This window comes from Enterobacter cloacae complex sp. ECNIH7 (assembly GCF_002208095.1).
GTDB classification, from domain to species: domain Bacteria; phylum Pseudomonadota; class Gammaproteobacteria; order Enterobacterales; family Enterobacteriaceae; genus Enterobacter; species Enterobacter cloacae_M.
In genome coordinates this window covers 4472009-4526519 of sequence record NZ_CP017990.1, presented here as the reverse complement: position 1 = coordinate 4526519, position 54511 = coordinate 4472009, and the positions used below count along the sequence as shown (strand labels likewise).

At 55.4% G+C, this 54511-nt stretch carries 66 protein-coding genes (2 of these 66 cut by a window edge); 47 read left to right on the top strand and 19 right to left on the bottom strand.

Features of this window, described 5'->3' with window-relative positions:
• The 4 genes from sstT to WM95_RS22525 all read right to left on the bottom strand — a co-directional run.
• Positions 1-562: the 5' portion of a serine/threonine transporter SstT gene (sstT, locus tag WM95_RS22540; RefSeq protein WP_029739668.1), read on the bottom strand. Its footprint begins 680 nt before the window's first position; 562 of the gene's 1242 nt are visible here — the first part of the coding sequence; its start codon is at positions 560-562; the stop codon falls past the left edge of the window.
• Positions 563-824: 262 nt separating this feature from the next.
• Complete coding sequence (locus WM95_RS22535; RefSeq protein ID WP_023309283.1) at positions 825-1793, bottom strand: TerC family protein; 969 nt, start codon at positions 1791-1793, stop codon at positions 825-827.
• 250 nt (positions 1794-2043) lie between these two features.
• Entirely contained in the window at positions 2044-3042 is a 999-nt protein-coding gene (locus tag WM95_RS22530; RefSeq protein WP_045354014.1) for a Gfo/Idh/MocA family protein, read from the bottom strand.
• 70 nt (positions 3043-3112) lie between these two features.
• Positions 3113-3616, bottom strand: coding sequence for a YgjP-like metallopeptidase domain-containing protein (locus tag WM95_RS22525; protein WP_023309281.1), 504 nt, complete (start codon positions 3614-3616; stop codon positions 3113-3115).
• Positions 3617-3699: 83 nt separating this feature from the next.
• On the opposite strand from WM95_RS22525, the gene rlmG reads away from it, so the two are divergent.
• Complete coding sequence (gene rlmG, locus WM95_RS22520) at positions 3700-4836, top strand: 23S rRNA (guanine(1835)-N(2))-methyltransferase RlmG (protein WP_063409581.1); 1137 nt, start codon at positions 3700-3702, stop codon at positions 4834-4836.
• 119 nt (positions 4837-4955) lie between these two features.
• Here the strand turns inward: rlmG and WM95_RS22515 are convergent, their stop codons facing one another.
• The 3 genes from WM95_RS22515 to lsrR all read right to left on the bottom strand — a co-directional run bounded on the left by WM95_RS22515 (position 4956) and on the right by lsrR (position 9754).
• The gene (locus tag WM95_RS22515) at positions 4956-6977 is read right to left on the bottom strand and encodes an NADPH-dependent 2,4-dienoyl-CoA reductase (RefSeq protein WP_088544982.1); all 2022 of its coding nucleotides are present in this window, start codon (positions 6975-6977) and stop codon (positions 4956-4958) included.
• A gap of 178 nt (positions 6978-7155) precedes the next feature.
• The gene (lsrK, locus tag WM95_RS22510) at positions 7156-8751 is read right to left on the bottom strand and encodes an autoinducer-2 kinase (protein ID WP_045354008.1); all 1596 of its coding nucleotides are present in this window, start codon (positions 8749-8751) and stop codon (positions 7156-7158) included.
• A gap of 34 nt (positions 8752-8785) precedes the next feature.
• Positions 8786-9754 carry a transcriptional regulator LsrR gene (gene lsrR / locus WM95_RS22505; protein ID WP_063409583.1) on the bottom strand — a complete coding sequence of 323 codons (969 nt, stop codon included), beginning with the start codon at positions 9752-9754 and terminating at the stop codon, positions 8786-8788.
• A 215-nt stretch (positions 9755-9969) separates the two neighbouring features.
• Between lsrR and lsrA the strand changes: the two genes are divergently transcribed.
• Genes lsrA through lsrG form a run of 6 tightly spaced genes read left to right on the top strand, consistent with a single transcriptional unit; the run spans position 9970 to position 15655 of the window.
• Positions 9970-11457, top strand: coding sequence for an autoinducer 2 ABC transporter ATP-binding protein LsrA (lsrA, locus tag WM95_RS22500; RefSeq protein WP_063409590.1), 1488 nt, complete (start codon positions 9970-9972; stop codon positions 11455-11457).
• Positions 11454-12485: an autoinducer 2 ABC transporter permease LsrC gene (gene lsrC / locus WM95_RS22495; RefSeq protein WP_063409584.1), complete on the top strand. Its 1032-nt coding sequence runs from the start codon at positions 11454-11456 to the stop codon at positions 12483-12485. Before lsrA ends, lsrC begins: the two co-directional genes overlap by 4 nt.
• On the top strand, positions 12486-13463 hold the full coding sequence (gene lsrD, locus WM95_RS22490; RefSeq protein ID WP_045353999.1) for an autoinducer 2 ABC transporter permease LsrD: 978 nt from the start codon (positions 12486-12488) through the stop codon (positions 13461-13463).
• 1 nt (position 13464) lies between these two features.
• Entirely contained in the window at positions 13465-14466 is a 1002-nt protein-coding gene (gene lsrB / locus WM95_RS22485) for an autoinducer 2 ABC transporter substrate-binding protein LsrB (RefSeq protein ID WP_063409585.1), read from the top strand.
• Between the two features lie 11 nt (positions 14467-14477).
• On the top strand, positions 14478-15365 hold the full coding sequence (gene lsrF, locus WM95_RS22480) for a 3-hydroxy-5-phosphonooxypentane-2,4-dione thiolase (protein WP_045353994.1): 888 nt from the start codon (positions 14478-14480) through the stop codon (positions 15363-15365).
• Positions 15362-15655: a (4S)-4-hydroxy-5-phosphonooxypentane-2,3-dione isomerase gene (gene lsrG / locus WM95_RS22475; protein ID WP_008503162.1), complete on the top strand. Its 294-nt coding sequence runs from the start codon at positions 15362-15364 to the stop codon at positions 15653-15655. The genes lsrF and lsrG overlap by 4 nt, the downstream gene beginning before the upstream one ends.
• A 55-nt stretch (positions 15656-15710) precedes the next feature.
• Here lsrG and WM95_RS22470 read toward each other — a convergent pair whose 3' ends face one another.
• Both WM95_RS22470 and WM95_RS22465 read right to left on the bottom strand, forming a co-directional pair.
• Positions 15711-16559: a dihydrodipicolinate synthase family protein gene (locus WM95_RS22470; RefSeq protein WP_059446171.1), complete on the bottom strand. Its 849-nt coding sequence runs from the start codon at positions 16557-16559 to the stop codon at positions 15711-15713.
• A gap of 12 nt (positions 16560-16571) precedes the next feature.
• Positions 16572-17258 carry a B3/B4 domain-containing protein gene (locus WM95_RS22465; RefSeq protein ID WP_063409586.1) on the bottom strand — a complete coding sequence of 229 codons (687 nt, stop codon included), beginning with the start codon at positions 17256-17258 and terminating at the stop codon, positions 16572-16574.
• Positions 17259-17300: 42 nt separating this feature from the next.
• On the opposite strand from WM95_RS22465, the gene WM95_RS22460 reads away from it, so the two are divergent.
• The gene (locus tag WM95_RS22460) at positions 17301-17903 is read left to right on the top strand and encodes a helix-turn-helix domain-containing protein (RefSeq protein ID WP_063409587.1); all 603 of its coding nucleotides are present in this window, start codon (positions 17301-17303) and stop codon (positions 17901-17903) included.
• Between the two features lie 40 nt (positions 17904-17943).
• On the opposite strand, the gene ygjG is transcribed toward WM95_RS22460, so the two are convergent.
• A complete protein-coding gene (gene ygjG, locus WM95_RS22455) occupies positions 17944-19323 on the bottom strand; it encodes a putrescine aminotransferase (RefSeq protein WP_023309267.1) in 1380 nt (459 codons plus the stop codon).
• A 435-nt stretch (positions 19324-19758) separates the two neighbouring features.
• Here ygjG and WM95_RS22450 point away from each other — a divergent pair, with 435 nt between their 5' ends.
• A complete protein-coding gene (locus WM95_RS22450; protein WP_063409588.1) occupies positions 19759-21279 on the top strand; it encodes a methyl-accepting chemotaxis protein in 1521 nt (506 codons plus the stop codon).
• Positions 21280-21615: 336 nt separating this feature from the next.
• Entirely contained in the window at positions 21616-23175 is a 1560-nt protein-coding gene (locus tag WM95_RS22445) for a methyl-accepting chemotaxis protein (RefSeq protein WP_063409589.1), read from the top strand.
• Here the strand turns inward: WM95_RS22445 and WM95_RS22440 are convergent.
• Positions 23172-23666 (bottom strand): PadR family transcriptional regulator, encoded by a 495-nt coding sequence (locus WM95_RS22440; RefSeq protein ID WP_029741394.1) that lies wholly within the window; start codon positions 23664-23666, stop codon positions 23172-23174. The two genes, WM95_RS22445 and WM95_RS22440, sit on opposite strands and share 4 nt — an antisense overlap.
• A 147-nt stretch (positions 23667-23813) precedes the next feature.
• On the opposite strand from WM95_RS22440, the gene WM95_RS22435 reads away from it, so the two are divergent.
• Complete coding sequence (locus WM95_RS22435) at positions 23814-24578, top strand: siderophore-interacting protein (RefSeq protein ID WP_063408902.1); 765 nt, start codon at positions 23814-23816, stop codon at positions 24576-24578.
• Here the strand turns inward: WM95_RS22435 and WM95_RS22430 are convergent, their stop codons facing one another.
• Entirely contained in the window at positions 24579-25748 is a 1170-nt protein-coding gene (locus tag WM95_RS22430) for a molecular chaperone DnaJ (protein ID WP_023309262.1), read from the bottom strand.
• 282 nt (positions 25749-26030) lie between these two features.
• Complete coding sequence (locus tag WM95_RS22425; RefSeq protein ID WP_088544981.1) at positions 26031-26606, bottom strand: phage repressor protein CI; 576 nt, start codon at positions 26604-26606, stop codon at positions 26031-26033.
• A 227-nt stretch (positions 26607-26833) separates the two neighbouring features.
• Here WM95_RS22425 and WM95_RS22420 point away from each other — a divergent pair, with 227 nt between their 5' ends.
• The 17 genes from WM95_RS22420 to WM95_RS22340 all read left to right on the top strand — a co-directional run bounded on the left by WM95_RS22420 (position 26834) and on the right by WM95_RS22340 (position 36783).
• A complete protein-coding gene (locus WM95_RS22420; RefSeq protein WP_063408903.1) occupies positions 26834-27172 on the top strand; it encodes a DUF5347 domain-containing protein in 339 nt (112 codons plus the stop codon).
• A gap of 68 nt (positions 27173-27240) precedes the next feature.
• Positions 27241-27468 (top strand): DUF2732 family protein, encoded by a 228-nt coding sequence (locus WM95_RS22415; protein WP_047174526.1) that lies wholly within the window; start codon positions 27241-27243, stop codon positions 27466-27468.
• Positions 27468-27689: a TraR/DksA family transcriptional regulator gene (locus WM95_RS22410; RefSeq protein ID WP_045404086.1), complete on the top strand. Its 222-nt coding sequence runs from the start codon at positions 27468-27470 to the stop codon at positions 27687-27689. Before WM95_RS22415 ends, WM95_RS22410 begins: the two co-directional genes overlap by 1 nt.
• 1 nt (position 27690) lies before the next feature.
• Complete coding sequence (locus tag WM95_RS22405) at positions 27691-29880, top strand: replication endonuclease (RefSeq protein ID WP_063408904.1); 2190 nt, start codon at positions 27691-27693, stop codon at positions 29878-29880.
• Between the two features lie 110 nt (positions 29881-29990).
• Complete coding sequence (locus WM95_RS22400) at positions 29991-30431, top strand: DinI-like family protein (RefSeq protein ID WP_063408905.1); 441 nt, start codon at positions 29991-29993, stop codon at positions 30429-30431.
• Positions 30432-30610: 179 nt separating this feature from the next.
• The gene (locus WM95_RS22395) at positions 30611-30814 is read left to right on the top strand and encodes a tail protein X (protein ID WP_023309248.1); all 204 of its coding nucleotides are present in this window, start codon (positions 30611-30613) and stop codon (positions 30812-30814) included.
• Positions 30805-31026, top strand: a complete 222-nt coding sequence (locus WM95_RS22390; protein ID WP_023309247.1) for an HP1 family phage holin — start codon at positions 30805-30807, stop codon at positions 31024-31026. The genes WM95_RS22395 and WM95_RS22390 overlap by 10 nt, the downstream gene beginning before the upstream one ends.
• A complete protein-coding gene (locus tag WM95_RS22385; RefSeq protein WP_023309246.1) occupies positions 31010-31519 on the top strand; it encodes a lysozyme in 510 nt (169 codons plus the stop codon). Before WM95_RS22390 ends, WM95_RS22385 begins: the two co-directional genes overlap by 17 nt.
• Entirely contained in the window at positions 31516-31941 is a 426-nt protein-coding gene (gene lysB, locus WM95_RS27670) for an Rz-like lysis system protein LysB (protein WP_063408906.1), read from the top strand. The genes WM95_RS22385 and lysB overlap by 4 nt, the downstream gene beginning before the upstream one ends.
• A complete protein-coding gene (gene lysC, locus WM95_RS27545) occupies positions 31829-32074 on the top strand; it encodes an Rz1-like lysis system protein LysC (RefSeq protein WP_229226321.1) in 246 nt (81 codons plus the stop codon). The genes lysB and lysC overlap by 113 nt, the downstream gene beginning before the upstream one ends.
• Complete coding sequence (locus WM95_RS22370; RefSeq protein WP_063408907.1) at positions 32037-32504, top strand: phage tail protein; 468 nt, start codon at positions 32037-32039, stop codon at positions 32502-32504. Before lysC ends, WM95_RS22370 begins: the two co-directional genes overlap by 38 nt.
• Positions 32505-32616: 112 nt before the next feature.
• The gene (locus WM95_RS22365) at positions 32617-33258 is read left to right on the top strand and encodes a phage baseplate assembly protein V (RefSeq protein ID WP_032645069.1); all 642 of its coding nucleotides are present in this window, start codon (positions 32617-32619) and stop codon (positions 33256-33258) included.
• Complete coding sequence (locus tag WM95_RS22360; RefSeq protein WP_023309241.1) at positions 33255-33605, top strand: GPW/gp25 family protein; 351 nt, start codon at positions 33255-33257, stop codon at positions 33603-33605. The genes WM95_RS22365 and WM95_RS22360 overlap by 4 nt, the downstream gene beginning before the upstream one ends.
• 5 nt (positions 33606-33610) lie before the next feature.
• Complete coding sequence (locus WM95_RS22355; protein WP_063408908.1) at positions 33611-34519, top strand: baseplate assembly protein; 909 nt, start codon at positions 33611-33613, stop codon at positions 34517-34519.
• Positions 34512-35120: a phage tail protein I gene (locus WM95_RS22350; protein WP_063408909.1), complete on the top strand. Its 609-nt coding sequence runs from the start codon at positions 34512-34514 to the stop codon at positions 35118-35120. The genes WM95_RS22355 and WM95_RS22350 overlap by 8 nt, the downstream gene beginning before the upstream one ends.
• Positions 35117-36184, top strand: coding sequence for a phage tail protein (locus WM95_RS22345; RefSeq protein ID WP_063408910.1), 1068 nt, complete (start codon positions 35117-35119; stop codon positions 36182-36184). The genes WM95_RS22350 and WM95_RS22345 overlap by 4 nt, the downstream gene beginning before the upstream one ends.
• Entirely contained in the window at positions 36184-36783 is a 600-nt protein-coding gene (locus tag WM95_RS22340; protein ID WP_063408911.1) for a tail fiber assembly protein, read from the top strand. Before WM95_RS22345 ends, WM95_RS22340 begins: the two co-directional genes overlap by 1 nt.
• Before the next feature lie 86 nt (positions 36784-36869).
• Here WM95_RS22340 and WM95_RS22335 read toward each other — a convergent pair whose 3' ends face one another.
• The gene (locus tag WM95_RS22335; protein ID WP_063408912.1) at positions 36870-37064 is read right to left on the bottom strand and encodes a hypothetical protein; all 195 of its coding nucleotides are present in this window, start codon (positions 37062-37064) and stop codon (positions 36870-36872) included.
• A complete protein-coding gene (locus WM95_RS22330; protein ID WP_074166124.1) occupies positions 37051-37434 on the bottom strand; it encodes a hypothetical protein in 384 nt (127 codons plus the stop codon). Before WM95_RS22330 ends, WM95_RS22335 begins: the two co-directional genes overlap by 14 nt.
• A 29-nt stretch (positions 37435-37463) precedes the next feature.
• Here WM95_RS22330 and WM95_RS22325 point away from each other — a divergent pair, with 29 nt between their 5' ends.
• From WM95_RS22325 to WM95_RS22285, 9 genes are all read left to right on the top strand, one after another.
• A complete protein-coding gene (locus WM95_RS22325) occupies positions 37464-38057 on the top strand; it encodes a recombinase family protein (RefSeq protein ID WP_063408913.1) in 594 nt (197 codons plus the stop codon).
• Positions 38058-38115: 58 nt separating this feature from the next.
• The gene (locus WM95_RS22320; RefSeq protein WP_063408914.1) at positions 38116-39303 is read left to right on the top strand and encodes a phage tail sheath protein; all 1188 of its coding nucleotides are present in this window, start codon (positions 38116-38118) and stop codon (positions 39301-39303) included.
• Positions 39304-39314: 11 nt separating this feature from the next.
• Positions 39315-39833 (top strand): phage major tail tube protein, encoded by a 519-nt coding sequence (locus WM95_RS22315; protein WP_023309235.1) that lies wholly within the window; start codon positions 39315-39317, stop codon positions 39831-39833.
• Between the two features lie 56 nt (positions 39834-39889).
• Positions 39890-40198 carry a phage tail assembly protein gene (locus WM95_RS22310; protein ID WP_023309234.1) on the top strand — a complete coding sequence of 103 codons (309 nt, stop codon included), beginning with the start codon at positions 39890-39892 and terminating at the stop codon, positions 40196-40198.
• Positions 40199-40230: 32 nt separating this feature from the next.
• Positions 40231-40350, top strand: a complete 120-nt coding sequence (locus WM95_RS22305; protein WP_023616176.1) for a GpE family phage tail protein — start codon at positions 40231-40233, stop codon at positions 40348-40350.
• Positions 40343-42622 carry a phage tail tape measure protein gene (locus WM95_RS22300; protein WP_063408915.1) on the top strand — a complete coding sequence of 760 codons (2280 nt, stop codon included), beginning with the start codon at positions 40343-40345 and terminating at the stop codon, positions 42620-42622. The genes WM95_RS22305 and WM95_RS22300 overlap by 8 nt, the downstream gene beginning before the upstream one ends.
• Positions 42623-42633: 11 nt before the next feature.
• Entirely contained in the window at positions 42634-43098 is a 465-nt protein-coding gene (locus tag WM95_RS22295; RefSeq protein ID WP_023309232.1) for a phage tail protein, read from the top strand.
• On the top strand, positions 43095-44249 hold the full coding sequence (locus tag WM95_RS22290) for a phage late control D family protein (protein WP_063408916.1): 1155 nt from the start codon (positions 43095-43097) through the stop codon (positions 44247-44249). Before WM95_RS22295 ends, WM95_RS22290 begins: the two co-directional genes overlap by 4 nt.
• 67 nt (positions 44250-44316) lie before the next feature.
• A complete protein-coding gene (locus tag WM95_RS22285) occupies positions 44317-44517 on the top strand; it encodes an ogr/Delta-like zinc finger family protein (protein WP_029741756.1) in 201 nt (66 codons plus the stop codon).
• A 126-nt stretch (positions 44518-44643) separates the two neighbouring features.
• On the opposite strand, the gene WM95_RS27295 is transcribed toward WM95_RS22285, so the two are convergent.
• Positions 44644-44862 carry a hypothetical protein gene (locus WM95_RS27295; protein WP_063408917.1) on the bottom strand — a complete coding sequence of 73 codons (219 nt, stop codon included), beginning with the start codon at positions 44860-44862 and terminating at the stop codon, positions 44644-44646.
• Positions 44863-45264: 402 nt separating this feature from the next.
• On the opposite strand from WM95_RS27295, the gene tssD reads away from it, so the two are divergent.
• The 6 genes from tssD to WM95_RS22250 all read left to right on the top strand — a co-directional run bounded on the left by tssD (position 45265) and on the right by WM95_RS22250 (position 49940).
• Positions 45265-45663, top strand: coding sequence for a type VI secretion system tube protein TssD (gene tssD, locus WM95_RS22280; RefSeq protein ID WP_063408918.1), 399 nt, complete (start codon positions 45265-45267; stop codon positions 45661-45663).
• Positions 45663-46211, top strand: coding sequence for a DUF2778 domain-containing protein (locus tag WM95_RS22275; protein WP_063408919.1), 549 nt, complete (start codon positions 45663-45665; stop codon positions 46209-46211). Before tssD ends, WM95_RS22275 begins: the two co-directional genes overlap by 1 nt.
• The gene (locus WM95_RS22270; RefSeq protein ID WP_045404077.1) at positions 46195-46467 is read left to right on the top strand and encodes a hypothetical protein; all 273 of its coding nucleotides are present in this window, start codon (positions 46195-46197) and stop codon (positions 46465-46467) included. The genes WM95_RS22275 and WM95_RS22270 overlap by 17 nt, the downstream gene beginning before the upstream one ends.
• Before the next feature lie 350 nt (positions 46468-46817).
• Positions 46818-47141 (top strand): hypothetical protein, encoded by a 324-nt coding sequence (locus WM95_RS22265; protein WP_231106828.1) that lies wholly within the window; start codon positions 46818-46820, stop codon positions 47139-47141.
• Between the two features lie 863 nt (positions 47142-48004).
• On the top strand, positions 48005-49321 hold the full coding sequence (locus WM95_RS22255; RefSeq protein ID WP_045269869.1) for a tyrosine-type recombinase/integrase: 1317 nt from the start codon (positions 48005-48007) through the stop codon (positions 49319-49321).
• A 4-nt stretch (positions 49322-49325) separates the two neighbouring features.
• The gene (locus WM95_RS22250) at positions 49326-49940 is read left to right on the top strand and encodes a Fic/DOC family protein (RefSeq protein WP_000049639.1); all 615 of its coding nucleotides are present in this window, start codon (positions 49326-49328) and stop codon (positions 49938-49940) included.
• Here WM95_RS22250 and WM95_RS22245 read toward each other — a convergent pair.
• Positions 49937-50092, bottom strand: coding sequence for a hypothetical protein (locus WM95_RS22245; protein WP_001225594.1), 156 nt, complete (start codon positions 50090-50092; stop codon positions 49937-49939). The two genes, WM95_RS22250 and WM95_RS22245, sit on opposite strands and share 4 nt — an antisense overlap.
• 128 nt (positions 50093-50220) lie before the next feature.
• On the opposite strand from WM95_RS22245, the gene WM95_RS22240 reads away from it, so the two are divergent.
• The 4 genes from WM95_RS22240 to WM95_RS22225 all read left to right on the top strand — a co-directional run bounded on the left by WM95_RS22240 (position 50221) and on the right by WM95_RS22225 (position 53525).
• Positions 50221-50661, top strand: a complete 441-nt coding sequence (locus WM95_RS22240) for a hypothetical protein (RefSeq protein WP_000459847.1) — start codon at positions 50221-50223, stop codon at positions 50659-50661.
• 341 nt (positions 50662-51002) lie between these two features.
• Complete coding sequence (locus tag WM95_RS22235) at positions 51003-51233, top strand: helix-turn-helix transcriptional regulator (protein WP_000982619.1); 231 nt, start codon at positions 51003-51005, stop codon at positions 51231-51233.
• A 115-nt stretch (positions 51234-51348) separates the two neighbouring features.
• The gene (locus WM95_RS22230) at positions 51349-52773 is read left to right on the top strand and encodes a YfjI family protein (RefSeq protein WP_000481743.1); all 1425 of its coding nucleotides are present in this window, start codon (positions 51349-51351) and stop codon (positions 52771-52773) included.
• A 125-nt stretch (positions 52774-52898) separates the two neighbouring features.
• Complete coding sequence (locus WM95_RS22225; RefSeq protein ID WP_023294607.1) at positions 52899-53525, top strand: inovirus Gp2 family protein; 627 nt, start codon at positions 52899-52901, stop codon at positions 53523-53525.
• A gap of 72 nt (positions 53526-53597) precedes the next feature.
• Here the strand turns inward: WM95_RS22225 and WM95_RS22220 are convergent, their stop codons facing one another.
• Both WM95_RS22220 and WM95_RS22215 read right to left on the bottom strand, forming a co-directional pair.
• Positions 53598-54092, bottom strand: a complete 495-nt coding sequence (locus WM95_RS22220) for a helix-turn-helix transcriptional regulator (protein WP_006809979.1) — start codon at positions 54090-54092, stop codon at positions 53598-53600.
• Between the two features lie 34 nt (positions 54093-54126).
• Positions 54127-54511, bottom strand: partial view of a type I restriction endonuclease subunit R gene (locus WM95_RS22215; protein ID WP_045269868.1) — the end only. 2747 nt of this gene lie beyond the right edge of the window; the window shows 385 of its 3132 coding nt (coding positions 2748-3132); its start codon lies beyond the right edge, outside the window; its stop codon occupies positions 54127-54129.

Here is a 54511-nt window from a genome sequence, read left to right as displayed (position 1 = left end):
TCACCAGCTTCACCATAAAGGTCACGGCGTTGGACAGATCGTTGACCAGGTTTTTCGTGGTGTCGTTACCATGACGCAGCGCGAAGCCCAGACCAATCGCCCAGACCAGGATGCCAATGTAGTTTCCGCTCATCAGCGCGGTGATGGGGTTAGAAACCATGCTCATCAGCAGTCCGCGCAGCACTTCGACAATGCCGGATGGCGGAGTGATGTCACCGGCCGCGCTGGTCAGGTGCAGCGTGGACGGGAACAGGAAGCTGAACACCACGGCCGTTAAGGCCGCCGAGAAGGTTCCCAGCAGATACAGGAACAAAATAGGGCGAATGTTGGTTTTTTGTCCGTGCTGGTGGTTGGCAATCGACGCCATGACCAGCATCAGAACCAGTACCGGTGCTACGGCCTTCAGCGCGCCAACGAAAAGGGTCCCGAGCAGCCCCGTGGCCTCCGCCGCAGGTTTTGACACCATCGCCAGCAGAATACCCAGCACCAGCCCGACCAGAATTTGTTTAACGAGGCTGCCCTGCGCCAGGCGCGCGAACAGTCCGCTTGATTGTGTGCTCATACGTATTTCCTGAGTGAAATTGCGTTCCATCCCGGATGTGCTCTTAGTCACATTTATGTCCGGATGTAAGTAAATGTTTGCCTGGTCGAGTATAGGGAATGCGCGAAAGGAAGGAAGCGTAAAATGCTGGATTTTACGTGTTGCGTCATGTTTTTTAACTATTGATTAACGAAAGTGCCGGGTGGCGCTACGCTTACCCGGCCTACATTGCATTTCCCCCTCTCCCAGTGGGAGAGGGGTCGGGGTGGGGGCATCAGCCCTTTTATTCCACCTGCTGCTTCTTATCGTGCTGGCGGTTAACCCAGGTATTGATAATCAGCGTCACGATCAGAATGCCAAACACCACGCCGAGCGAAATGGCGATCGGGATATGGTAGAAATCGACGATCAGCATCTTGATACCGATAAACACCAGGATCACCGACAGACCGTACTTCAGCATTGAGAAGCGCTCCGCCGCGCCCGCCAGCAGGAAGTACATCGCACGCAGGCCGAGAATGGCGAAGAGGTTAGACGTCAGGACGATGAACGGGTCGGTGGTCACCGCGAAGATCGCCGGAATGCTGTCCACCGCGAAAATCACGTCGCTCAGCTCAACCAGAATCAGCACCAGCAGCAGCGGGGTGGCAAACAGCAGGCCGTTCTTGCGCACGAAGAAGTGCTCGCTCTCGATCTTGTCGGTCATGCGCAGATGACCGCGGATCCACTTCACCAGCGGGCGATCGCCAATCGCGGAGCCGTCCTCTTTCGCCAACGCCATTTTGACCCCGGTGAACAGCAGAAACGCGCCGAAGACGTACAGCAGCCATTCGAACTGGGTAATCAGCCAGCTGCCGGCGAAGATCATGATGGTACGCAGAATGATCGCCCCCAGCACGCCGTATACCAGCACGCGGCGCTGCAGGGCCGCAGGTACGGCAAAGTAGCTGAACAGCATCAGCCAGACGAAGACGTTATCGACCGCCAGTGCTTTTTCAATCAGATAGCCGGTGAGGAAGGCGAGTGCCTGAGGATCGGCCACCGCGCGGCCTTCGGTCGAGGCCAGATACCACCAGAAGGCAGCGCAGAAAAGCAGGGAGAGGGTGACCCACACCAGCGACCAGGCCGCAGCCTGTTTCATGGTCATGCCGTGCGCGCCGCGACGCCCCTGCAAAAAGAGGTCGATCGCCAGCATGATGAGCACGACAACCGCGAATCCGCCCCACAACATTGGAGTGCCGACAGAATGCATACTATTTTCCTTACACATAAAAAACAAAAACGGCCATGGTCAGAAGACGATAGCCGTTAGCTTTTTATGCATAGACCTCGCCTTCCGGCAAGGTCTCACTTACAACCACGAAGGTTGCCCGGCGACCGGATGCGTGTTTAACGCATCGTAATGACGATCCACCGACGAAGAAGTTACTCCCCTTTGCAGGTAACAAAATATGTCAGACCATTGGTTTCGTCAATGGTCTGCGCCGTTTCATTACACAGCTTTACGCGATAGCTTCCGCGCTCACGCCGTCAGCCGGGAACACCACGCCTGTCTGACGGCGGATCTCCGTTTGCAGCTTCGCCGTGGTGCGGCTCACCGCAAGGCCTGGGTGATTCACTTCGTTGTCTTCCACCAGACGGGCGAAGACCTCTGCCTCATAGAGCATAGTGTTAATATGCTGAGGCTGCGTCAGCTCCTGCGCTTTGCCGCCGCGCGGCACAAAACTCACCTTCTGGCACTCGGAGATCTTCTCGATAACCAGCGAGCCCGCTTCGCCCTGAATTTCGCTCGGCAGCGCGGAATCGCTCACCTTGGAGTGCTGCAGCGTGACGCTGAAATCACCGTAATCCAGCACCGCTACACCGTGCGCATCCACGCCGCTCTCCAGCAGGCTGGCGGTGGCCGTCACGCCATGCGGCTCGCCCCACAGGGCCACGGCAGAGGCCAGGCAGTAGAAACCTATGTCCATAATCGAGCCGTTAGAGAAGGCCGGATTAAAGGTGTTCGGGTTCTCGCCGTCGAGATAGCGCTGGTAGCGCGACGAGTACTGGCAGTAGTTGATAAAGGCTTTACGCACCTTGCCAATTTTCGGCAGGGACTGCTGCAGCAGCAGGAAATTCGGCAGGCTGGCGGTTTTGAAGGCTTCGAACAGCACCACCTGGTTTTCGCGGGCAAGCGCAATGGCCGCTTCCACTTCCTGGATATTTGACGCCAGCGGCTTCTCGCAAATCACATGCTTTTTATGGCTGAGGAACAGCTTCGTTTGCGGGAAGTGCAGGGAGTTCGGGCTGGCGATATACACCGCGTCAATGGCGTCGCTTTGCGCCATGTCATCAAGCGAGGTGAAGAGATGTTCAACGAGGTAATCGTTGGCAAAACTCTGCGCCTGCTCAAGGCTGCGGGAATAGACTGCGGTAAGTTTAAGTTTGCCGGTTTCGTGGGCGGCGTCGACGAACTGGCGCGTGATCCAGTTCGTACCAATGACTGCGAAACGTATCATAAACGTTTACGTACTCCGTAGCGGGGAACCTTTAGCCACTGTAGCACGTCATCATGACAATTCGCGTGCGCTATTCCGCATTACCATTTAACGATAAATGCGTAAGCCATAGTCGGGTATCAAACTCCAGCTGGTGGTACTGCGGCTCCATGTGGCAGCACAGGGAATAGAAGGCTTTGTCGTGCTCTTTCTCCTTCAGGTGCGCCAGCTCGTGGACGACGATCATCCGCAGAAAGGCTTCCGGCGCGTTACGGAAAACCGTCGCGACGCGGATTTCGGCCTTCGCCTTCAGCTTGCCGCCCTGCACGCGGGAGACGGCGGTGTGCAGGCCGAGCGCGTTTTTCAGCACGTGGATCTTGTTGTCATACATCACCTTGTTGATCGGCGGCGCGCTCTTCAGATACCTGCTTTTCAGATCCTGCGTATACTGCCAGAGGGCCTTATCGGTCGCGAAATCGTGGGTGCCGGGATAGCGTTTTTCCAGCACCGCGCCGAGCTTCTGCTCGGCAATCAGGCTGCGAACCTGAGTCAGTAAATGCTCCGGATAGCCCTGGAGATAAGTAAGTTGGTTCATCAACGCCCCAAATCGACAATAAAACGGGTATACTCACGCACCCTTTTCAGGGATACGCCAAATTTTACCATTCAGGAGGGCCGATGAGCCACTTAGACAACGGTTTCCGTTCACTCAACCTTAAACGTTTCCCGGAAACGGATGACGTTAACCCGCTTCAGGCGTGGGAAGCGGCGGATGAATATCTGCTGCAGCAGTTGGATGAGACTGAAATCCGCGGCCCGGTTTTGATCCTGAATGACGCCTTTGGCGCGCTGGGCTGCGCCCTGGCGGAGCACACGCCTTACAGCATCGGCGATTCCTACCTGAGCGAGCTGGCGACGCGTGAAAACCTGCGCCATAACGACATCGAAGAATCCAGCGTGAAGTTCCTCGACAGCACCGCGGACTACCCGCAGGCGCCGGGCGTGGTGCTGATCAAAGTGCCAAAAACCATGGCGCTGCTGGAGCAACAGCTGCGCGCGCTGCGTAAGGTCGTGACGCCGGAAACGCGCATTATCGCGGGAGCCAAAGCGCGCGATATTCACACTTCGACGCTCGAGCTGTTCGAGAAGGTCCTCGGCCCGACCACCACCACGCTGGCCTGGAAAAAAGCGCGCCTGATCAACTGTACCTTCAGCGCACCGGAGCTGGCCGACGCGCCGGAGACCCTGAGCTGGAAGCTGGAAGGGACCGACTGGACCATCCACAACCACGCGAACGTCTTCTCCCGCACCGGGCTGGATATCGGCGCGCGTTTCTTTATGGAACATCTGCCGGAAAATCTGGAAGGTGAGATTGTCGATCTGGGCTGCGGTAACGGCGTGATTGGGCTGACGCTGTTGGCGAAGAACCCGGACGCCAGCTTGGTGTTCAGCGACGAATCGCCGATGGCGGTGGCCTCCAGCCGTCTGAACGTGGAAACCAACATGCCGGAAGCGCTGGACCGCTGCGAGTTTATGATCAACAACGCGCTGTCCGGCGTAGAGCCGTTCCGCTTCAACGCCGTGTTCTGCAACCCGCCGTTCCACCAGAAGCACGCCCTGACGGATAACGTCGCGTGGGAGATGTTCCACCACGCGCGCCGCTGCCTGAAAATCAACGGCGAGCTGTACATCGTTGCGAACCGCCACCTCGACTACTTCCACAAGCTGAAGAAGATTTTCGGTAACTGCGTCACCATTGCGACGAACAACAAGTTCGTGGTGCTGAAGGCGGTGAAGCTGGGACGTCGTCGGTAAGATTGTTATGTGCGGCCTGATGCCCTCACTCCAACCCTCTGCCACAGGCAGAGGGCGCAAACGCTAAAAACGGCAACTGGGTTGCCGTTTTGTTTTTAACCTGGCCGCCCGGCAATGCCCTAGATCGCCAGAGCCAACTTCGTCCCCTGCGCAATCGCCCGCCGCGCGTCCAGCTCCATCGCCACGTCGCACCCGCCAATCAAATGCACCGTTTTACCGGCTTCGCGCAGCGGATCGGCCAGATCGCGCTTCGGCTCCTGCCCGGCGCATAAAATCACATGATCCACACGTAACAACTGCGGCTCGCCGCCGATCGTGACGTGCAGACCCTCGTCGTCGATCTTCTGATAGCTTACCGCCGGGATCATCTTCACCCCGCGAGAGAGCAGGGTGGCGCGGTGGATCCATCCCGTGGTTTTGCCCAGCCCTTCGCCCGGTTTGCTGGCCTTGCGCTGCAGCATCACGATCTGGCGCGGGCTTTTCGGCAGCTGCGGCCCTTCCGGGCGCAGCCCGCCGGACTGGTTCAGGCTGGTGTCGATGCCCCATTCCACGCAAAACTCGGCAATGTTCTGGCTGGTAGCCTCGCCCGGCTGGCTTAAGTACATGGCGGTATCAAAGCCGATCCCGCCGCAGCCGATAATCGCCACCTTCTCGCCGACCGGCGTTTTGTCACGCAATACATCCAGATAGCTCAACACCTTCGGATGATCGATACCCTCGATCGCCGGCGTGCGCGGCACGATCCCGCTCGCCAGGATCACCTCGTCGAAACCGATCAGATCCGCGGCGCTGACAAACTGGTTAAGCCGCAGATCGACGCCCGTCAGCTCGATCATCCGGCGGTAGTAGCGCAGCGTTTCATAGAACTCCTCTTTGCCGGGGATCTGTTTGGCGATATTAAACTGCCCGCCAATCTCCGCCAGCGCATCAAACAGCGTCACGCTGTGCCCGCGCGAGGCGGCATTCACCGCAAACGCCAGCCCCGCCGGGCCTGCGCCCACCACGGCCAGGCGTTTTTTACTGACCGCCGCAACGATCGGCATTTTGGTTTCATGGCAGGCGCGCGGGTTAACCAGGCAAGAGGTGACCTTGCCGACGAAGATCTGATCCAGACAGGCCTGGTTACAGCCGATGCAGGTGTTGATCTCATCCGCACGGCCGCTTTGCGCTTTGGAGAGCAGTTCGGCATCCGCCAGGAACGGGCGCGCCATCGACACCATATCGGCGTCGCCTCGCGAAATCACATCGTCCGCCACCTGCGGATCGTTAATGCGGTTGGTGGTGACCAGCGGAACAGAGACTTTGCCTTTCAGTTTCCGTGTTACCCAGCTGAACGCCGCGCGCGGCACCGGCGTGGCGATAGTCGGGATGCGCGCCTCGTGCCAGCCGATGCCGGTGTTGATAATCGTGGCACCTGCGGCTTCAATCGCCTGCGCCAGCTGCACGGTTTCGTCGAACGTGCCGCCGCCTTCCACCAGGTCGAGCATCGACAGGCGGAAGACGATAATAAAGTCTGCGCCCGCACGTTCGCGCACCGCGCGCACCACCTCCACGGCAAAGCGCATCCGGCGGGCATAGTCGCCGCCCCATTCGTCGTCGCGCTGGTTGGTGCGGGCCGCGAGGAACTCGTTAATCAGGTAGCCTTCTGAGCCCATCACCTCAACGCCGTCGTAGCCCGCCTCGCGGGCCAGCGCCGCGCAGCGGGCAAAGTCGTCGATCAGCGCCAGGATCTCATCGTGGCTGAGGGCGTGAGGTTTAAAGCGGTTGATTGGCGCCTGAATAGCCGACGGCGCGACCAGGTTCGGCTGATAGCTGTAGCGTCCGGTGTGCAGGATTTGCAGGGCGATTTTACCGCCCTCGCGGTGTACCGCGTCGGTCACAATGCGGTGGTGCGGCAGCTGTGACGCATCGTTCAGGACCGCGCCGCCCTCCATGCCCACGCCGGAAGGGGCAGGGGCCACGCCGCCGGTGACTATCAGCGCCACACCGTGGCGGGCGCGCTCGGCATAGAAGGCTGCCAGACGCTCGGCCCCGTCCGGATGCTCCTCCAGCCCGGTGTGCATCGAGCCCATCAACACGCGGTTTTTGAGTGTGGTGAACCCCAGATCGAGAGGGGCGAATAACGACGGGTAGCGGCTCATAGTCTCTTCCAGTGTAAAATTATTGTTATGTGGTCGGATGAGTTACTAATTTAGCCAGCGGGGAGTAAAAGGGAAAAGGCGAATGCAGTGATTGTGATGGGATTCAAATATTGGTGTGGCCTGATGCCCTCACCCTAACCCTCTCCCACGGGGAGAGGGGACGTAATCTCCCTCTCCCTTAGGGAGAGGGCCGGGGTGAGGGGGATGTCCGCACCAGCCCCGGGGCCTGCCACATCGACGTCGTCAGCCCGCTGTCCACCAGCCCGAGCTGGTCCGCGTACACTGCCTGCCATTTCTGCATCATGCCGTCGTACAGCTCGCGGTGCTGCGGGTTCGGCGTGAACTCGCGGCTCCACTTCACCAGCCGCTCGCCCGTCGAGGCCATATCGGCAAACAGCCCCGCGCCCGCGCCGGCGGCAATCGCGCAGCCGAGCGCCGTTGCCTCTTTCACTTCCGGCACGCGCACCGGCAGCCCGGTGACGTCGCTTAAAATCTGACTCCACAGGGCGCCCTTAGCCCCGCCGCCCGCAAACACCAGGCTTTCAAACGTCACGCCGGAGAAGCGCGAAATCTGCGCCAGGTTGCAGGCCGAGACAATCGCCGCGTTCTCCTCCAGGGCGCGGAATAGCGTCGCTTTGTTGCACTTTTCCGGGTCGATGGAGAGGTTAATAAACGACGGCGCGGCGTGGTACCACTGCTTGAAATGCATCGCGTCGGAGAAGATCGGCATCACCCCGTGGGAGCCCGCCGGCACGCGGCTCGCCATCTCTTCCAGCAGGGAATAGGTGTCCATCCCCATCCGCTCGGCAATCAGCTTTTCCTCGGCGCAGAATGCGTCGCGGAACCAGCGCATGGTCAGCCCGGTGAAGAAGCTGATCGACTCCGCCTGCGCCATACCGGGAATAACGTGTGGGTTCACGCGGATGTTCATGTCGGGGTCGGTGCGCACCTGCGGCAGATTGACCACCTGCTGCCAGAAGGTACCGCCCAGTACCGCTGTCTGGCCCGCGCGGACCACGCCCAGCCCCAGACAGCCCAACTGCACGTCGCCGCCGCCCATCACCACCGGCGTGCCTTCGCGCAGACCGCTCTGCTGCGCGGCCTCTTTGGTAATCGCGCCCAGCACGGTGCCGGTCTCTTTCACCGGGGAGAGGATATCGGCGCGCAGCCCGGCCATGTCGAGCAGCGCCGGACGCCAGTCGCGGGAGAAGAGATCCAGCATGCCGGTGGTGCCCGCGTTAGACGGGTCGACCGCCAGCTCGCCGGAGAGCTTCGCCGCCAGCCAGTCGCTGATCATGGTGATGGTCGCGGCCTTGCGGTAAATATCCGGGCGATGGTGCGCCAGCCACAGCAGGCGCGGCATGGCGCTCAGCGCCAGCGTCTGGCCGGAAACCTCATACACCTCGGATTCAAAACGATCGTCGTGGATCTCTTTGAGTTCGGCCACCTCGCGGCTGGCGCGGGCGTCGACGTTGGCGCAGGCCCAGATGGCCTCGCCGTTGCGGTCATACAGCACGATCCCTTCGCGCATGGAGCAGCAGGCGACAGACTTAATATCCGCCGCGCTCAGGCGCGCACGTTCCAGCGCCTGATGAATGCACCGGCAGGCCAGCAGCCAGTTGGTCTCGAGGTCGAACTCCATCGATCCCGGCACGTTCTCCACGCTCAGGTGCTTCCACTCGGCCTGGCCGACGGCAATCTGGTTGCCCTGTAAATCGAAAATAACGGCGCGAACGCTGCCTGTCCCTGCATCTAACGCTAAAAGGTAACTCATGAGCTTGCCTCGTTGTTAGCGCAGGGCCTGCCCGTTACGTCAGGGCCAGCACCGCGCGGGCTGTCGTCTCCTCCGTCACCAGGCCATTGATACGGCGACCCTTCAGTGCGGCATAAATCGCATCGGCTTTCTCTTCTCCTCCGGCCACGCCAACGATGGTGGGCAGCTGCGCCAGTTCATCGAGCGTGACGCCCAGCAGTTCTTTGTGGATCTCCAGCTCCTCAACGCACTCGCCTTCGGCATTGAGGAAATAGCCGAGAATGTCGCCGACCGCGCCTTTGCGGGCATACATCAGCTGTTCACCTTCGCTGATATAGCCGGATCGCAGTATCGTGGCGTCACGGCGCTGGTTCACTGAACCAATGCCGACCACCGCGACGTCGGCGGCGGTCGCGGCGAGGATCACGTCCCGCACGCTGGTCTCGCGTTTTAAGATCCCGGCAACCTCTGCGGATGACACGCGAAGCGGGGCGGGGATCATGCTGACGCTGCAGGCCGCGTCCAGCTGGCCGATACCGGTCATATACGGCCCGACGCCGCCGGAGAGCGTCACCAGGCGGATCTGCTGCGAGCTGATAAAGCCGCTCAGGTGCTGCAGGCAGCTCATGGTGGTTTCACCAAACCCCACTGCTAACAGCTGGCCGGGCTCCAGTACGCCCATAAGCGACTGCGCCGCGCCAATGCCCAGCCGCACGTTCATCGGCGGTGTATTTAACGCGGGCATCACGCGCACCAGCTTCAGGCCAAAGCGCTGCTGTAGCTCGGTCTCCAGCGCCAGGGAGCCCTCGTAGCGGGAGTTAATCTGCACGCGGATCACCCCTGACTGACGGCCTTTTTCCAGCAGGCGGGAGATCTTCAGGCGCGGCAGCCCGAGCCGCTCGCCGATGTCGTTCTGGGTTAATCCGTCGTGGTAGTAGCACCAGGCCACGCGCGCCACGAGTTCCTCTTCCGCCAGTGCCAGCCCGGCAAACCGTCCTTCTTCCGCAGTGCGTTTATCGCTCATAGTTGAACTCTTATAAAAATTTAGATCATATGTTCGTGATGGCGCGAAGGGAAAGTGTGAGCCACGCGACAAAACGGATCTTTTCGATCGTTTCTGCTTTATCTGTATCTCAATCGATAAAACTGTGATCCCTGCACGGTTGTAAATATAGTTCACCGTCTACGCTTTTGAACATTATTAAATCTAAAAATCATTTGTTCAATATCGGAGCGATGATGACACCACTTCTCGACGCGCGGAATATTAGCAAGCAGTTCTCAGGCGTGCCGGTCTTGAAAGGCATAGATTTCACGCTGCTTGCGGGCCAGGTGCACGCCCTGATGGGCGGAAACGGCGCGGGAAAATCGACGCTGATGAAGATCATCGCCGGGGTGGAAACGCCGGACAGCGGTGAACTTTCTGTCGAGGGGCAGTCATATGCGCGGCTCACGCCCGCTCAGGCGCACAGGTTAGGCATTTATCTGGTGCCGCAGGAGCCGCTGCTGTTCCCCAACCTGACGGTGCGGGAAAATATCCTGTTCCGCCTGCCGCGCGAACGCGATCGGGAAAAACGGCTGGCGGAGAAGCTCCAGCAGCTGCAGTGTCAGCTTAACCTCGACGCCGCCGCCAGCACCCTGGAGGTGGCGGATCAGCAGATGGTGGAGATCCTGCGCGGTCTGATGCGCAACGCGAGGATCCTGATCCTCGACGAACCCACGGCCTCCCTCACGCCCGGCGAAACCGAGCGGCTGTTCCGCCAGATCCGCGCCCTGCAGGCGCTCGGCGTCGGGATTGTCTTTATCTCGCACAAGCTGCCGGAAATTCGCATGCTTTCGAGCCATGTCTCGGTGATGCGCGACGGCGCGGTGGTGCTGAGCGGCGAAACCGCGCAGTTTGACGACAGCGCCCTGATCGCCGCCATGACGCCGGTGAGCCGGGAGAAATCCCTGAGCGATACGCAAAAGCTGTGGCTGGCGCTGCCGGGCAACCGCCGCACCCAGCCGCAGGATTTCCCGGTGCTGCGCGTTGACGATCTCACCGGGGAAGGGTTTATCGATCTCAGCCTTGAGATCTACGCCGGAGAGATCGTCGGCCTGGCCGGGCTGGTGGGATCCGGGCGCACCGAGTTTGCGGAAACGCTCTACGGCCTGCGGCCGGTACGCGGTGGGCGCGTCTGGCTGGAAAACCAGGAGATCACCGGCGATCCGGTAAGTTCACGCCTGGAAAAAGGGCTGGTCTACCTGCCGGAAGACAGGCAGGTGTCCGGCCTGTTCCTCGACGCGCCGATCCGCTGGAACACGGTGGCGCTGAACGAGCCGTCGCTCTGGCAGCAGCGCAAGCGGGAGTCTGCGGTGGTGGAGCGCTATCACCGGGCGCTGGGGATCAAGCTCAACCATGCGGATCAAACCGTGCGCACGCTCTCCGGCGGCAACCAGCAGAAGGTACTGCTGGCGCGCTGTCTGGAGGCCAACCCCTTATTACTGATCGTCGATGAACCGACGCGCGGGGTGGACGTCTCGGCGCGCGCCGACATCTATCAGCTGCTTAAAAGCGTGGCGGCGCAGAACGTGGCGGTGCTGATGATCTCAAGCGATCTCGACGAGTTCCCGGGGCTCGCGGACCGCGTGCTGGTGATGCACCAGGGCGTGCTCAGCGGCGAGCTGTCGCGCCACGCCGTCAGCCTCGACAGGATGATGGCGCTGGCGTTTGGAGGGCAATCATGAAGACCTTACTCAAAAACCGCGAGTTGAGCGCGTTTCTCGCCATTCTGGCGCTGTTCGCCGTGCTGGTGGCGCTGAACCCGTCATACTTCAGCCTGCAGACGCTGGGGATGATCTTCGCCAGCTCGCAAATCCTGATCCTGCTGGCCATCGGCGCGGCGCTGGTAATGCTGACCCGCAATATCGACGTGTCCGTCGGCTCCATCGTCGGGCTGTCCGCCATCGCCGTCGGCGTGGCGCTGAACAGCGGCTACAGCCTTTCGGTTTCCATTCTCTTCGCGCTGTCTATTGGCGCTTTGGCCGGGGCGTTCAACGGGTTTCTGGTGGTGGGGCTGCGCATCCCGGCGATTGTCGCCACCCTCGGCACGCTAGGGCTGTACCGCGGAGCGATGCTGCTCTGGACCGGCGGAAAGTGGATTGAGGGGCTGCCGCCCGGGCTGAAATCCCTCTCTGAGCCTGCCGCCATCGGCATTTCGCCGCTCGGCATGCTGGTGTTGATTATCGCCGTCGTGGGCGCATGGACGCTGTCGCGCACCGCGTTCGGGCGTGATTTCTACGCGGTGGGGGATAACCTCGCCGCCGCGCGCCAGCTGGGCGTGGCGGTGAACCGCACCCGCATGATCGCCTTTACCCTGAACGGCATGCTGGCGGCCTGCGCCGGGATCGTCTTTGCCGCGCAGATTGGTTTTGTGCCCAACCAGACCGGCAGCGGGCTGGAGATGAAGGCCATCGCCGCCTGCGTGCTCGGGGGGATTTCGCTGCTGGGCGGCACGGGCACGCTGGTTGGCGCGCTGCTCGGGGCCTTCTTCCTGACCCAAATTGACACCGTGCTGGTGCTGTTCAGGCTCCCGGCGTGGTGGAACGACTTTATCGCCGGGCTGGTGCTGCTGGGAGTTTTGGTGCTCGACGGGCGCCTGCGCCAGGCGCTGGCACGCCATCAGCGGGCGCTGAAGTACGGCCGCTTCCAGCCGGGTAACAAAGGGGGAAAGCACGTCACCCCGTTTCCCAAACGCAAAAAAGAGGTGGCGTAAATGAGGCTTAACTGGGAAAGCGCGCTGCTGATTTTGCTGGTGCTGGAGATCCTGCTCTTTGGCGCCATCAACCCGCGCATGCTCGACATCAACATGCTGCTGTTCAGCACCAGCGACTTCATCTGCATCGGCATTGTGGCGCTGCCGCTCACGCTGGTGATCGTCAGCGGCGGGATCGACATCTCCCTCGGCTCGACCATCGGCCTGTGCGCCATCGCGCTGGGCGTGATGATGCAGGCGGGGTGGCCGATGGCGGTCGCCGTTCCGCTGACGCTGCTGCTCGGCCTGCTGTGCGGATTACTTAATGCCGCGCTGATTCACTACACCGGCATCAGCCCGCTGGTGATCACCCTCGGCACGCTCTACCTCTACGGCGGCGGCGCGCTGCTGCTCTCCGGCATGGCGGGCGCGACGGGCTATGAGGGCATCGGCGGCTTCCCGGACAGCTTCACGGCGTTCGCTAACCTCACGGTGCTGGGTCTGCCGATCCCGCTGGTGCTGTTCGCGGTGATTACCGTTTTCTTCTGGCTGATTACCCACCGCGGGCGCTTTGGCCGTCACCTGTTTTTGATCGGGCAAAACCCGCGCGCGGCGCGCTATGCGGCGCTGTCGGTGAACGGCATGCCCTACGCGCTGTACGGGCTGGTGGGCGTGGCCTCGGCGATTGCCGCGCTGGTGATGGTCTCCTATTTCGGCTCCGCGCGTTCGGATCTGGGGCGCGATTTGCTGATGCCTGCGCTCACCGCCGCCGTGCTGGGCGGGGCCAATATCTACGGTGGGTCAGGTTCGGTTGTCGGTACGGCGCTGGCGGCGCTGCTGGTGGGCTACCTGCAGCAGGGTTTACAGATGGTCGGCATCCCTAACCAGGTGTCGAGCGCGCTGTCAGGGGCGCTGCTGGTTGTGGTGGTGATGGGACGTTCGCTGAGTCTGCACCGCGAGTGGGTGCGTTCTCTCTTTAGAAAACTATCCGGAGCGTAAGATGAAAACAAAACTGATAGTCCTGGCAATGGCCCTCAGCTTCGCCTCGGCGCAGGCGGCGGACCGCATTGCCTTTATCCCGAAGCTGGTGGGCGTGGGGTTCTTCACCAGCGGCGGCAACGGCGCGAAAGAGGCGGGGAAAGATCTCGGCGTGGACGTGACCTACGACGGCCCGACCGAGCCGAGCGTCTCCGGCCAGGTGCAGCTCATCAATAACTTCGTCAACCAGGGCTATAACGCCATCATCGTCTCCGCCGTGTCGCCGGATGGGTTGTGTCCGGCGCTGAAGCGCGCGATGCAGCGCGGCGTCAAGGTTCTGACCTGGGATTCGGACACCAAACCGGAGTGCCGCAGCATCTACATCAACCAGGGGACGCCGGAACAGCTGGGCGGCCTGCTGGTTGAGATGGCGGGCAAGCAGGTCACCAAACCGAACGCTAAAGTGGCGTTCTTCTACTCAAGCCCGACCGTCACCGATCAGAACCAGTGGGTGAAAGAGGCGAAGGCCAAAATCGAGAAAGATCATCCGCAGTGGCAGATCGTGACGACCCAGTTTGGCTATAACGACGCCACCAAATCCCTGCAGACTGCCGAAGGGATCTTAAAAGCGTATCCGGATCTGGATGCGATCATCGCCCCGGACGCCAACGCGCTGCCGGCGGCGGCGCAGGCGGCGGAAAACCTGAAGCGGGAAGGGGTGGCGATTGTTGGCTTCAGCACACCGAACGTCATGCGACCGTACGTTGAGCGCGGCACGGTGAAAGCCTTTGGCCTGTGGGACGTGGTGCAACAGGGCAAAATTGCGGTCAATGTCGCCGATCGCCTGCTGAAAAAAGGCGATCTTAACGTCGGCGACAGCGTGGACGTAAAAAATATCGGCGCGCTGAAGGTCGAACCGAACAGCGTGCAGGGCTACCAGTATGAGGCGAAGGGCAACGGCATCGTGCTGCTGCCGGAGCGGGTGGTGTTCACCAAAGAGAACATCAGCAAATACGATTTCTGACGGGGGAGCAAATGGCTGATTTAGACGACATCAAAGACGGCAAGGATTTTGGCATCGGCACGCCGCAGAAGAATGTGCCTTACACCCTGAAGGGCTGCGGCTCGCTGGACTGGGGCATGCAGTCCCGCCTGGCGCGCATCTTCAACCCGCAGAGCAACCGCACGGTGATGCTGGCCTTTGACCATGGCTACTTTCAGGGGCCGACCACCGGCCTTGAGCGCATCGATCTCTCCATCGCGCCGCTGTTTGGCGAAACCGACGTGCTGATGTGCACCCGCGGCATCCTCAGGAGCCAGGTGCCAGCCGCGACGAACAAACCGGTGGTGCTGCGCGCCTCCGGCGGTAACTCGATTCTGGGCGAGCTGTCGAACGAGTGCGTGGCGGTGGCGATGGAAGATGCGCTGCGCCTGAATGTCTGCGCGGTGGCGGCGCAGGTGTATATCGGCAGCGAGTTTGAGCATCAGTCGATCAACAACATCATCAAGCTTGTCGATGCGGGCGCGCGCTACGGCATGCCGACGCTGGCGGTGACGGGCGTCGGTAAAGAGATGGCGCGGGACGCGCGCTATTTCTCGCTGGCCAGCCGCATCGCCGCCGAAATGGGGGCGCAGTTCGTCAAAACCTACTACGTGGACGAGGGCTTTGAAAAAGTGACCGCCAGCTGCCCGGTGCCGATTGTGATCGCCGGGGGCAAGAAGCTGCCGGAGCACGAGGCGCTGGAGATGTGCTGGCGGGCGATCGACCAGGGCGCGTCCGGCGTGGACATGGGGCGTAATATCTTCCAGTCCAGCGCGCCGCTAGCCATGCTGAAGGCGGTGAAAAAAGTGGTTCACGAGAACTGGAACGCCCGCGATGCGTTCCAGTTCTGGCAGGAAGAGAAACAGGGAGAAGCAAAATGAACGTGACGCTGGTTGAGATCAACATCAAGCCCGAGCGGGTGGACGAATTTCTGGAGGTGTTTCGCGCCAACCACGAGGGGGCAATCCAGGAGCCGGGAAACCTGCGCTTTGACGTATTGCAGGACCCGAGGGTGAAGACCCGGTTCTTTATCTACGAAGCCTATAAAGACGAAGAGGCGGTGCTGGCGCACAAGCAAACCCCGCACTACCTGGCGTGCGTGGATAAGCTTGAGGAGCTGATGTCGGAGCCGCGCAAGAAACGCAGTTTTGTGGGGCTGTTGCCGGAGTAACAGGCGTTATAAAGGTTTTGTAGGCCGGGTAAGCGCTAGCGCCACCCGGCGTTGTTCAGGCCAGCACCAGATCCGCAAGTATCGCAGCAAGCGCTTCGCGCGGCTCACCCTGAATAGCCTGAAGGGGGAAGGGTAGCGCGGGCGTTTCCACTTTCCCCAGCATTTCTGCCGCTGCCGCTACCACCCGCAAACTACCATAATGGCGGAACAGCGCCCAAAGCGGCTCCAGCCGCTCGGATTGTGCCGACTCTTTCGAACGGGCAATCGCCAGCGCTGTTTGCGGAAACAACCCGCCGACCACCGAGTACCAGACGTCAAACCCGGCCTGCAGGGCGGAGGCCGCTCGCCAGTCACCGGCGATGCCCAGCGTGACGGTATCCGGAAGACGAGCGCGTACCTGCGACAGGTCCTCCGGCACGCGGCCAAGCTTTATGGACCCTATATTCGGCAGGGCCGCGGCGGCAAATAACAGTTCATCGCTAAACGAAAAACCAGTCGTGGCGGGATTATCGTAAATGCACAGCGGTACGGAGATCTGGCGGGTCACCGTCTCATAGAGATGAAACACTTCGTCTTCCGTTAATCGCTGGTACGACACGGGTGCCAGCAGTACGCCGGAGACTCCTGCCGATTGCGCGTCGTCAGCCAGACGCAGAATATCGTCCAGCCGCAATGCGCCGATGCTGACGATGACCGGAATGTCATCAGCATGCGCCACCGCGCAGCGTGCGATCCGACCGCGCTTTTCAACGGTCAGATAGGCGTAACTTCCCGTTGAGCCCAAAATGCCCAGTGAATCCACGCCAGCGTCGACCACGGGGCGCAGAAGATTGATGAAGGAGTGCTCGTCAAACGTCCCCTCTTTCAGGGGGGTTAACGGAAAAGCGCTTAACCCGTGAAACATCGTGATGTCCTCCTACAGCGTCAGCAGCTGAACCCGAGCCGTGGCTCCCGGCATCAGCCGCTGCAGGTTGTTGACCAGCTCTTCTCCTGCCTCTTCCAGTGCCGCAAGCGGCATTGACGGCAGGCTTTCAAGAATAAACCACATAGATTGTGCCTGGCTGTCCAGACGGGAACGGACTCCCTGTCGCCAGTTCCAGCGGCGGCAGGTGACGCCGAGGTCGTCTCGCCAGATAACCTCGCCAGCATCCGGGTATTCCACCATCGGCTCTCCCTCCTTAAAGGTATCAAACGGCTCGCTGCCGTCTGCCAGCGTCAGGCGCGGCGCACCCGAGTACGCCGCGAGATTTTCCCCACCCACCGGAATGGCATAGCGAATGCTTACCGCGTTATAGATATCCACCACCGGGTCCAGCGACGGCAGCGAACCGTCTTTCAGTACCCGCTTGCGCAGGGCGGAGGCCGAGCAGGGCGTGCGTTTCGGTTTCGCGCCGAAGGCTTTAAACACCTCATCCCAGTCTGAAAGATGTGCATCAGCCCACGGCACATCATCATTCAACATCTGCTGGCAGGCCTGCGCCAGCGCGGCGGGCGCAACCTCCGGGTGGGTAATCGGCGCAGCTTCAACCAGAATGCTCAGCGCCCGAAAGCCCGGGGCAATCCCGGCAAGACGCGAATCTATTGACGGCGTAACGAGAGACATAAATAATCCTGTATTGACTGTTTTATACCATGGTAGTGACCAATGACTGTTAAAGTCAATATAATGACTGATTCGGGTGCCGACGTTGCCCAGGTAAGCCTGGCCGTGGCGAACCGCATCCGCAACTGGCGTAAAGAGAAAAAGCTGTCGTTGGACGAGCTGTCCCGCCGGGCCAGCGTCAGTAAAGGCATGCTGGTGGAGATCGAAAAGGGCGCAGCCAACCCCAGTATCGCCATCTTGTGCAAGCTGGCCGCCGCGCTCGGCATCTCCGTAGCGGATATCGTCAACGTCTCCAGCGAGCCGCTGGTGCATGTTATCGAAGAGTCCGCGATTCCGGTGCTGTGGCAGGGCGCACAGGGTGGACGCGCCAGACTGCTGGCGGGAACGGCAGGCCCGGATATGATTGAGCTATGGCAGTGGGAGATGCAGCCGGGAGAGCGCTTTACCTCTCCGGGGCACCCGGCGGGAACCTTTGAGCTGCTGCACGTGAACGAAGGCGTTTTAACGCTGACGGTGGACGAGACGGTGACGCAGGTTGCTGCAGGCGAATCGGCGGTGGCGAAAACGGAAGCTGCGCACGGTTATGCCAATGGAGGAAAAAACGTTCTGCGCTTTACCATGACGGTGGCGGAGTTCCACCGCTAAAAAACCCGGGCCTGCAACTGCCTGCAGGCCCGGTGATTTTTTACGCCTCTTCCACACTTATTCGCAGCGCTGCCAGCGCTTTACGCGCCGCTTTCAGCACCTGCTCGCACTGCTCAATCGTCAGCGTCAGCGGCGGTTCAATGCGGATGGTTTTCGAGTTGTTGAGCGTGCCGGCCACCAGCACCCGCTGGCGGAACATCTCGCTCGCGAAGCTATAGCCGGTTTCGTTATCGACAAACTCAATCGCCATCAGCATCCCTTTGCCACGCGCGTCCTGCACCAGGTCCGGATACTCCCGGCCTAGCTGACGGAAGCCGTCCAGCAGCATGTCGCCTTTCTGCTCCGCCTGCGCGGGCAGGTTTTGCTCCAGCAGCACGTTGATGGTCGCCAGCGCGGCCGCACAGGCCAGCGGGTTACCGCCAAAGGTGGTGGTATGCAGGAACGGGTTGTCGAACAGCACCGAGAAGACCTCTTCAGTCGCAACCGTCGCACCAATCGGCATCACGCCGCCGCCGAGCGCCTTCGCCAGGCACAGGATGTCCGGCTGAACGTTTTCGTGCTCGCAGGCAAACATTTTGCCAGTGCGCCCCATCCCGGTCTGGACTTCGTCGAGGATCAGCAGCGCGCCAAACTCATCGCACAGCTGACGCACGGCGGGCAGATAGCCCTGCGGAGGGAGGATTACGCCGCCTTCACCCTGAATCGGCTCCAGGATCACCGCGGCCACGTCATCGCCGGTTTTACGGCATTCGCTCAGCACGGTGCGCATGGCGTTGATGTCGCCAAACGGCACGTGGCGGAAGCCCGGCAGCAGCGGCATAAACGGTTTGCGGAAGGTGGATTTGGCGGTAGCAGACAGTGCGCCCAGAGATTTACCGTGGAACGCGCCGCTGGTGGCGATAAAGGTGAATTTCCCGCGCGGCGACTGGTACGCTTTGGCGAGTTTAATCGCCGCTTCGACCGATTCCGTGCCGCTGTTGCTAAAGAAGCTGTACTTCAGTTTGCCGGGCGTTAAGGCCGCCAGCGTTTTCGCGAGCATGGCGCGAAGCGGGTCGAGCAGTTCCTGGCTATGGAGAGGTTGTTTCGCAAGTTGATTCTGTACGGCGGAAACCACAACTGGATTACGGTGCCCCACGTTGAAGATACCAAAACCACCCAGGCAATCGATAAACTCCTGTCCCTGGGTGTCGACAAGCGTGTTAAGACTCCCCGCTTGCCACTCTACGGCTCCGTAATCCCCGCCGGCGGTAACAGATTTGCGATACTCCAGAAAACCTGGATTGACGTGCTCTTTAAAGTAATCGATGACCTCTCGGTTAAGTTGTTTCATCTCCTCATGATCGAGCGTTCGCTTCTCAATGAGATTCAGTGCGTGCGCGGTACAGGCAAGAGCCGAGGCGCTGGAAGGTAACCTGTTCAAAATGTGCTCCCGGGGATCGCGTATCACATGATACTGGTTTAAGTATTGCAGGGATTACGCCACTTCAGATGACTTAACGAAAATCGGGATAAACGCCAGGTTAAAATAATGTTGCACAATATTTAATCATGCCGGAGCAACCGAAACGGGATTTAGCGGTACAGGACAGAAAGGATAAATGAGGGCGGAAAACCGCATCTGCACTAAAGAAGTGCATTCGCTGCAACTTAAGTGGGCATTAACTGGTCATGCTTTACAGGTAATTTCTTTGCGAAAGTATTTGAAATCAATGAATTATAAAATCGCACAAAAAGTATGGTTTAAGTCAAATCTGCGATCTTCATCAAGTTTAACAACTAAAGATAAATTGTTTACCGCCGAAAAAACATTGACCCACAAAATTAACATTCAAATAACCTGCAAGGGATGCCCACGATGTCCTCTCCAACCTATGTCACCCAGAATGAATATCCTCTGGACGATGACACTACCTTAATGTCTACCACAGACGTCCACAGCTACATCACACACGCCAACGACACCTTTGTGCAGGTGAGCGGCTACCAGCTCGATGAGCTGACGGGCCAGCCGCACAATATGGTGCGCCATCCCGATATGCCAAAAGCCGCGTTTGCCGATATGTGGTACACGCTGCAGCAGGGCGAGCCGTGGAGCGGAATTGTCAAAAACCGGCGCAAAAACGGTGACCACTACTGGGTGCGTGCGAATGCGGTGCCGATGGTGCGCCAGGGGCAGGTGACAGGCTATATGTCCATTCGCACCAAAGCCACAGCGGAAGAGATTGCCGCCGTGGAGCCGCTCTACCGGGCGCTGAACGACGGAAGCTGTAAGAAACGTATTCATAAAGGGCTGGTGGTTGGAAAAGGCTGGCTGGGCAAACTGCCGGCTATGCCGCTGCGCTGGCGCGTGCGCAGCGTGATGGCGGCGCTTTTTGCCGTTCTCGCCGCCACGCTGATCGCGACCTCCGCCGGGTGGATGCCGCTCGCCGCAGCCGCTCTGGTCATGCTGCTGGGGACACTGCTGTTTGAGCTGCAGATTGTCCGCCCTGTAGAGAATGTGGCGCGACAGGCCCTGAAGGTCGCAACCGGAGAGCGCAACAGCGTGCAGCATCTGAACCGCAGCGACGAGCTGGGGCTGACGCTGCGCGCGGTCGGGCAGCTGGGCCTGATGTGCCGCTGGTTAATCAATGACGTGTCGAGCCAGGTGGTGAGCGTCCGTGACGGCAGCGACAGGCTGGCGCAGGGAAATGAAGATCTGAACGTTCGCACGCGTCAGACCGTGGCGAACGTGCAGCAGACCGTCGCGACAATGAACCAGATGGCCGCTTCCGTTCAGAGTAACTCTGAAACCGCCGCCGAGGTGGATAAACTCTCCGTGGCCGCGAGCAGCGCGGCGACGAAAGGGGGCAACGCGATGCAGACCGTTGTCAAAACCATGGATGACATTGCCGACAGCACGCAGCGAATTGGCTCGATTACCTCCCTGATTAACGATATCGCTTTCCAGACCAATATTCTGGCGCTGAACGCGGCGGTTGAAGCGGCAAGGGCAGGAGAGCAGGGAAAAGGTTTTGCCGTGGTCGCGGGCGAAGTGCGCCATCTCGCCAGCCGAAGCGCCAGTGCCGCCAATGATATTCGTAAACTCATTGATGCCAGCGCCAGCAAGGTGCAGTCCGGCTCTGAGCAGGTTCACGCCGCAGGTCGCACGATGGATGATATTGTCGAGCAGGTGAAAAACGTGACGCAGCTTATCGCCCAGATCAGCCACGCGACCTCCGAGCAGGCAACCGGACTGTCAGAGTTGACCCGCGCGGTGGCCGAACTCGACAGCATCACGCAGAAAAACGCCGACCTGGTCGAAGAGAGCGCCCACATTTCTGCGATGGTGAAGCACCGCGCCGGACGCCTTAAGGATGCGGTAACTGTGCTTCATTGAGTCAGTAATGTTCTAAAAAAGCCGTTTATTTCGTAAGGAATAAACGGCTTTTTATTTTCTGGTTGTGACTATTAATGTATTTTATTGTTAATTTAATATTAAATAACTAAAGAAAGTGCCTCAGTTATTTATCCCTGCCTAAGTCAGTTATCCAGAACGCTATTTTGAAAAATACCCCTCCGGTGGTCTGGTAACGATCGATGGAGCAATGTTAATAGTCTCTACCTATCCATTGCGACGGTTATGAAATAAAAAAACGATCAAACTCATAAAGTTAGCGAAATCGTTACCGATAACAGCGATCGTCTGAGAAATAATCACATCGATGGAGAAAATATGTTCTTACATGACGTAAAGATCGGCACGAAATTATTTCTGGCGTTTGGGTTCTTTATTGTCCTGATGGCGCTCAGCGCGAGCCTGTCTCTGATAAGCCTGAACCGGGCTAATAACGGGATGCAATCGATTATTACCAGCGATTATCCGACCACGGTAAAAGCGAACCAGTTAATCGATAACTTCCAGGAATTTATTAGCACTCAACAGCTGATGCTGCTGGACGAGCAGGGCACCTATACGGGGCAATCTCAGCAGCGCCTGAAAGAGATCAGCGAGCACATCACGGTGATCCTGGGCGAGCTGAACAACGCGCTGCAGGATCAAAAGTCTCAGCAGGTGCTGGCGGAGATCCGCAGCGTGCGCCAGCAGTATCTGGACTCGCGCTACCGCATTTTGCAGGCGGTGCAGAACAACAATCGTGCGGGCGCTATTCAGGAGATGATGACCACCACCCTCGCCGTGCAGCAGGCTTATAAAGCGAAGGTGAAGGAGCTGATTACCATTCAAAACAGCGAGATGCAAAGTGCCGGTGCGCAGGTGGAAGGGGATTTCAGGTCTAACCGACTGCTGCTGATCCTGCTCACGCTCTTTAGCATTGCGGCAGGCAGCCTGATTGGCTGGTTTATCGTGCGCGCTATCACTCGTCCGCTCGGCGAGGCGGTACATTTTGCAAAAGCCATTTCTGAGGGCGATCTCACGGGCAGCATCACGCCACACGGCAAAGACGAAACGGGTCTGCTGCTGCATGCGCTGATGGAGATGAAAACGCGACTGCTGGACATCGTGCAGCAGGTGCAAACCGGCTCGGAGAATATCTCCAGCGCAGCCGCGCAGATTGTCGCCGGGAACCAGGATCTGGCCGCGCGCACGGAAGAGCAGGCAAGTTCTGTAGAACAGACCGCCGCCTCGATGGAGCAGATCACCGCGACGGTGAAAAATACCGCCTCGCATACCGGGGAAGCGACCAACCTTTCGGCCGATGCCGCCACGGTGGTTAAAAACAACGGCGAGATGATGAAGCAGGTGACCAGCAAAATGCGCCTGATTAACGAAACGTCGAACCGGATGTCCGACATTATCGACCTGATCGACGCCATTGCGTTCCAGACCAACATTCTGGCGCTGAACGCGGCGGTGGAAGCGGCGCGCGCCGGCGAGCACGGTCGCGGCTTTGCGGTGGTGGCGGGTGAAGTTCGCCAGCTTGCCCAGAAGAGTGCGTCATCTGCCAGCGAAATCCGCGAGCTGATTGAGAGCTCTACCAGCCAGACCCAGGACGGGATGAACCTGGTTGAAAAAGCGAGTGCGTTGATTAATGGGATGGTCGGCAACGTGGAAGAGATGGACGCGATCCTGCGCGAAATCCGCCAGGCCAGCCACGAGCAGACGGAAGGTATCTCGCAGATTAACAGCGCGATTGGCCTGATTGATGCCACCACCCAGCAGAACTCCGCGCTGGTGGAGGAGTCCGTCGCGGCGGCAGCATCGCTTAACGAACAGGCGATGCACCTGAAGGAGCTGGTGCGCGTCTTCCGCGTGAGCGAGCACGCTCCGGCTTAATCCAGCTGGGAGATCTCGAGCGCCGCGCGGTCAATAACGCCGATAATCTGCTTGAGCTGCGCGTCGCTGAGCTCTCCCTGATTCACCTTCAGATCTAACACCGCTTTGAAGTTATCCAGCGCCCGCTTCATCTGCGGGTTTTTGCGCAGCTGAAAACCGACGGAACGCGCTTTGATACGCACCTGGATCTGTTCCAGCTGCTCCCGGTTTTCGTCCAGCCAGCGTTGTCCTTCAGCGGTAATCGTAATCGTCTTACGACCGTTCTCTTCTTCCGTAATGGTGATAAAGGTCTGATCCTGAAGATAATCCAGGGTCGGGTAGATCACGCCTGGGCTCGGGGTGTAATTCCCCTGAGTCAGATTCTCGATCTCTTTGATCAGCTCGTAGCCGTGGCTCGCGCTGCGGGTCAGAATATCCAGAATCACCAGCCGCAGATCGCCATGGCCGAAAAAGCGCGGTCGGCGCCCGCCGCTGTCGTGTTCGTGTCGCATAGTAGCTCTCTCAATTTGATATATCTAAACTATATCTAAGATATATTCAGATGCAATCTAAAAGATCTTGCATTTTTGCTTATTAGTAATCATTATCATTTGAAAATTGATTTAGATATATCGTATTCACCAGAGAAGGGGCTAAAAATGGCATCTACCCGTTACCCACAGCGTGTTCGTAATGACCTGCGCTTTCGCGAGCTGACGGTGCTCCGCGTTGAGCGCCCCAGCGCGGGTTTCCAGCGGATTGTTTTAGGCGGCGAGCAGCTGGAGGGCTTTAGCTCCCGCGGTTTCGACGACCATACCAAAGTCTTTTTCCCTGCCCCGGGCGCGGTGTTTGTGCCGCCGGTGGTCACCGATGAAGGTATCGACTGGGGTGACGGCGTACGTCCTCAGACGCGCGACTACACGCCGCTGTACGACGAGGCAAACCATGAGCTGGTGCTCGATTTCTTCGTTCATGACGGCGGCATTGCCAGCCGCTGGGCGGTTGAGGCAAAAGTGGGCGACAGGCTGACCATCGGCGGCCCGCGCGGTTCGCTGGTGGTGCCGGAGGATTACGCCTGGCAGCTGTACGTGTGCGACGAGTCCGGCATGCCCGCGCTGCGCCGACGCTTAGAGAGCATTGCTAAACTGCCGGTTCGCCCGGAAATTCATGCGGTAGTGACGGTTGGGGACGATTCTTATAAGGACTATCTGGCGCACCTGAGTGAATTCAACATCACCTGGGTTGTAGGCCACAGCGAGCAGGCGGTAGCGGACCATCTGGCGGCGCTGGCCGTTCCTGGTGAAGATTACTTCATCTGGCTGACCGGGGAAGGGAAGGCAGTGAAGACGCTGAGTCGTCAGTTTGAAACCGATGCGATTGACCAGCAGCTGGTGCGTGCCAGCGCATACTGGCACGCCAAATAATCAGGCGGCGGAATCCAGCTGCGCTTCGCTCACCTGATGTTCGAGCGAGGCGCGGACCTCGTGTAGCGCTTTCTCCTGCTGAGCGAAGTAAGCTTCCATATTGTTGAGCGACGAGACCAGAAGCCAGGACTCCTCTTTCTCAAGCTCCGCCAGCTCGTTCACTAAAATGTCTATCTGCTCGCGAACCTGCGCCATTTTTTTGCGGATACGTTCCAGATCGTTCAACCTGTCGCTTGCCATCAATGGCTCAAAGCCCTGCTGCAGGCGGGCTACCAGTGAGCGAATGGTTTTAACGTCGCCACGCTGCTTCGCCTGGTTGAGCTGCACCATCATCGCATTAGCTTCCTCTTTCAGATCGTCCGCCACCAGATCCGGATGGCAGAGCTTGCTCGCCTGCCGCCAGAGGCGCTTCAGCTCGTTCCGATCCTCTTCCGAAAGATCCTTACCTTTGCGCAGCCGCACTTCGGCATCGTGATGCTGCTCGCGATATTTCTCGTACTCTTCGTTAGCGTCGTCTCGCGCCTGACGCGCAGGCTCCTCTTCGCGCGTTAAGCCGCTCTCCAGCTCCAGCGCTTCGGCCAGCAGGTTGGCAATCAGATTGCTTTGCTGTTCAAGATGCTTGCGCGCCTCAGCGGCCTGCACGGAGTCGGCCGGGAGATCGCGCCAGCGCTGGGTGAGCGTCGCCAGCACCTCTACCGCCTGCGCCATATAGCGCTGGCAGCGACGGTAATCTTCCTCACGGCGACGCGCTTCCGCCTGCTGACGGCGCAGGTTTAGCTCGGCCAGCGTTTTACGCAGGGCGAGGATCTGCTGCATCAGCGGCCCGAGGCGAGAGAAATAGAGATCGTTGAACTCATCAAGCTGCTGCACCCGGGCGTTGCGGCGGTCAATCAGATCGCGCAGACGCTCTTCCAGCGCCTTCAGCTCCAGCTTGCTGGCGGCCACCTGCGGATCGCGCCACTGGGTCACGGCGCGCTGGCCCTGAAGCCAGGCGGTAATTGCCGCCATCGCAGCGGTGTAGTTCTTCTTTTCAAGCGCCACGACGATTGCCTGTAGCTCATCGTCAAACGCTTCATTTTTCAGCCGTGTCAGCTGGCTCTGGATGATGTCGTCATCTTCCAGTTCAATGGCATTTTTAATGATTTCTAGCCGTTTGATCGGTGTGCTCATGATGCCTTTCGCTTTGGCGCTTAAGTATTTGAGTTAAGGTTAGTTGTTGTAAAAGCTACAGGAAATAATACACACGGATGATGATCGGCGCGATGGGGGATTTCTTTAATGAGTTGATGTGTGGTGCTCTCATTATGGGGTAAACCCGATAGAGCGACATGCCACACCTTCACCAGCCCTGTTAATTTGCGTTGATCCTCTTTTTCCCCTGCCTCGGGTTTTTCCGTGTCCTACCCGAAAGCGAGCCCCCCACCTTTGGTGGCGCATGCGTCCGACCCACCCTCAATTAACCTCGCTGTAAATCCCCACCACGCGACCCACCGTTTTTATCTCGTCGATACTGCACTCAAACGGAACCTTGCCGCCCGCCACGTGGAGTTTTTTACCCGGCAGCAGCGTGAGGTCGCGGATGCTGGCGGTGCCTTCAATCTCAACCAGCCACAGGCCGTCGGTTAACGATGCTTCTTTTTCAATAAAGTGCAGCTTTCCCTCCGCCCGAACGGCGATGCCGCGAGCCAGCGGCTTGCTAAAGAAACCAGAGTCGATACTCAAAGTGGTATTCTCTTCCAGCCTTCCATCACTCAGTGTGAATGTGGAAACCGAAACCGGATCGCCCGGCGCGGGATGACCTTCAAACTGCGCGCCTTGTCCGGTCATCAGCCAGCGAAGGCTGGCGCCGGTGTCCAGCGCGCACTGAACCGCAAAGTCGTAAGAGACGGTACCGCGCGCGTAGCGGTTCTGAAGCGAGCTGGCGGCGATATTAAAGTGCCGGGCCAGCTGGATTTTCTGCGTGAAACCATATACCTGACAGATTCTATCGAGTAACTCTTCATTATTCACTTGAGAATCTAAAATCAAAATATATTCCTTTGGGTGTTTACTAATGCTCATTTGGGTATTAGTATCATTACAAATTCGGGCAATCAGCGGCAGACGTTGGCAAACAGAGGCTAGTGATTGCAGACATTATCAAAATGGGAATCATGCAGCATGGCATCTGAAATCGCAATCATCAAACGGCGGAAAATACCGTGCTGTGCCCGTTTTCAGCGCACTAGCGTGCGTGAATTTACGCGAGGGGAGATATGGCGATAGAAGCTGCCCGTGCAAGGGTTCCACTTAGCGTGGGAGCGCGTCTTAGCGGGCTTAACCACGTCGCTGAACTGCGCGCCCGATACGGGAACGATAGCGGAAAAGAGCTGGCGCGGTTTATGGCTGAAATGCGCGATAAGCGCGATCCATGTTTTGAGGAGAACAGCAGGGCGCTGGCCGCCCTCTTTTTCCTGGCGAGATTGCCCGTCGCCCGCCACGAGTGCGATATCGGCGAGCTGACGACCGAAGAGAAACGGGCGCTAATTAACGCCATGAACCATTTTCGTGCTGTTGTGAGTTTATTCCCTGAACGGCTGACCATGCCGATATAACCCAACCCAAAAACTAATGGCGTAAACCCGCCGGGCACCCTATTGCCTGAAATTAAGGAGAACGCGTGATGCGAAACAGTGAAAACCGCCCTTATCGGATCGGAAGTGAAGAACTGAAACGCCTGCTGGCAGAGGCAAAAACAGAGGAACGATGCGCGCGAGCCCTCGCGGTCTCCCTGCGTCTGGAGGCGCTGGCGAGCCATATCTACAAAACCGGTATGAGCGGAGAAGACGTTGCCGAACTGCTGTGCCACGAGGCGGCTCGCTACGAGCGCGAATCTCAGGAGCTGCACTGATGGCCGATTTTATCGATCTTGCGCAGGCGCGCGAGCAGGAGGACAGAGAGCGGTACATTAATCGCGCCCGCAGACGACCCGCATCGCCTTCGCGTTTCCTCTGCGAGGACTGCGAGGCGCCGATACCGGAGGCGCGCCGAATAGCGGTGCCCGGCGTAGCCCTGTGCGTGACCTGCCAGGAGATCGCCGAGATGAAAAATAAACACGTCCGGGGAGGATAAGTTGGCTACGTCATTTGCTTATCCGTGGAACGCCCCACGGTCGGCCATTGCCAGCCCTTATCTCACCCATGCCCAACAGCAGCGCCGCGATCGCCTTTTCGCGGCGCTGCAGCAGGCAAGAATTGCCCTTTCACAGCAGCCCGACTGCGTACGCTTCGAAATCTGGCGCACGGTTGACGCCCTCGAACAGCATCGGGGCAGCCCGCAGGCTAACGCCTTTTTGATCCGCTTCTGCAAAAGGATGTTACCTCGCCTGCGGCGGGTCTCCGATCGCTATGCCTGCACAGGCCTGCACGACGAATTCTCCAGGGTCGTGTTTGACGGCCATTTCGACACTCAGCTTTTGCAATACCTCGCCTCGCGGATGGTCGAACTGGTGGCCCGCTATAACCGCCTTCCGGATATGTCCCGCGCGGACATCGACCTGCTGGCCGCAGATATCGCCAGCTTTATACGCGGCGAGCTGGCGAATATTAACGATGCTGAAATGGGCGAATACCAGACGCTGTACGTCTGGTATCAGCGCGCCGGACTGATCGCCCGACAGTTCAACGTGTCGCCACCGCACTGGGAGCGGGTGTCGAAGACATTTTTCAACAAAGATGACGTTGCCGCAGCGGTGATCCGCATGTTTTCCGAGGCGTGGTGGCGCGGGCGCCTGCGTCGGGTCGCGGCTGCCTGGCGCGAACATCTGCAGATTGCCCTCGGCAACGTCAGCAAACGGAGAGCGGCGTATGCGAGCAAACGCTGCGTGACCGAGTGGCGCGAGCAGAAGCGCCGCACGCGCGAATTTCTCAAGGGCATGGAGCTGGAAGATGAAGAGGGAAACCGCATCAGCCTGATTGAAAAATACGATAGCTCGGTGGCCAACCCGGCGATACGTCGCTGTGAACTGATGACCCGCATCCGCGGGTTTGAAAATATCTGTGAGTCGCTGGGCTACGTGGGCGAGTTCTATACCTTAACCGCACCCGCGCAGTATCACGCGACGCTGAAATCAGGCTTTCCCAACGCGAAGTGGAACGGGGCCAGCCCGACGGATACGCAAATCTACTTTACCCGCCTGTGGGCGCGTATCCGCGCAAAACTGCACCGGGACGGGCGCCGTATCTTTGGTATCCGCGTTGCGGAACCCCATCACGACGGTACGCCCCACTGGCACATGCTGATGTTTATGCTGCCGGAAGACGTCGAATGCGTTCGCCGGATTATCGGGGACTACGCGCGGCAGGAGGAGAACGCTGAGCTGCAGAGCGAAAGCGCCAGACAGGCGCGCTTTCACGCGGACGCGATCGATCCGCAGAAAGGCAGCGCTACCGGCTATATCGCCAAATACATCTCAAAGAATATCGACGGCTATGCGCTCGATGGCGAGACCGATAGCGAAAGCGGTGGATTGCTGAAAGAGACGGCGTCCGCCGTGTCGGCCTGGGCGGGACGCTGGCACATTCGCCAGTTTCAGTTCATCGGCGGCGCGCCGGTAACGGTCTACCGCGAGCTGCGACGTCTGGTGGATGCCGAGGCCGCGCGCGGTCTGAGCGTTGAGTTTGCCGCCGTCCAGGAGGCTGCCGACGCCGGGGACTGGGCGGGTTACGTTACTGCGCAGGGCGGGCCGTTTGTGCGTCGCGATGATTTACAGGTGCGCACGCTGTATGAGCCGAGCGCCGGGTTTAACCAGTACGGCGAGGAAACGGTCCGCATCCGCGGCGTGTACGATTCCGCCGTTGGCGCGGGCAGCCCAGTTTTAACCCGACTCACGCAGTGGAAAATTGTGCCGAAGCGGGCTGCGGATCTTAAGGATGTGCCCGTATCCTCTCGGAGTTCTGTCAATAACTGTACGCAGACCGATCTTTCTCAACCCCTCAGCCGACGTGCGAGGCGGGCGTTAACCGAACGCATCAAATTCATCCGCCCTGGCGCGTCGTCGCCCGTCGTCTTCGCGAGCGACCCGCAGAACGGCGTACCGGAGAAGGTGATCGATGAGATACGGCTCGTCACCGGGATAGCCATCAGCCGGGCAGAAGCCCTGCATCTGATGGCGGGAGGCATCAGCCGCTTTAACGATAAATGGTGCAGGGGCGCAGCTGACGGATCGCTATTTCCGGCACCGTGTTCTTACCAGCAAAAGGCGCGGAAAATCCTTGAACGTATTGGGTATTTAACGGATCTCTTCGCTCAGAGAGCCCGCTAATCTCCATCCATATCATGCACATACCGTGAAGGGTTCTGATTTTTTCGCTTCACTCTTTTTATGAATACGTGCTACTGTATGTTTATACAGTATCTCGTGGTGGAGGTTGTGTGGACAGAGAGTTGAACGAGCAGGTCATGATTGAACGAGTCGAGCTGATTGCGCGACTGACGACGGAAGGAACGTGTCAGGAAAGAGATCGTGAGATTGCCCTGAATTTGATTGCTGAGATTGCGCGGGGAAATTTAATCAAGAACAACGCATTTACCGTTGTGTTCTCAGCATCGCCTGTTCCGGAACGAGTCAAAAAAGGGGGCAACGTTCGGGTGAACATTACTCTCGATAAAGATCAGCAGATTGGCCATGCCGTCGTGGAGGCCTTTCAGTGCGAACTGACCCGCAGAATACGATCCCTGTTTCCGTCATCGCGGGTGAACGTGAAAATCGGATCGGTGACGGGGGTCGAGCTCCAGGGGCTTGAAAAAGAAGCCGATCGCGAGGCGCTGGACGCTATCCTCCGGGAAGTCTGGGAAGACGAGAGCTGGCGCTAGCCCCGGCGTCATCGCCCGTACCAACACCCTCATTCCTGTTTTGCGCTTCCGCTGAATCACGCTTCGCCGCTCGCGGACGATCTGTTGTGCCCGCGATTGTCCATCTGCCAGCGATAGCGAAAAGCCTGCTGGCCCGGGAAACTCTACGGTACCTGGAAACCGGATGTTGGGAGCGTCTGATGAAAATCTATGCAATGCAGGGGGACACGCTTGATGCCGTTTGCGCCCGCTTTTATGGGCGCACGGCTGGCGTCGTTGAAGCCGTTCTGAAGGCCAATCCTGGCCTCGCGGAGTTAGGCGTTATCTTGCCTCACGGCACGCCGGTAGAGATGCCGGAGGTGAATAGCGCCCCCACAAAAGAATCCGTAAACCTATGGGACTGAGCCTGGAGAAAATCACCACGGTTATCGCCTACTGGCTGGCCGTGGCGCTGGCCTGGTTCGGGGCGATGTCTCCTGAAAAAGTCGCGCTGTACGTGGGGAGTCTGTGCGCCATTTTTACCGCATTAACGAATTACTGGTTTAAGCGAAAAACCTGGCGCTATCTCCAGTCTCTTGGCCTCGATAAGAAGAGCATTCGTGAACTCAATCATTAAGCGTTGCAGCGTCGCCGGCGTGCTGGCCCTGGCGGTGCTGATGCCTGACTTTCAATTACTGAAAACGTCCCCGGAAGGGTTGGCGTTGATTGCCGATCTCGAAGGATGTCGCCTCTCGCCCTACCGGTGTAGCGCCGGCGTATGGACGTCCGGCATTGGCCACACGGCAAACGTTGTGCCAACGCGGGACATTACCGAGCGTGAGGCTGCGGTAAATCTGGTCGCTGATGTGCTCAACGTTGAGCGGCGTCTGGCGGCGTGTGCGCCGGTGGAGATGCCGCCCCGGGTCTATGACGCGCTGGTGAGTTTTACCTTTAATGTCGGCGCAGGCGCCGCCTGCCGTTCGACGCTGGTGTCCTTTATCAAACGTAAACAGTGGCCGCAGGCATGCGGGCAGCTTACCCGCTGGGTGTACGTCAACGGCGTCAAAAATGCCGGTCTGGAAAACCGTCGCGTCCGCGAGAAGGCCTGGTGCATGAAGGGGCTGCCATGAGAACGCTCATGCTGGCGCTGGCCGGGCTGCTGGCCATCACGCTGTGGCTTCGTCATGACAACCTGAACCTGTCGCGTTCCTTAGCCACGGCCAATCGGGTCGCCAGCGAGCAAAAAACGGCCCTCGCCACGCTTAACCAGCAGCTGTCCCTGTCGCAGCGGATGGCCAGAACAAATGAAAATGCCCAGGTCAGGCTCCGTGAGGAGCTTGCTACCGCGGGCGAGGAGAGGGCAAGACGGGAAGCGACTATCGGGAGATTACTCAATGAAAATGAAGCGTTACGCCGCTGGTATACCGCTCAGCTGCCTGATGCTGTCCGCAGGCTGCACACCCGCTCCGCCTGCGCCTCCGCAGCCCATTGTTTACAACGCCTGCCCGAAGGTGAGCCGCTGCCCGATGCCGGGAAGCGAACCCGCCACTAACGGCGATCTCAGCGCGGATATTCGCAGGCTGGAATACGCCCTTATCGCCTGCGCGCTGCAGGTTGAAACCATTAAAGACTGTCAGGATAAACTCGATGCACAAACTCAAGAGCCTGCGTCAGGCATTAATTGACGCGATCCCCCAACTCAATGCCAACCCGGAGCGCCTGCAGATGTCGGTCGGAGGCGGCAATATTGACGCCCGACTGGCCTCCTCGCTCTCCTTTGAAAAGCGGTATGCGCTGAACGCGAAGGTCAGCGGCTTCACCGGCGACAGCGAGGGATTTTTCGTCCCGGTGCTGGCCTGGCTTCGGGAAAACCAGCCGGATATTTTTACCCTCGATGAAGGACGCAAAAACGGCTACACCTTCTCCATCGTCTTAAACGATGACGATACGATGGATATCACCATCAGCGTGCAATTAACCGAGCGTATTCTTGTTTCCCAGGAGCAGGGCGCTCTGCACGCGACGTATTCCCCCGAGCCGCCGCTGCCGGAGCCCGTCACGCGGCCGAAGGCGCTGTACGTCAACGGCGAGCTGGTCAGCCAGTGGGAGGACTAATTTCCCCGCGCTGAAGGCCGCCTGGCGCCTGCTGTCTGGACCGCTTGTTGTATCATCCCGCAGAAAACCCCATCTCGTTGCTGCCGTTCCTCCTGAACGGCATTCTCTTCTCATGAATACATTAACTTCCATGAACGGCATCGCTCGCGCGATCCGCAATCTTATTCGTATCGGTGTTGTGACCGATGTTGACCTCAACAGAGGGCTTTGTCGTGTCCAGACCGGCGGGATGAAAACCACCTGGCTGAACTGGCTAACCTGTCGTGCGGGACGTTCGCGCGTCTGGTGGGCTCCTTCCGAGGGGGAACAGGTGCTGCTGCTGGCCATCGGCGGCGAGCTTGATACCGCCTTTGTGCTGCCCGGCATTTTCTCTGACGACCATCCGGCGCCGTCCGGGTCACCTGACGCGTTCCACGTCTCGTTCCCTGACGGCGCGGTGATCGAGTACGAACCCGGGCGCGGGGCGCTCACGGTTGCAGGCATTAAAACAGCCGACATTACCGCCTCTGAATCGCTGACCGCCACCGTGCCGGAGGTGCGGGTGACGTCAACGTCCCGCATCACGCTGGATACGCCTGAAGTGGTGTGTACCAACAGGTTAATTACTGCCTCTCTTGAAGTGCAGAAGGGCGGTGTGATGGCCGGAAATATTGAGCATTCCGGCGGTAAATTCACCTCCAACGGGGTGCAGGTGGATAACCACGCGCACGGCAGTGTGCAAAGCGGCGGAAGCTGGACTAAGGGGACACAATGACGGTGCGTTACAGGGGGATGAACAGGCAGACCGGGCTGAGCATTTCAGAGGCGGAACACATCCGTCAAAGCGTGCGCGACATTCTGGTTACGCCGATTGGCTCACGGGTCATGCGGCGGGATTACGGCTCGCTGCTGGCGGCGATGATCGACAGGCCGCAGAGTCCGGCGCTGCGCCTGCAAATCATGGCCGCCTGTTATTCCGCCATCCAGAAATGGGAGCCGCGGATAAGCCTGACGGCCATCACTTTCGAGCGTTCGGAGAACGACGGGACGTTGTATGTCGATATCACCGGCACGCGCCCGACCTCCGGGCAATCCTTTTCTATCACCATTTCACTGAGTTAAACGCTATGGCTATTGTTGATCTGAGCCAGCTCGCCGCGCCTGATGTCGTGGAGGAGGTGGATTATGAAACGCTGTTGGCAGAACGAAAGGCCACCTTTGTCTCCCTCTATCCGGAAGAGGAGCGAGAAGCGATTGCACGGACGCTGACGCTGGAATCCGAGCCGATTGTGAAGCTGCTGCAGGAGAACGCCTACCGGGAAGTCATCTGGCGCCAGCGGGTTAATGAGGCTGCGCTGGCCGTGACGCTGGCCTATTCTTCCGGTCACGATCTGGACGTTATTGCGGGAAACAATAATACCGAACGCCTGACCATCACCCCGGGCGATGATACTACCATTCCGCCAACGGCTGCCGTCATGGAGTCTGATGCTGACCTGCGACTGCGTGCGCAGCAGGCATTTGAGGGATTGAGTGTTGCGGGACCGGTTGGAGCCTATGAATATCATGGTCGAAGTGCCGACGGACGGGTCGCTGACGTTTCGGTTGAAAGCCCTCAGCCTGCACACGTGACGATTTCGGTGTTATCCCGTGAGGGTGATGGTACCGCTCGTCCTGAACTACTGGCGGTTGTTGAAAAAGCGCTTAATGCTGAAACCGTCCGCCCCGTAGGCGATCGTGTAACGGTCCAGTCGGCAGAAATTGTGCCTTACCAGATAAACGCGACGCTCTACGTTTATCCCGGACCAGAGTCTGAACCCATCAGGCAGGCAGCGGAGCAGAAGCTGCAGAATTATATCAGCGCACAGCATCGCCTTGGACGCGATATTCGTCTCTCGGCCATCTATGCAGCACTTCACGTTGAAGGCGTGCAGCGCGTTGAACTGGAATCTCCCCACTCTGACATTGTGCTAAGTAAGTCGCAGGCCTCGAACTGTACCTCGTATCAGATAGCGATCGGGGGTTCGGATGAGTGAAAGGCTATTACCCTTTGGGTCATCACCGCTGGAAGTCGCCGCTGCCGCAGCGCTCTCGAATATTGAACGAGTGCCGGTACCGCTACGCACCTTATGGAACCCCAGCGCGTGCCCGGTAAATTTACTTCCCTACCTGGCATGGGCGCTGTCTGTAGATCGGTGGGATGAGGCGTGGCCGGAGAGCACGAAACGCAGCGTCATTATGTCCTCGTTTTTCGTCCATCAGCACAAAGGAACCATCAGCGCATTGCGTCGTGTTGTGGAACCGCTTGGCTTTTTGATTGAGGTGCGCGAGTGGTGGCAGCTCGGTGAGGAGCCAGGGACATTCCGTCTGGTTGTCGGTGTGCTTGATAACGGCATCACTGACGAAATGTATCAGGAGCTTGAACGGCTCATTGAAGATGCCAAACCGGCAAGTAGACATATGACCGGGCTGGCTATCAGCCTGAGTTCAACGGGAGAGTTTTATGTTGGCGCAGGATGCTATCACGGCGATGCGCTGGCTGTTTACCCCTACACCACAGAGAAACTTATTGTCGGTGGTGATTATTACCCGGCCTCGGCCATCCATTTGATTGATAACCTGAGAGTGAACGCATGACCGCAAAATATTTTGCCATACTGACGAATCAGGGCGCGGCGCGGCTAGCTAACGCGACGGCACTTGGTACGCAACTCAACCTGACGCAAATGGCGGTAGGCGACGCCAACGGAACGTTGCCAACCCCCGATCCGGCGCAGACGAAGCTCGTCAACCAAAAACGCATAGCGCCGCTGAATCTGCTCGCTGTTGACCCAAATAATTCCAGCCAGATCATCGCTGAACAGATAATTCCCGAGAACGAGGGCGGTTTCTGGATCCGAGAGATCGGTCTCTACGACGACGACGGCATTCTGATCGCCGTGGCTAACTGCCCGGAGACATACAAGCCTCAGCTGCAGGAAGGCAGCGGTCGCACGCAGACCATTCGCATGATTCTGATTGTGTCGAGCACATCGTCAATTTCCCTGAAAATTGATCCGTCGGTTGTGCTGGCAACGCGTCAGTACGTTGACGATAAAGTTATTGAGGTAAAGGGCTACGCTGATGATCAGATGAAAAAGCATATTGCTGCTGATAATCCGCATAAACAGTACCCATTAATCGCCAATGCGTTAAAAGAAATTGCCGATGCGGGGTTGAGCGCTGAGGTTCTCAAAAACCTTGGTTTGGGAGAAGGCTCTGCTTTGCCGATTGGCGTCCCCGTTCCGTGGCCGTCAGCAACTCCACCGACGGGGTGGCTCAAATGCAACGGTGCGGCGTTCGCGGCTTCCCAATATCCGAAATTGGCTCTGGCTTATCCTGCACTCAGATTACCTGATTTACGCGGTGAGTTTATCCGAGGCTGGGATGACGGGCGTGGGGTTGACGCTGGTCGCGGGCTGCTGTCATTCCAGGAAGGTACTATTGTTTCGGGCTTTGATGACAATGATACGGGGGATATAAGTTCAATCGGGTCATCCGACTATGGGTTTGGCGATGTAATAACCGCAGCACAATGGGAAAAGATCAAAGGAAAAAAATGGATCGGTAGTTCGGCAAATTCGCAACGCTACGATTGGTGGGCTTATGTTTCAGCCCGCCCCCGTAACATCGCATTTAACTACATCGTGAGGGCCGCATAATGGCGAAGGCAAAATTAAACAATGAGCTTATTGCTACAGTGACCGGTGATATAACTGTGTTTAACTACGATGGTGAGACGCGCGAATATCTTTCCTCATCGGTTGAATATTTAGCGGAAGGTGTAGGTATTCCAGCCTTGTCATGCATTGATGCGCCTGGTGAAATTAAAGAAGGTTTTACTATTTGCCGCACCTTTGACTTAAACGGATGGGAGTACATCGCTGATCATCGCGGTAAAACTGTATATAGCACAAAGTCAGGTGAGAAAGTCACGATTTCACTACCGGGTGATTATCCGAAAGATACGACGACACAAGCCCCTGGAACGCCATATGATAAGTGGAATGGCAGCGAGTGGATAACCGACGCAAAAGCGAAACACTCTGCGGATGTGGCAAAGGCTGAACAGCAGAAAACTGCATTGCTAGCGGAAGCGTCTGCAATTATCGCACCATTGGTAGATGCTCAGGCTGGAGGCTATATTGATGATAAAGATATCCCACGACTGACTGAATGGCAGCGGTATCGTTATAAGCTAACTAAGGTTGATACCGATACCGCTCCGAATCTTAACCTTCCACCGAAACCCGAGGTATAGGTCATTCAATATCGGGTGCTTTTGATGTGTCAATAATCATCAGCAGCACCTGATATTTTCAGCACTCAGCCAGAAAACGTATTCATTTATTCGTTGCCAGAGACATCAGATTCAATTTCCACAAGGATTGGTTCGCCTTTTTCATTAACTGCAAGCCGCATTCCCTCCGGTATTTCTTGTATTCTGAAAAACCAGTTATCCTCAGGGAGTTGAATAGCACCTCCAGTATCGTGGAAACCATGAATGACCTCCGTCATTGTGATCGGATTAAATAGGCGCATAGTAAACTCTCCACGAAAAACCATTATTTGATGGGGCACCCGTTGCGGCCATTGTGCAACGAGCTTTGAAACCGACATTTGTTGTTAAAGCATCAATGATCATTGATGAATGAGCATAGTTTGGCGTAGTGCCGGGATCAGCAGAAAGACGTTCGGCAATGCTGATATAGCGGCTTATACCTGGCAGCGCAATTGGGTAATTAACCGTTGCCAGGCCGTTATCAAGGATTACACCATACCCCATAACCTCAATGGCTCCATCCGACCATATTACCCAAGCTCCATTTGCGTTACTTCCTCGACTGGTTACGTATTTAGCTCCTCCCAAACCAAGGTTTTCGAAAATGCGTGTTTCTCCATTAAATGGCATGATTTCCGGTTTTGACGAAGGGAAATACCATGCTTATTGGATACATACGCGTGTCAACAAATGAACAAAACACCGCCTTACAGCGTGACGCGCTGCAGCGTTCAGGATGTGAGCTGATTTTTGAAGATAAAATCAGCGGTAAAACGACAAACAGACCGGGGCTCAATCGTGCCCTCAGGCAACTTAATGCAGGAGATACTCTCGTTGTATGGAAACTCGATCGGCTCGGGCGCAGTATGCGCCACCTTGTTTCAATGACTGAGGAACTACGCCAGCGAAGTATTAATTTCCGCAGTTTGACTGATAGCATTGATACCTCAACGCCAATGGGTCGTTTCTTCTTCCATATCATGGGGGCGCTTGCTGAAATGGAGCGTGAACTCATTGTCGAGAGGACGTGCGCCGGGCTAGCCGCAGCGCGGGAACAGGGACGAATTGGTGGCAGACGTCCTAAATTGACGCAGGAGGAATGGGCTCAGGCTGGCAGGCTGATTGCTGCCGGGGAACCCCGACAGCGCGTTGCGTTAATTTTTGATGTGGGTATTTCCACGCTTTATAAAAAATTCCCCGCCACGATAGTCGGACAATCGTTGTGCCAGCGGCCGCTGGACAGGGATGGTTAGCTCATAGCAAGCCCAGCCGCGACAATATCACTCACCAACTAACCAAGGAGTTAAACGGATGAGTGATTTTCACCACGGCGTGGAAGTTATCGAAATCAACGATGGCACCCGCACCATTTCCACCGTCTCGACGGCAATCATCGGCATGGTCTGTACGGCCAGCGATGCTGACGACAAGACATTTCCTTTAAACGAGCCCGTGCTCATTACCAACGTGCAAAACGCGATTGCGAAAGCCGGCAAGGCGGGGACGCTGTCCGCTTCTCTGCAGGCGATCGCCGACCAGTGCAAACCGGTTGTCGTTGTTGTTCGCGTGGCCGAAGGCACCGCTGAAACCCCGGAAGAGGCGCGCAAGCAGACCGTTTCCAACATCATCGGTACCACCGATGAAAACGGCAAATATACCGGCCTGAAGGCGCTTCTCACGGCGAAAACGGTGACCGGCGTTAAGCCGCGTATTCTCGGCGTGCCGGGGCTGGACTCTCAGGAAGTGGCGACCGCACTGGCCGCCATGTGCCAGAGCCTGCGCGCGTTCGGCTATGTCAGCGCATGGGGATGTAAAACCATCTCTGAAGCGATCAACTACCGCAAAAACTTCAGCCAGCGCGAGCTGATGGTTATCCATCCTGATTTTCTGGCATGGGATACCACCACGAACGCAACGACGACGGCCTGGGCTACCGCCCGTGCGCTTGGCCTGCGCGCCAAAATCGACCAGACAATCGGCTGGCATAAAACCCTGTCAAACGTTGGCGTCAACGGCGTTACGGGCGTAAGCGCTTCTGTTTCCTGGGATCTGCAGGAACAGGCTACCGATGCGAACCTGCTCAACCAGGCTGGCGTCACTACGTTGATTCGCAACGACGGTTTCAAATTCTGGGGGAACCGTACCTGCTCAGACGATCCGTTATTCGTCTTTGAAAACTACACCCGTACCGCACAGGTGCTGGCCGATACCATGGCGGAAGCGCACGCGTGGGCGATGGATAAACCCATCACGCCAACGCTTATCCGCGACATCGTTTCCGGTATTAACGCCAAGTTCCGCGAGCTGAAAACCAACGGCTATATCGTCGACGGCTCCTGCTGGTATGACCCTGAGTCGAACGATGCAACCACCCTGAAAGCGGGGAAATTGTATATCGATTACGACTACACCCCTGTCCCGCCGCTGGAAAATCTGACCCTGCGCCAGCGCATCACCGATACCTATCTGGCAGACCTGTCAGATTCGGTTAACAGCTAAGGAGCTGAAGCATGGCGTTACCACGCAAACTTAAGTATCTGAATATGTTCAACGATGGCCTGAGCTATATGGGCGTTGTTGAGTCTGTGACCCTACCGAAGCTTACCCGCAAGCTGGAGAAGTATCGCGGCGGCGGTATGCCGGGCTCGGTCTCTGTCGACCTCGGCCTGGACGATGATGCCCTGGCGCTGGAGTGGACCGTTGGCGGTCTGCCGGACGCCGCCCTGTGGGCGCAGTATGCCTCTCCGGGCGCGGACAGCGTGCCGCTGCGCTTTACCGGCTCTTATCAGCGCGATGATACCGGCGAAATCTCCGCCGTCGAAATCGTCATGCGCGGCCGTCATAAAGAGTTTGATGGCGGTGAAAACAAGCAGGGCGAGAGTGGCACCACCAAGATGTCCACCGAGTGCGCTTACTACCAGCTGACCATTGATGGCAAAGAGATCATCGAAATCGACATCATCAACATGGTGCTCAAAGTCGATGGCGTCGATCGCCTGGCAGAACACCGTAAGGCCATCGGCCTGTAACCCTTTAACCGGCCGGGATGACCGGCCGGTGAGTTAACTTTCAGAAGAGTAACGAAATGGAAAATATCAACGAGACCGCCATGAACGAAAGTGAAAACCCACATATCGTCACGCTTGATAGCCCCGTTCAGCGCGGCGAGCAAAAAATCGAAAAGGTGACCGTCGCAAAACCCAATGCGGGGACCCTGCGCGGCGTATCGCTGGCGTCGCTGGCGCAATCTGACGTTGATGCGCTGATTAAGGTGCTGCCGCGAATGACCTCCCCAGCGCTGACCGAGCATGAGGTTGCGCGCCTGGACGCCTGCGATCTGCTCTCTTTTGCAGGTAAGGTGATCGGTTTTTTGTCACCGGCTTCGGCTCGCTGAAATTTCCCGAAAATGTGTCGGTCGACGATCTGATGGCGGATATTGCGGTGATTTTTCACTGGCCGCCGTCAGAACTGTACTCCCTTAGCGTGACCGAACTCCTCTTATGGCGCGAAAAAGCGCTGCAGCGAAGCGGAAACCACCATGAGTAATAATGTCAGTCTTCAGGAGCTGCTTAAGGCAGTCGACCGGGCAACCCGACCGCTTAACGCTCTCCATAACGCCAGCCTCACTCTCGCGAGCGATATCCGCGATTCTCAGACGGCGCTGGGGGCGCTTGATGAGCAGGCGGGGCGTATTGACGGCTTCAGAAAAGCAAATGCCCGGCTCGCCACGACGGAGCAGTCGCTTGCTCAGGCGAAACAGCAGGCCGCGGCGCTGGCGGTACAGTTTAAAAACACGCAAAACCCCACCCAGGCGCAGGCTGATGCGCTGACTGCAGCCCGAAAATCGGCAGTCGACCTGAAGCATGAGTACAACAGCTTACGCTACTCGGTACAGCGTCAGCGTACTGAACTCGCTCAGGCGGGAGTGAACACGCGCACGCTCTCGTCGGATGAACGTCGTTTAAAAAGTCACATCAGCGAAAAAACGCAGCAGCTTAACCGACAGCGGGATGCGCTGGCCCGCGTCAATCAGCAGCAGGAGCGGCTGAGTACCGTTCAGAATCGCTACGAGTCAGGCAAACGCGTTACCGCGCGGGTGCGTCAGCTTGCGAATACGGGCGTGGGCATCGCAAAAGCGGGCTTTGACCAGACGTCCCGGTTTATCGCCCCTGGCATCAGCTTTGAAAAGCAGATGTCGGCCATTCAGGCAAACCTTGGCCTGGCGAAGGGGGATTCCCGGCTTGAGGCGATTCGCCAGCAGGCGCGGGAGGTGAGTGCCGGGACCGGAGTACCCGCAGATACGGTCCTTCGGGCACAAACCGAACTGACTCGTTCAGGCTATGACGCCGATGGGCTGCTTGCGGCCACCGCGCCAACGGTCAACCTCAGCCTGGCGGGGAGTGTCGACGCGGCTAAAGCGGCCGATATGATCGCCAGCACGCAGGCCGCGTATAGCCTGGCCGATACGGATGCGGGACGCATCGCAGATGTGCTTACGCGCGGTTTTACCTCTTCGAATACCAGCCTCGCTGAGATGGTGGCGGCCGTCACCTCCGCTGCGCCCGCTGCGGATGCCGCCGGTATGGGGCTTGAAGAGACCACCGCGCTGCTGGGCGTTCTGGCAGAAAAAGGAATGAAAGGCGCTGCCGCGGGGGACGCGCTCAGCGCGATGTTGCGCCATGTTCAGACTCCGGATGCCATAAAAGCCGCGGGGGCGCTGGCTTCCGCTGCGGGTGATGGATCGCTTGATGAAAAACGCCAGCAGTTGCAGGGGGCAAAGGGCAGTACCGCGCTCGCGGCTTCCGTGCAGACCGATAATCTTGACGGCGATATCAACCGATTCCAGGCCGCGTGGAACGGGTTGAAGATTGATGTATTTGATAAAGCGGATGGCGCTCTGCGCAACCTGATAACAACCGCAACCGGCTGGCTTGGCACGGCCTCCCTTTGGGTGAATGCCAACCCTGAGCTGACGCAGACCCTCGCCAGCATCGTTGTCGGCGCGCAGGCGTTTGCTGGCGTGCTGGGGGGCGTAGGCACGGTCATCGGCCCGGTTCTGACAGGCGTCAATATGGTTATTACCGCGGCCGGGATGTTGGGAACGGTATTCAGCGTGGTGGGCGGCGCCATCATGACGGTGCTGGGCGCGCTTAGCTGGCCGGTGATTGCCCTTGGCGCGGCGATTGCTGCCGGTGCCTTACTGATTTTTAAATACTGGGAGCCCATCAGCGCCTTCTTTGGCGGGGTGATGGAAGGGCTTTCGACGGCTTTCGCACCGCTGGGGGCGCTGTTCTCACCGGTGATGGCGGTGTTTGACTCTATCTCGGAGAAGCTGGGCGGTATCTGGCAATGGTTCACCGACTTGATTACGCCGATCAAGGCGACGCAGGAAACGCTGGATGGCTGTAAAAACGCTGGCGTGATTTTTGGTCAGGCGCTGGGCGATGCGTTAATGGCACCGCTTGATCTCTTTAATAGCCTGAGCGGCAAGGCCAGCTGGCTGCTGGAGAAACTCGGTCTTATCAAAAACGAGTCGGGCGATCTCGACGCCGCTGCGGCAAAAGCAGAAGCGGCATCCTCACCGTCGGGCAGCGCTTATATTCCAGGCGCGGGGATCTCTGGCGGCAGCCTGGGGTATCAGCCGACCATCGCTACTGGAGGACGCTCTTACGTCGATCAGAGTAAAAGCGAATATCACATCACGCTGCAGGGGGGCACGGCCTCCGGAACGGATCTGACGCGTCAAATCCGGGAGACGATAGATAATATTGAACAGGATAAAGCGAGACGGCAGCAATCCAGCTTTATGTATAGTTGAGGAGAGAGAAAATGTTAATGGTGCTGGGTCTGTTTGTCTTTGAACGACGAACCTTACCGTATCAGTCAATGATATTCACAAAAGACTACCGCTGGGCATCCAGCGCTCGCATCGGGAAACCCAAAGCCTGGCAGTACCTTGGCGAAGGTGAGACATCCTTTAGCCTCTCCGGCTTACTTTACCCGGAACTCACGGGAGGGCGGCTTTCGCTCAAGGCGGTTGAGCTGATGGCAAATGAGGGGCGGGCATGGCCGCTGATAGACGGTACCGGCATCATTCACGGCATGTTTGTCATTGAGAAAGTCACGCACACGCATTCGGATTTTTACAGTGACGGTACCGCCCGAAAAATTGAGTTTACCCTGTCGCTAAAACGCGTGGACGAATCGCTGATGACGACGTTTGGCGACCTGCGAACGCAGGCCTCAGAGCTGGTGGAAAGCGCACGGAATAGCATTGGAGGGCTGGTGGGATGATCGCCGAAATGAATATCCGGGCGGGTGGAAAAATCGCCCCTGATTTTATGCTTAAGCTTGACGATCGTGATATCACGCAAAATTTCAGCCATCGTCTTATCAGCCTGACCATGACCGACAAAAGGGGGCTGGAAGCCGATCAGCTGGATATTCTGCTGGATGATTCCGACGGGCTGCTGGACTTGCCTGCCCGGGGGGCAAGGCTGTCCTTATGGCTGGGATGGGAGGGAACCCCGCTCGAGGAGAAAGGGGACTTTACGATTGATGCGATTCATTTCCGGGGAGCGCCGGACACGCTGACCATCCGGGGATTCAGCGCAGATTTTCGTGGAAAGCTAAACGTGCGGCGCGAACAGTCGTGGCATGACACGACGATTGGCGCGATAGTCGATACCATCGCTCAGCGTAACCAGTTGACCGCCAGCGTCGCGTCGGGGCTTGCATCCATCGCCATCTCTCATATTGACCAGTCTCAGGAGACAGACGCGGCGTTCCTCTCCCGCCTTGCTGAACGTAATGGAGCATTTGTTTCAATCAAAGCCGGGAAGATTATCTTTATGAAAGCGGGCCAGGCCGTGACGGCCAGCGGCACTCCGCTTTCCTTAATGATGATTGAACGTGGGGATGGAGATAAGCACCTTTTTTCCATAGCTGACCGTGAAAATTATTCCGGCGTAACGGCCAAATGGCTGCAAACGCGTGACCCCAAACAACAAAATCCTCAATTGAGTATTAATCGTCAGTCCGGAGGGCAGCAGACAGAAGCACTGCAGCACCCGGATGCCGCCGCACCGGTAGCAGGAGCAGCAGGCAAGGAGCAGAAACCGCAAGAGAGGCTGGTGGGATCGGCGGAAAACGTATTTGAGCTAACCACGGTTTATGCCTCTGAAGAGCAGGCGCTCAGGGCCGCAGAGGCTAAGTGGCGCGCGCTTCAGCGGGGAACCGTAGAGTTTTCCATCCAGCTTGCCCTGGGACGCGCCGATCTGTTCCCCGAAACGCCGGTGCTGGTAAACGGTTTTAAACGCGTCATCGACGAGCAGGCGTGGATCATCAGCGAGGTGGTGCATACCCTCAACGATAGCGGATTTACCACGCAGCTTAAGCTTGAGCTGAACGTCAGCGACGAAAAATTTACTGTTGATAGTGAGTAATGTAGTTGCTATTGGTTTTATTTTGGGTATTATTGATTCACAGAATGTGAATCAAGTGGAGGGGTACATGTTTCATTGTCCTAAGTGCAAGCACTCTGCGCATGCGCGTACCAGTCGCTATCTAAGTGAAAATACCAAAGAGCGCTATCACCAGTGCACCAATGTGGACTGCAGCTGTACGTTCGTGACGATGGAGTCCGTGGAGCGCCTGATTGCGACCCCCGGTGCCTCTGAACGTGTCCGAACGGCTTCGCTGAACCACGGTTAGCTGCTCAAAAAAACCAATAAAAAAGCCACTCAGTCGAGTGGCTTAATCATATGATTCTAAAAACAAAATTTGGTGGCCCCTGCTGAAAGAATTTTCACCAGGGGAATTAATCTGTGAACAGAAAAATTAATCAGGCTCAGCCTCGGAGATAAATGGCTTGATCTCCAGGTGAAACAGGAAACCACCAGACAGCAGAGAAAAAATAAAATCAGTCGCCGCCGGTGGCTTGATCAGCCTAGCTGAACAATGGCCGCAGGCGTTCAATCTGACAAACCCCGTCCACTCGCCGTGGGCATAATCGACGACATAACCCCCTTTCCCGATGCTGCTGGCGCTGGCGGCCACTATGCGGTGCTTTACGCTCTGAATAGTAAGCCGTGCGGCGAAATCACCTCAGAAGATCGCCAGCATGCTGTCGAATGTCTGTAAGCAATGAAGCAGGTGAAAGCACAATTTTCTGACCAGGTAGAATATGACCGCGTAAAAAAGTCGAAAGTCTGACTTTAAAAAACTCCACCCTTTTCAACTTTAAAATATTCAGCATATTTATTGGCTTTTTTTATTTATATAAATATTTTATCGGGGTTTCAATCGTTATAAAAAATTACATTTTGATAAAAATAGTGGCTGTAAGGTTTTGTTAATTTCTCAACTAAATGGAATTAATAAAATGGCTGTTCCCGCATATATTTGGCTTTATAACTCTACTGGAACCCTGATGTTCTACTGCGTGAAGGTGCTATTGAAATGCAGAGCTTTAACCACGGCGTGCATATCCCTTACGATAATACTTTTGGGAAACTTACGGGGACGCGGGTGCATGACCAGTTAAGTTTTACCAAAGAGCTCGATAAGGCTACACCTTACCTGAATCGTGCCGTCTGTCAGGGCGAGACACTCCAGCAGGCAATCATTAAATGGTATCGGATTAATGACGCAGGCGTAGAGGAAGAATTCATGCACGTTATTTTGAAAAACGTCAAAGTGGTGGCTGTCACGCCAGTGATGCACAATTTTAAAAACACTGGCGGTCAAATGAATAATCCTACTGAATCCGTGTCGCTGGCGTATGAAAGCATTACCTGGCTATATCTCGACGGGAATATTTCTTACACAGACTCATGGAACCAGCGAGTGGTGGCCTGATGATCAGTTGCCGGGTTGATTTTAACCATCTTTACGACGAGGGGCGCGTAGCCCGTTTGGATGTGGGCGGGGTAGGTTCATTTCCGGTGTTTTCCGGGCTGGGCGATCTCGCCAACAAACCTGAATGTTCGTACATGACAAATGCCACCGTCCCTCCAGGGAGTTACTGGATTGTAGATCGTCCGTCTGGTGGATTATTTTCTCACAGCCAGACATGGTTCAAACACGCATTTACCGGAAATAACTACTACGACTGGTTTGCCCTGTTCCGCAAAGACGGTGTAGTGGATGACTACATGACCTTTGACGTTGACAATTCGCATCACTATCAGCGGGGTCATTTTCGCCTGCATCCACCGCGTCCAGATGGTTCTGGCATCAGTGAGGGCTGCATCACCTTCTTTCTTTCGCGTGATTTTTACATAGTACGTGCTGCTCTGTTGAAGGCTCACCGGCACCGGATTCTGCAGGGGGATAAACTCTGGGCTTATGGTGATATTACGGTGATTGGTAATGCCTCAGGGAGTTGCGATGTCACGCTCCGCTAAGTGGTCGTTACGCCTGCTGATGTTTCTGACTATCACGTTTGCGCTGATGCTCTCAGGGGTATTCGACCCGCTGGCCGACAGCATGAAATATACCGTCACGAATCTCATGAATTACATCCCGACAGAGAAACTGGAACCTTACCCAGACCGTGTTGAGGATAATTATTTCACGATGTACATCATGTTTAATGCGCTGGTAGCCGCTGTGATCGTTTTTAGCGGGGAAAAGCTTGTCTTATTAGCGCGCAATTCATAAAACAGTTGTGCAGTTCTGACGGGTTATAGCAGGCCCACCACCAGCAACTAACAAACGCCCCGCGTAGGGGCTTTTTTTGGGGAGTTAATTTTACGAATTCGCAGTTAAGTACTCCGTTAAAAGTACGCAATTAGCAGTTTCCGGTTTTTCGCTTCAATCCTGATATCTGTAAATGGTTGTTTTATTTGTTGATTGCGTCGTAAAAAACGTATTCGCATTCGGGGAGCTGCGAACTGCACAGCTTACATTTAATCATTTTGGAAACTACCAGCATATTGTGCTCCACCCTGCTTGCAGGGCGATAGTGCAGCTGGCATGCCTGTCAGGCTTGTTTTCTTACGGTAAACCTCATGAATTTTCGTTTTGTGATTTTCAAAAATGGTTTTTGCGTTGATTGCTATGAGCAAAAGGAAAAGGCAGCGTTAACTGATAAGCTTTTCCGGTTGAGTCAACTTTCATTGGCGGATATCCGCCAGCAGGACCGGCATAAGCTCGGATACGAAAAAATCACCCGTAGCTCATTCAAAGCAGCTATTCCTGCCAATGTAACCGAAGACGTAGAACTTATGGCATTTCGATTTTGCAGTAAGGCACCTATGGTGGGTTACAAGCGTAATGCTACCTTTTACGTTATCTGGCTGGACAGATCATTTACGCTTTATAACCATTCCTGACACGTTCCCATACTGACCATCTGGAACCTCGCTATTGAACTACCACCATCATTAGACTCGTAACAGAAAAGCTAAATATACATCTGTATATTTAGCTTTTCTGTATCGTTTATCTTGCTGCATACCCATCGATAGGAGGTGGAAGATCAATCCCTGAGGCTTTTGTTTTGCGGAACGGCCCGCTTCATCAAATTTTTACACCCGCGAAAATAAAAAAATGAGGTGATGTGATAAAAAGGGCCATTAACTTTATTAGTCATACATGTAAGGCAGTTCACCCGCCAGCATGATTATAGTGTCCCTTGCTTTCATGCCGGTATAGCCCCTGCTCATTGTGTACAGGTGAGCGCTATCAGGGCTATTTTCATAACCCCGAGAGGTTAGAAACTCATTGTATCTTTCACGTTCCTGCTGCCTTTCAATAGACTGAAAGTATAATTCCTGAGGTGTTGGGCGCCGTGGGCTCATGCTTTATCCCTTCGTTGAGTGTGGTTAGAAAGTTTATCTTTTTAACGGCACGTAGTCACGATAGTTAACCATGCTTCCCTTTGCGGAATATCCCGGCATATCCCCAAAAAAGCAAAAGGGCCAACGATATCTCGTCAGCCCTTGCTGTATCTGGTGGCCCCTGCTGGACTTGAACCAGCGACCAAGCGATTATGAGTCATAAAATTGGCATGTTTTTAATTGTTCGGGATTGTCTCTGTTTGTATTTTTAATTGCCTATAATCAATTAGTTATGAAATTATTTTTGTTTCTGATTGGTTCTCTCATTTCCCCATTGTACTATCCTTACCTGACCCGTTACCTGACCCGAAATGGGCATCGGGTCAGGTAACGCTTATCCTTAGAAAGGTAAACTCATGGCCGCTAATCTTACCGAGACTGCTATACGTGGATTGAAGACAAAAAGCACGGCGTACTACGTATGGAGCAACAGCGCTCAACGTGGTACTGGCAGGCTTGGCGTTAAGGTTCAGCCTTCAGGCAGCAAAGTTTTTTATTTCCGTTACTACGTTGAGAAAGGGAAGAAAGAGAAGTTCATCCAGTTGGGCATCTGGCCTGAGATGAAACTGGTGACGGCCAACGAGCTTGCGAAAAAGTATGGTGCCTGGCTTGTTGAAGGGAAAGAACCCCAGCAAGAACTTGAGCAACAACGCCTGGCCGAGCAGCACATTATGCAGATCCATCGCTCTCAAGGATCGTTTGAGGAGCTGGTGCATGGCTACGTTAACAAGATGAAGCTCGACAATAAGCGGACCTGGGCTGATGTTCTGAAGCGCCTTGAAAAAGAGTGTTACACGGTTATCCCTCGCGAAACTAAAGCGAAAGATGTAACACCTCTTCAGGTCAAAACCATCCTCTCAGGCATTATCCAGCGTGATGCGGTAGTCCATGCAAACCGCATTCGTTCCTACCTGATGGCGGCATTTAACTACGGCCTGAAAGCCGATAACGATCCGATGAATACCAGCGTGGGTATTACGTTTGGTCTTGAAGTAAATCCGGTATCGGCCATACCGAAGCAGTCCTCGGCGGAGAAAGTGGGTGATACATGGTTAACGCTGGAAGAACTGCGTTTTGTCATGGAGCAGTTCGCACAGGCCACTAATGTTGGGCCGCTGATGCAGCATCTTATCCGCTTCTGTGTCTATGCTGGTGGACAGCGCCCGTTTGAAATGATTGCCAGCCAGTGGAGTGCTATTGATTGGCAACAGAAGACGTTGCTGGTCATAGCCGATGTATCGAAAAACAAGCGTGAGCACCTGATCCCGCTGACTGAATCGGCACTACAGGAATTAGCCTCAGTTAAAGAGCTGACTAAGGAAAGTAACAGTCCCTATATTTTTCCGTTATCAACGAACGGTGAGCGCCCAGTGCGCACGGATAGTCTGGCGCGTTCCATCATGTATTTTCGGGCCTTTAATCCTGAGTTTAAAGTTTTCACGGCGCGAGATTTACGCCGTACCTGTAAAACGCTGATGGGGGAGGCGGGGATCAGCAAAGAGATCCGTGACCGTATTCAAAATCACGCTTTGAACGACGTTAGCTCGAAACACTATGATCGTTATGATTACCTGCCTGAAAAGCGTAGGGCGCTTGAGATCTGGGAAGACCGGGTTAATAACTATCAGCGGCAGCATGAAAACAACGTTGTGAACCTGTTTGGGCGGAGGTAAGGGCTTGTCAAAATATGAGCTTAATTCAGCAGAAGAGCGATATCAGCCAGGCTCAAACGACCTAGTGCTTGCCAATAAGCTGGGGATCATTGATGAGCAGGAAATGGAGGCGCTGGAGTCTGGCTTGCTGCTGATGTTGTATGAGCAGCTATTTATTGAGGGCCAGCCGCCTGAGGCGCTGGCTTTTGAGCACGTCAGCAGGTGGCATCGCCAGTGGCTAGGGAATGTGTACGATTGGGCAGGGAGGCTACGTAACGCTAACCTGACTAAGGACGGCTTTCAGTTTGCGGCTGCCGACAGGATTCCGCTGCTGCTTGATGGTTTCGAGAAGCAGTTTCTTTCTCGGTCTGGTGAACTGAAATCCCTGGCTCGTCCGGAGCTGGTTCGTTATCTGGCTGAATGTCATGTGGAATTTATTTTGATCCACCCATTCAGAGAAGGTAACGGGCGTCTGTCGAGATTGCTTTGCGATGTGTTGTCGGTACTGGCGGGGAAGGGCTTATTGGACTACAGCCTGTGGGATGAGCACAAGGTGTTTTACTTCAAGGCAATACAGGCAGGTGTCTCAGGGAACTACAGCCCTATGATGCAGCTGATGAGCGATATCTTGCCAGACTAGCGGGCGAGGCCAACGGCTTTCGCCTGTGCCTGATTTTGTTTCAGTTGCTGCTCAATTTTTGGGATAGAAACACCCGTTTCGATTGCAGTTGAACTGGCAACGGCACGGAGGATTTTTGCTTTAGTTACTTGAGATGATGTATGTTTTCTCATGAAAAATTTCCTGATGGCTGCTGCTAGTATTGTAGGTGTTTGACGATAGTTTGGTCCAGTTAAATTCACATTGCTTATCGTAATTTTTTTTGGTTGCAAGATGTTTGTTGATTTTAAAAGGATAAAAAATGTTTGATAAGTCTGATTTGACACGAGAAAATTTTGAGGAACTACTGAGGATAAATAATGCTTTAAAAAGCGAAAACAGTAATCTTTTAGATGACATAAAAAAGTATCATAAAGATATGGAAAACTTCCTTGTTGATAGAGGAAATTTCATCAAAGATATTGAAATGCTTAGAAGTGAAAATAATGAGTTGAAAAAAGGGTTGTCAAATAATGGCGCGACATCAAAAGTTAAAAGCTCTGTCCCAAGAGCAGGAAAGGCAACAGTAAATGCAATTTATCTTCTCATTAAAGCTCACTATGGAATGGATAAGTTTGTTGCAAAGGATTTAATTAAAAAATTCGATTCCATAGCAAGGTCACATGATATTGTTTACTCCTTCCAATTAAAGACTGTTGAGTCTTGGTGTACAGAATTCAAAAAAATGGATGCTAAACAGTAATCTCTTTAAATCTGAGAGTTACTTATCAGTACGCTTGTAATTCTCAGGTAATACAAGGTTCTTGAATTTATTGAAAGTCGTTTCAGCAATCATCCTTCAGCTCTTCTCCAGCATGAATCTTTCACATATTATTTCTGTGATATATGGTTTGCTGTGTGCAATTTATCTCAGTCATATCATAGCACCCCTTAATAAGGGAAAATGCATGCATGGCATAACCTGTTGATAGTAAAGTTTTTTATTTTGTTTTAAGTTCTCTTTTCCTTAATGAGAATCGTGAATGTTGCGCACGTATCTTGGCTCGACCATTATAATTTCACGCTATCAACAAGGAAACTCAAATGATGCCTTTCAAGTTAACAAATGAACAACGTATAAAAGTATTAAGAGATTATGGTGAGACTTGCGATCGATTAGTACGAGAAAAAGAACGGCAATATATTACTTCAATTTCCCGCTCTACCGCGTGGAAACTGGAACAGGTTGGTAAGTTTCCGCTACGTAAGCCTATTGGCCTGAAATCCTGCGGATGGCTATTAAGTGATCTGCTCTATTGGATCAATGAACGTTAGTTTCAAGGGAGATCATTTTCTGAGTGACCCGCGTTAACCCTGCTACTTCCGCTATTAATAGCGGAATAGCAAATTGTGCGGGAATTTTTAACGTGAATTGTATTAGAGGTGTTATATGTTTAACGGTCGTCCTTTCCCTGTGCATGTGTTCCCGCAGATCATCAGAAATGCTGTATATGAAGCGGAGCAGCAGACCCAGGCTCCCCAAGCTTTGATTGCTGCATCGGTATTGGGAGTAATTTCGCTTGCCTGCCAGAACCGGATTGATGTGTGCAGATTGAATAATCTGCGCAGCCCTGTATCGCTTTTTTTACTGACACTGGCTGATTCTGGTGAGCGCAAAAGCACTGTGGACAAACTACTGATGAAGCCAATGTATCAACTGGAAGAAGAATGGTCTAAAAAATATACCCAGGACCTAATTGTCTGGAGGAATGAAGAAACGGTTTTTAATATTGAAAAGAAAGCACTGATGTCAAAATTGAAATCCGATATTCGCCGTAATAAAGATCACTCCACAACGAATGAACGGCTGAAAGTGTTACTGGCTGCGTCTCCAAAAGCACCGGTCCGGTTAAGGCAGATATACAACGATGCCACACCTGCGGCGATAAAAGACTCTCTCTGTGGACGCTGGCGGTCCATAGGACTTATGTCTGATGAAGCTGGCACTATTTTTGACGGCTATGCGCTGAATGAACTGCCGTTCATCAATAAAATGTGGGATGGCGCAATGTTTCCCGTGGAAAGAAAAAGCGAGCCAGATAAATTAATCAAAGATGCCAGAATGACGCTGGGGTTGATGATTCAGCCTGATGTGTTTAAAAAAGGGTATCTGGAACGAAAAGGCGATGCCGCGAAAGGGATCGGATTCTTCGCCCGATGTTTGATATGTCAACCGGGTTCAACACAGGGCAACAGGCAAATTACCAGTCCGGTTGTCTCAAATGAGCATCTGCCGGTATTTCATCAACGACTGATAGACATTGTTAATGAGAGCATTGCGAGAAATGAGGAAAATGAGCGTCAGTGTCTGCGTTTCTCTCCCGAAGCAGAAAAACACTGGCTCGAATTTTATAACAAAGTCGAGTCAGAAATGGGGTTGCTTGGCTTCCTGTCTGATTTTAAGGATTATGCATCTAAAATGGCGGAGAATATGGCGAGGCTTGCTGCCTTACTACATTACTTCAGTGGTGATGAGGGCGATATATCTATTGCCGCTGTAAAAGCAGCAGTGGATATAATGGCCTGGTATATTGAAGAATACATCCGTTTGTTCTCCAAAAAAGAAAAGTTTTCTTTAGATGTTGCGGAAACAGATGAGCTTTACTGCTGGATAAAAAACTATTGCATTCGTTATTGTAAACCTTTTATTACGAAAAACACCATACTCCAATATGGTCCTAATAAATTCAGGAATCGTAGTAAAGCAAATGAATTACTCAGTACATTATTCTCTCAAAATAAAATCCTTGTAGGAAAAAAGGGGAAAACCACATTAATAGCTATCGCTGGCTTGAACTCCTCAACTTCATTCTGATTAATTGTTTTTAATTCAAGAGCAAAAATGAATAATTAGCCCAGTTCAGTTAATGGTTTGTTGTCATGATAGGTAATATATATTAAATCCATCACTTACTCCAATATCATCAAACAGGATGCTATATGACATACGATAGTGAATTCGGATCACACATATCCCTATATCGGGATAGAATCAAACAGGTTATTGAAGACTCCCTCAATGAACATCCTAACTCAATGATTCTTCGTGTTGATCTGCATGACCCAATTGATACAGAAGAAATAGATAACCCATTCTTTCAACCTAGGGTTGACTCTGCTGCTATATCTCGCTTTACCAGTGCGTTAAAAGCAAAGCTTGAACACGATAAGCATATTAAAACTCAACGGAAAGACTGGCCTGATACCCGACATTCAACCTTACGTTACGCATGGGTCCGAGAATATACCAAAAATGGAAAGCGGCATTACCATTTGATACTGTGCTTCAATCAGGATGCTTATTATCATGTAGGTGATTACGATTTAAACCGTAATACGATAAGAACAATGATAACAACAGCTTGGTACAGTGCGCTTGGCATCCCGATAGATAGCTCGGGGAAGTTAGTTAATTACCCGCCAAATGGCAAATACCTTCTCAATCGTAAAAGGGACAACTTTGAGCAGACTTATAGCGATTTGATGAATAGAGTGGATTACATGACCAAAGTAAGAACTAAAATAGTCGGTGATGGGGACCGTAATTTCGGCTGCAGTCGCGGGTAATTTATTTTTTACAACGATGGCCTTTCTTATGGATGGAAAGGCCAAACCCATCAGTTAAAGATGGTTGTTTTACTATAATCCAACGACCTCATCCCCGATATTAGTCAAAATCATTAATTCTTTAATCTCTCGTTGTGCCAACTGTAATTCAAACTGCTCTTGAATTAACATCCACTTCGACCAACTTCCACCGACTACATGCGATAACCGGAGTGCCATAGCTTTCGTCAGTGAAACTGAACCGTTCAACAATTCAACTATCTCTTGCTCGCGACATCCCATGTAAACCGAAAATTTATTCAGTCCTATATTTGATACCGCTAGTATTTCGGCCAGTTTAATGCCGGGATGATCAGGAAGTAAGGTCATGCCGTATTCATCCTGATAAATTCCATAAATAGAACAGCCAGTTTCTCTCAGTTCTCGTAAATTCTTCCCTGCAAACTTCAGCTCGTGTGAAAGCCCGAGAAACTCACCAGTAAATTCATATTCTGCTTCAGGCCTATGGTGGCATTTGATCAATGCAAATGCCGCCCCTACTTTTTCAACTGTTACAGTAACCGACATTGAACCACCTCCGTCAAGATAATCGATGAACGTTTTAGACTGTCCAGCTGTTCGACACCACTTCTGCCTGCTTCAAAATCAGTTCCACGGCGCCCGGCGTTTTGTCCGGCGGATACTTATACTTACGCAGCGTCTGGCGCACCAGAATACGCAATCGGGCACGCACGCTTTCACGCACCTGCCAGTCCACGGTGGTGGACTGCCGCAATTTCAATGTCACTTCGATGGCCAGCTTTCTCAGCGTATCATCGCCCAGTTCACGCACTGCACTTTCATTTTCAGCCAGCGCATCATAGAAGGCGATTTCATCCGGGGTCAGCCCTAACGCATCATCACGCGCTATCGCCTCCTGGAACGCTTTCGCCATCTGGATCAGCTCTTCAATCACCTGCGCGGTCTCAATGGCGCGGTTATTGTAT

Excerpts from the sequence above, each read along its gene's own strand:
- WM95_RS22285 (WP_029741756.1), top strand. The coding sequence starts at position 44,317 with ATGTTTCATTGTCCTAAGTGCAAGCACTCTGCGCATGCGCGTACCAGT.
- WM95_RS22365 (WP_032645069.1), top strand. The coding sequence starts at position 32,617 with ATGAATACATTAACTTCCATGAACGGCATCGCTCGCGCGATCCGCAAT.
- WM95_RS22320 (WP_063408914.1), top strand. The coding sequence starts at position 38,116 with ATGAGTGATTTTCACCACGGCGTGGAAGTTATCGAAATCAACGATGGC.
- WM95_RS22330 (WP_074166124.1), bottom strand. The coding sequence starts at position 37,434 with ATGCCATTTAATGGAGAAACACGCATTTTCGAAAACCTTGGTTTGGGA.
- WM95_RS22515 (WP_088544982.1), bottom strand. The coding sequence starts at position 6,977 with ATGAGCCGCTACCCGTCGTTATTCGCCCCTCTCGATCTGGGGTTCACC.
- WM95_RS22440 (WP_029741394.1), bottom strand. The coding sequence starts at position 23,666 with ATGCGACACGAACACGACAGCGGCGGGCGCCGACCGCGCTTTTTCGGC.
- WM95_RS22335 (WP_063408912.1), bottom strand. The coding sequence starts at position 37,064 with ATGCGCCTATTTAATCCGATCACAATGACGGAGGTCATTCATGGTTTC.
- WM95_RS22430 (WP_023309262.1), bottom strand. The coding sequence starts at position 25,748 with ATGAGCACACCGATCAAACGGCTAGAAATCATTAAAAATGCCATTGAA.
- WM95_RS22235 (WP_000982619.1), top strand. The coding sequence starts at position 51,003 with ATGATGCCTTTCAAGTTAACAAATGAACAACGTATAAAAGTATTAAGA.
- WM95_RS22300 (WP_063408915.1), top strand. The coding sequence starts at position 40,343 with ATGAGTAATAATGTCAGTCTTCAGGAGCTGCTTAAGGCAGTCGACCGG.
- WM95_RS22310 (WP_023309234.1), top strand. The coding sequence starts at position 39,890 with ATGGAAAATATCAACGAGACCGCCATGAACGAAAGTGAAAACCCACAT.
- lysC (WP_229226321.1), top strand. The coding sequence starts at position 31,829 with ATGCTGTCCGCAGGCTGCACACCCGCTCCGCCTGCGCCTCCGCAGCCC.
- WM95_RS22325 (WP_063408913.1), top strand. The coding sequence starts at position 37,464 with ATGCTTATTGGATACATACGCGTGTCAACAAATGAACAAAACACCGCC.
- tssD (WP_063408918.1), top strand. The coding sequence starts at position 45,265 with ATGCAGAGCTTTAACCACGGCGTGCATATCCCTTACGATAATACTTTT.
- lsrB (WP_063409585.1), top strand. The coding sequence starts at position 13,465 with ATGAAAACAAAACTGATAGTCCTGGCAATGGCCCTCAGCTTCGCCTCG.
- WM95_RS22370 (WP_063408907.1), top strand. The coding sequence starts at position 32,037 with ATGCACAAACTCAAGAGCCTGCGTCAGGCATTAATTGACGCGATCCCC.
- WM95_RS22290 (WP_063408916.1), top strand. The coding sequence starts at position 43,095 with ATGATCGCCGAAATGAATATCCGGGCGGGTGGAAAAATCGCCCCTGAT.
- WM95_RS22225 (WP_023294607.1), top strand. The coding sequence starts at position 52,899 with ATGACATACGATAGTGAATTCGGATCACACATATCCCTATATCGGGAT.
- WM95_RS22395 (WP_023309248.1), top strand. The coding sequence starts at position 30,611 with ATGAAAATCTATGCAATGCAGGGGGACACGCTTGATGCCGTTTGCGCC.
- WM95_RS22265 (WP_231106828.1), top strand. The coding sequence starts at position 46,818 with ATGAATTTTCGTTTTGTGATTTTCAAAAATGGTTTTTGCGTTGATTGC.
- WM95_RS22245 (WP_001225594.1), bottom strand. The coding sequence starts at position 50,092 with ATGAGAAAACATACATCATCTCAAGTAACTAAAGCAAAAATCCTCCGT.
- WM95_RS22270 (WP_045404077.1), top strand. The coding sequence starts at position 46,195 with ATGTCACGCTCCGCTAAGTGGTCGTTACGCCTGCTGATGTTTCTGACT.
- WM95_RS22465 (WP_063409586.1), bottom strand. The coding sequence starts at position 17,258 with ATGTCTCTCGTTACGCCGTCAATAGATTCGCGTCTTGCCGGGATTGCC.
- WM95_RS22470 (WP_059446171.1), bottom strand. The coding sequence starts at position 16,559 with ATGTTTCACGGGTTAAGCGCTTTTCCGTTAACCCCCCTGAAAGAGGGG.
- WM95_RS22305 (WP_023616176.1), top strand. The coding sequence starts at position 40,231 with ATGGCGGATATTGCGGTGATTTTTCACTGGCCGCCGTCAGAACTGTAC.
- WM95_RS22345 (WP_063408910.1), top strand. The coding sequence starts at position 35,117 with ATGACCGCAAAATATTTTGCCATACTGACGAATCAGGGCGCGGCGCGG.
- WM95_RS22460 (WP_063409587.1), top strand. The coding sequence starts at position 17,301 with ATGACTGTTAAAGTCAATATAATGACTGATTCGGGTGCCGACGTTGCC.
- lsrA (WP_063409590.1), top strand. The coding sequence starts at position 9,970 with ATGACACCACTTCTCGACGCGCGGAATATTAGCAAGCAGTTCTCAGGC.
- WM95_RS22445 (WP_063409589.1), top strand. The coding sequence starts at position 21,616 with ATGTTCTTACATGACGTAAAGATCGGCACGAAATTATTTCTGGCGTTT.
- lysB (WP_063408906.1), top strand. The coding sequence starts at position 31,516 with ATGAGAACGCTCATGCTGGCGCTGGCCGGGCTGCTGGCCATCACGCTG.
- lsrK (WP_045354008.1), bottom strand. The coding sequence starts at position 8,751 with ATGAGTTACCTTTTAGCGTTAGATGCAGGGACAGGCAGCGTTCGCGCC.
- WM95_RS22420 (WP_063408903.1), top strand. The coding sequence starts at position 26,834 with ATGGCGATAGAAGCTGCCCGTGCAAGGGTTCCACTTAGCGTGGGAGCG.
- WM95_RS22240 (WP_000459847.1), top strand. The coding sequence starts at position 50,221 with ATGTTTGATAAGTCTGATTTGACACGAGAAAATTTTGAGGAACTACTG.
- WM95_RS22525 (WP_023309281.1), bottom strand. The coding sequence starts at position 3,616 with ATGAACCAACTTACTTATCTCCAGGGCTATCCGGAGCATTTACTGACT.
- WM95_RS22230 (WP_000481743.1), top strand. The coding sequence starts at position 51,349 with ATGTTTAACGGTCGTCCTTTCCCTGTGCATGTGTTCCCGCAGATCATC.
- lsrC (WP_063409584.1), top strand. The coding sequence starts at position 11,454 with ATGAAGACCTTACTCAAAAACCGCGAGTTGAGCGCGTTTCTCGCCATT.
- WM95_RS22220 (WP_006809979.1), bottom strand. The coding sequence starts at position 54,092 with ATGTCGGTTACTGTAACAGTTGAAAAAGTAGGGGCGGCATTTGCATTG.
- WM95_RS22355 (WP_063408908.1), top strand. The coding sequence starts at position 33,611 with ATGGCTATTGTTGATCTGAGCCAGCTCGCCGCGCCTGATGTCGTGGAG.
- WM95_RS22390 (WP_023309247.1), top strand. The coding sequence starts at position 30,805 with ATGGGACTGAGCCTGGAGAAAATCACCACGGTTATCGCCTACTGGCTG.
- WM95_RS22255 (WP_045269869.1), top strand. The coding sequence starts at position 48,005 with ATGGCCGCTAATCTTACCGAGACTGCTATACGTGGATTGAAGACAAAA.
- lsrD (WP_045353999.1), top strand. The coding sequence starts at position 12,486 with ATGAGGCTTAACTGGGAAAGCGCGCTGCTGATTTTGCTGGTGCTGGAG.
- rlmG (WP_063409581.1), top strand. The coding sequence starts at position 3,700 with ATGAGCCACTTAGACAACGGTTTCCGTTCACTCAACCTTAAACGTTTC.
- lsrR (WP_063409583.1), bottom strand. The coding sequence starts at position 9,754 with ATGAGCGATAAACGCACTGCGGAAGAAGGACGGTTTGCCGGGCTGGCA.
- WM95_RS22360 (WP_023309241.1), top strand. The coding sequence starts at position 33,255 with ATGACGGTGCGTTACAGGGGGATGAACAGGCAGACCGGGCTGAGCATT.
- WM95_RS22275 (WP_063408919.1), top strand. The coding sequence starts at position 45,663 with ATGATCAGTTGCCGGGTTGATTTTAACCATCTTTACGACGAGGGGCGC.
- WM95_RS22295 (WP_023309232.1), top strand. The coding sequence starts at position 42,634 with ATGTTAATGGTGCTGGGTCTGTTTGTCTTTGAACGACGAACCTTACCG.
- lsrF (WP_045353994.1), top strand. The coding sequence starts at position 14,478 with ATGGCTGATTTAGACGACATCAAAGACGGCAAGGATTTTGGCATCGGC.
- lsrG (WP_008503162.1), top strand. The coding sequence starts at position 15,362 with ATGAACGTGACGCTGGTTGAGATCAACATCAAGCCCGAGCGGGTGGAC.
- WM95_RS22415 (WP_047174526.1), top strand. The coding sequence starts at position 27,241 with ATGCGAAACAGTGAAAACCGCCCTTATCGGATCGGAAGTGAAGAACTG.
- WM95_RS22350 (WP_063408909.1), top strand. The coding sequence starts at position 34,512 with ATGAGTGAAAGGCTATTACCCTTTGGGTCATCACCGCTGGAAGTCGCC.
- WM95_RS22530 (WP_045354014.1), bottom strand. The coding sequence starts at position 3,042 with ATGATACGTTTCGCAGTCATTGGTACGAACTGGATCACGCGCCAGTTC.
- WM95_RS22340 (WP_063408911.1), top strand. The coding sequence starts at position 36,184 with ATGGCGAAGGCAAAATTAAACAATGAGCTTATTGCTACAGTGACCGGT.
- WM95_RS22315 (WP_023309235.1), top strand. The coding sequence starts at position 39,315 with ATGGCGTTACCACGCAAACTTAAGTATCTGAATATGTTCAACGATGGC.
- WM95_RS22535 (WP_023309283.1), bottom strand. The coding sequence starts at position 1,793 with ATGCATTCTGTCGGCACTCCAATGTTGTGGGGCGGATTCGCGGTTGTC.
- WM95_RS22450 (WP_063409588.1), top strand. The coding sequence starts at position 19,759 with ATGTCCTCTCCAACCTATGTCACCCAGAATGAATATCCTCTGGACGAT.
- WM95_RS22435 (WP_063408902.1), top strand. The coding sequence starts at position 23,814 with ATGGCATCTACCCGTTACCCACAGCGTGTTCGTAATGACCTGCGCTTT.
- WM95_RS22410 (WP_045404086.1), top strand. The coding sequence starts at position 27,468 with ATGGCCGATTTTATCGATCTTGCGCAGGCGCGCGAGCAGGAGGACAGA.